Source organism: Frankia sp. AgB32 (genome assembly GCF_023243045.1).
Taxonomy (GTDB): Bacteria; Actinomycetota; Actinomycetes; order Frankiales; family Frankiaceae; genus Frankia.
In genome coordinates, this window is the sequence record NZ_JALKFX010000003.1 from 75674 (window position 1) to 126227 (window position 50554).

The following is a 50554-nucleotide window of genomic DNA, read 5'->3' on the forward strand; positions in this document are numbered from 1 at the left end:
ACCGCTCGCCGCATCGCCGCTCCCGTCACCGCCGATCTGCTCGTCGTGGGCGCCGAACTGGTCGCCACCGTCGACGCCGACCGCCGGGAGATCCGCGGCGGCTGGGTCGCGGTGACCGATGGCCTGGTCAGCGCGATCGGCGGCCCGGGCGAGCTGCCGCCGCCCGCCAGCCGGGTGCTGCGCGCCGACGGCGCCCTCGTCACGCCCGGTCTGGTCAACACCCATCACCACATCTACCAGAACCTCACCCGGGCCTTCGCGCCCGCCCTCGGCGGCACCCTGTTCACCTGGCTGTCGACGCTCTACCCGTTGTGGTCGCGGCTCGATGAGGAGGCGGTGCACGTCTCGGCGTACGTCGGGCTGACGGAACTGGCCCTCGGCGGGTGCACGACCAGCACCGACCATCTGTACGTGCATCCGCGCGGCGGCGGCGACCTGATCTCGGCGGAGATCGCGGCGGCGCGGGAGCTGGGGATGCGGTTCCATCCGACCCGGGGCTCGATGTCACGGTCGGTGAAGGACGGCGGGCTGCCACCGGATTCGGTGGTCCAGGACGACGACGAGATCCTCGCCGAGTCGCAGCGCCTGGTGGAACGTCATCACGACCCGTCCTGGGGGGCGATGGTGCGCCTGGCGCTGGCGCCATGCTCGCCGTTCTCCGTCAGCCCCGAGCTGATGCGGGCCACCGCCGAGCTCGCCGAGCGGCTCGACGTGCGCCTGCACACCCATCTCGCCGAGGACCCCGAGGAGGACGAGTACTGCCTGGCCACCTTCGGCCGCCGGCCGATCGACCAGTTCGCCGAGGTCGGCTGGGCCGGCGACCGGGCCTGGGTGGCGCACTGCATCTGCCCGAACCCGCAGGAGGTGGCCCGGCTCGGTGCCTGGGGCACCGGGGTGGCGCACTGCCCGAGCAGCAACATGATCCTCGGCGGTGGGCTCGCGCCGGTCGCCGAGATGCGCGCCGCCGGCGTCCCGGTCGGGCTCGGCTGCGACGGGTCGTCCTCGGCGGACTCGGCGTCACTGTGGCTGGAGTCGCGCACCGCGATGCTGCTCGGCCGGCTGCGGCACGGCGCCGCGTCGATGTCGGCCCGCGACGCGCTGGAGATGGCCACCCGGGGCGGCGCGGGCTGCCTCGGCCGGGTCGGCGAGATCGGCGAGCTGTCCGTCGGGTCTGCCGGTGACCTGGTCGTCTGGCCGCTGGACGGGGTGGCGTTCGCCGGGGCGCTGTCCGACCCGATCGACGCCTGGCTGCGCTGCGGGCCGGTGGCCGCGCGGCACACCGTGGTCGCCGGTCGCCTCGTCGTCGAGGACGGCCGGTCGGCGCATCCCGACCTGCCGGCGATGCTCGACCGACATCGCGTCCTGGCCGGCGGCATCCAGCGGGCGTTCGACGACGCCGGCGTGGACCCGTCCACCACCGCGACGGCGAGCCCGGCCGGCACGCGACGATGACGGACATGTCCGGCCGCGGGAACGCACCCGGGATGGCGGACTGACGGTCTGCCCGAACTCCAACATCCGGATAGCGAACGCCTTCCCGGCGCTCGCCGACCACCCGTTCCCGGCCATGCGCGCCGCCGGGCTGCTGGCCACCCCCAATACCGATGATCCAGCCCTGACCTTCGACGACATGGTCGCCATCGCCCTGGACGGAGTCGCCGCGAGCTGGCTGCCCGCCGACGACGCCCGCGCCCTGACGGATTCGAGACCCTTCGCCATCCGCGACGGCTCGTCCCCGTAGGCTGTCCACGCGGGGGGTTTTGGCACGACGCAATTGGGCATTACGGGCCTGACCAGCCGGAATTCATGGATCCGGCGACGGTCCGTCTGGCGTCGGGGAGCCGGACCTCGCCCCCACCGACAGCCGCCGTCGGCGCCGCGCATCGACCCCCCCGATCGGTGCGCCCCGCGCCGGCGGCGGCCTCACCTGCGGCGAACGCCTTCGTCGCCCTGCGCCCACGGCTGCCCGGCGACGCCACCCCTCCGCTCGCCTGATCGGCTACGCTGCCGCCGCATGCCGACACCGCCAGCCGCCCCGACGCTGCCGCCCGAGGTCGTTGCCCGGCTGAGCGCGCCGCTCGACCCCGTCGACGCCGCTCTCGCCGCCCGTCACCCGGGCACCGGCACCGGCCGCCAGCCGGTCCACACCTGCTATCTGCCGGCCGACCGGATGCGGCCGGACCTCGTGCCGGCCTGGGCCGCCCGGGCCGGCGAGCTGCTGGCCGCCCACGGCGGCGACCCGGCGCGGCTGGCCGCGGCGACCGGCGGCGACCCGGCGCCCGACCGGGCCGCGGCTGTCCACGCGCACGTCCTGCGGGCACTGGCCACCGAGCCGATCCAGGATCTGCGCGTCGACCTGGAGGACGGCTACGGCTCGCGCCCGGACGAGACCGAGGACGCCGACGCCGTGCGCGCGGCCGAGGCGGTTCTCGCCGCGGCCGGCGCCGGCACGCTGCCCACTCGTTACGGACTGCGGCCGAAGTCGCTCGATCCGACCGTGCGCGTCCGTGGGCTGCGCAGCCTCGACCTGTTCCTCACCACCCTCGCCACCACCCTCGCCACCGGTGGCGGCGTGCCGCCCGGGCTGGTGCTGACGTTGCCGAAGGTCAGCGATCCGGCGCAACTGCGCGTGTTCGACGCGATCGTCACCGAGCTGGAGCAGCGCCTGCACCTCCCGCCGATTGGCATCGAGGTGCAGGTCGAGACGCCCGCTGCCGTCCTCGCCCTGCCGGAGCTGGTCCGCGTCGGCCTGACGCTCGGCCCCGGCCGGCTCGTCGGCCTGCACGTCGGCACGTACGACTACTCCGCCGCTCTCGGGATCAGCGCCGCCGACCAGGCCAGCGATCATCCGGCGGTGGAGTACGCGACGGCCCTGATGCAGCTCGTGGCGGCCGGAACCGGCATCCAGGTCGCCGACGGCTCCTCGAACCTGCTTCCGATCGACGCGACCGAACAACCGGGCACTGGCGGCGCGGACGTTCACCAAGCGTGGCGACGGCACGCCGAGCTGATCCGCCGAGCCTGGCACCGCGGTCTCTACCAGGGCTGGGACCTTCATCCCGGCCAGCTCGTGAGCCGGCACGCGGCGGTCGCCGGCTGCCTGCTGACCGGACTCGATGACGCGATCGCCCGACTTGCCGCGTATGCCACCGCCCACCAGTCCGGCACGATTGTCGACGAACCGGCCACCGGCCGGGCCCTGGCCGGCCACGTCCTGCGGGCGCTGGACGCCGGTCTGCTTGACGACGACAACCTCGCGGCGGCCGGCCTGCGGCGCGACCTGGTCGGCCGCCTCAGCGGCCGAGCGGCACCGGTTGGCTCGTAAACCGAACGACCACCCCCACCTTCTCGAACAGCAGGTTAATAGAGTTTAACAACAGGCGATGCGACCATCAGCAGGCTGTTCAAGGGTCGACATCCCGACCGAGTGCGGTTACAACAGACCGTGTGAACGACGGAGTCCTTGTCCTGGTAGTCATTACCGCGCTGGCCTTCGACTTTACCAATGGATTTCATGACACCGGCAACGCGATGGCGACGTCGATCGCGACGGGCGCGCTGCCACCAAAGATCGCCGTGGCGATCTCCGGCGCCCTGAATCTCGTCGGAGCCTTCCTGTCGCTGAGCGTAGCCGCCACGATCGCAAGTGGGCTGGTAGACACCCATCTGGTGACTCTCACGGTGGTCTTTGCCGGACTGGTCGGCGGCATCACCTGGAATTTGCTTACCTGGTTCTTCGGGATACCTTCCAGTTCATCGCACGCGCTCATCGGCGGCGTCATCGGATCGACCATCGCGGCCGCCGGCGGGCATGCGGTGAAATGGCACGGCGTGGTCTCGAAAGTCATTATTCCGGCCGGTCTCTCGCCCGTCATCGCGGGGCTGATCGCAACGCTGGGCACCTATCTCATCTACCGAATCAGCCGAGGTGTGCCCAAGGGGACACGCAGCCACGGGTTCCGCATCGGCCAGATCGGCTCCGCGTCCCTGGTGTCCCTTGCCCACGGAACGAACGACGCGCAGAAGACGATGGGTGTCATCACCCTCGCCCTGGTCGCGAACGGCACGCTGAACTCCGGCGACCAGGCACCGTTCTGGGTGATCCTGACCTGCGCGATCGCTATCAGCGCCGGCACCTACCTCGGCGGTTGGCGGGTCATCCGCACCCTGGGCAAGGGCCTCGTCGAGATCGACTCGCCGCAGGGCATGGCCGCCGAGTCCTCATCGGCGGCGACGATCCTGCTGTCCAGCCACTTCGGGTACTCGCTGTCCACCACGCACGTGGCCACCGGCTCGATCCTCGGCACCGGTCTCGGCAAGCGCGACGCCGAGGTGCGCTGGGGGGTGGCCGGCCGGATGGCGACCGCGTGGCTGCTGACCCTGCCGTCCGCCGGCCTGGTCGGCGCCGCCTGCTACGGCATCGCCAACGGCATCGGCGGAACGGCCGGCGTGGTAGTCGTCTTCGCGATCCTGGTGCTCGCCGCCGGAGCGCTGTACCTGCAGGCCCGCAGGTCGCCGGTCAGCCACCACAACGTCAACGCCGAGTGGGAGGGCTCCCTCGCCCCGGCCGACGACCAGAAGAAGCTCGCCGCCTGAACCGCCTGAACCGCGTGGGCGGCGGACGGCGACGGCGAGGAGCGAGGAGAGAAGTGGCATGAACTCCTGGATCGACCTGGACGCACTGTGGAAGATCGTGGTCATCGGGCTGCTGGCCGGCGCCGGGCTGCCGGCGCTGTTCGCGGTGGGCCTGCGCGCCGTGAGCCTGCCCGGCCGCGGCGGCGGCGAGGCGACCACGACCGTGACAGCCGACGACCGGATCATCGGAACGAACCCGGTGGGCATCGCCGCCGGCGCGCTGTGCTTCGCGATCGTGCTGGCCGGCATCGGCTGGGGCATCTACTCCGTCGTCGCAGGAACCTGAACGAGGCAGGACTATGACAAGCAGGTCGCTCCCCCCGTTCCTCGCCGCCATCATCGACTGGCTGCGGGCCGGCTACCCTGAGGGCGTTCCCGAGCACGACTACCTCCCGCTGTTCGCCCTGTTGCAGCGCAAGCTGACCGCGGAGGAGGTCGACCGGATCGCCGAAACGCTCAGTGCCGGCGACGACCCCGCGTCAGGGCTCGCGATCCGCGGCGTGATCCTCGCGGTCACCGACGAACTGCCCCGGGAGGACGACATCGCCCGGGTCAGCGCCCGACTGGCGGCCGGCGGCTGGCCGCTGGCCGAACCGTCCCGCGCCCATCCCGAGACGCCGTAACGCAGCGGCGGACGACGCTCTCGCCCGCCGTCGATCGACCGCGGGTCATGACCGCCGCTTCTGATCGCCAGTGGTTCTGGTGCCTGGACGCGGCGGCGGACCGCGGTCGACGATGGCCGGGTGAACCGTTGGGCCCTGCTCACGATCGACGTCCAGAACGACTTCAGTCTGCCCTGCTCGCCACACGCCATCGCCGGAACCGACGAACTGGTCCCGACCATGGCGAGCGTTGTCGCGGGATTCCGCGCCGCCGGGTTGCCGATCGTGCACGTCGTGCGCCTGTACCAGGCGGACGGATCCAACGCGGAGGCGTGCCGCCGCCCGCTGCTGCGCTCCGGTGAGCCGCTCGTCCGGCCGGGCACACCCGGCAGCCAGCTCCGCGCCGAGCTGCACCCGCGTCCGCCGTTCACGCTGGACCACGCCGCGCTTCTGGCCGGCCGGTTCCAGCCCGTCGGGACCTCCGAACGGGTGCTGTACAAACCCAGGTGGGGTGCGTTTTTCGGCACCGGTCTCGACGCCTGGTTGCGCGCCCGCGGCGTCGAGGCGGTGGCCGTCGTCGGGGCGAACTTCCCCAACTGCCCGCGGATGACGGTCTACGAGGCCAGCGAGCGGGACTTCCAGCCGATCGTCGTCGCCGACGCCATCTCTGGCATCTACCCGCGGGGCATCGAGGAGTGCGCGGGCATCGGCGCCCGCGCCCTGTCCGCGGCGGAGCTGCTTGCAGACCTGGCCCGATGAAAGCCTCGACGCGCCGACGCCCAGCCCGTTTCCGCGAGCGCTCACCGAGCGTCACGACCCGGGGCGCACCTTTTAATTCGATTTATCCGCATTTCCGGGCCTCTATATGCGCTGTCATCCCGTGACGTCGTAACGCGGCGGCGGACGATCCTGTCCCCGGCGTCGATCAACCGTAGACATGATGGCCGCTTCGCGCTCAGCAGCCGGACACACGGCCATCAGCCGGTGACGTCGTCGGGCGCAGCCGCCGCGGCGAACGCCTGCCGGCAGTGGCGGAGCAGTTCCGGCAGGGCGGGGTGGGGGCCACCCGCCCAGACGAGGGCGAGCAGCGCGGGCGTCGTGACGTCCTCGATCGGGAGGGCGCGCAGCCGGTCGCCGTGCTCGGCGGTCATCGACGCCGACAGGATGGCGACACCGAGGCCGCGCGCCGCGAGGTCGGCGACGGCCCGCGGGGCGGCGGCCTGCAGGCGCACCTGCGGGTGCAGGTGCGCCGCGGCGCACGCCTGGTCGAACACGGCCCGGATGCCGGTGCCGGTGGGCAGGCAGACCAGGGGGTGGGGGGCCAGCTCCGCGAGAGTCACCCGGGGACGGTCGGCCAGCGGATGGGTCGGCGCCACCGCGGCGATCAGCGGCTCGCCGAGCACCGGCAGGAGCCGCGGCTCGGCGGCGTCGGCGGCGGAGATCCCGACGAGGGCCAGTTCCAGCGCGCCGGCGCGGACCCGGTCCCGCAGCCGGTCGGACGTGTCCTCGGCGAGGGTGATCTCGACGGCGGGGTACTCGTGGTGAAACCCGGCGAGGGCGGCGAAGAACGGCTCGACCGTGCAGGACGCCACCATGCCGACGTCGATGCGGCCCCGGACCAGGCCCTGGACCTGGTCGACCGCCTCGCGCACGGCGGCCGTGGCGGCGAGCGCGGCACGGGCGTGGTCGAGGGCGGCCGCGCCGGCGGCGGTCAGGCTCGCCGTGCGGCCGGACCGGTCGAGGAGGGCGGCGCCGAGCTCGTGTTCGAGCTGACGAATCTGGGCGCTGACCCCCGACTGGCTGATGTGCACTCGCTGGGCGGCGCGGGTGAAGTTCGCCTCCTCCGCGACGGAGAAGGCACGCGAAGTAGTCTTTTTATATGACAAAGTTGGATGGACTGAAGCTAGGTCTGTATCGGCGGTATTCCCTGCTCACCGGGGGTGACGACGCGCTAGAGCGCCAAGACGAAGACGGCCACGACTACGCCGAAGAGTTCGGTGGCGAGGTTGTGGAGGTTTACGAGGACAAGAAGAGCGCGTGGCGCAAGAAGCGGATCGTGCAGCCGGATGGCCGGATGGTCCTGCGGGTGATCCGGCCGGATTACACCAGGATGCTTGCCGATCTACGCGCCGGGGTAATTGACGGCGCCGTGGTCTATGACTTGGATCGGTTGACCCGAGACCTGCGCGATCTGGAAGACGCGATCGAGGTTGTGGAGCTGTACGGCCGTCCGATCGTGGGCCCTGGTGTGGATCTGACGACCGATCATGGCCGGGCGAACGCCCGCGCACAGGCGGTCTCCGCGAACAAGGCGAGCCAGGACACGTCACGGCGGGTCAAGCGAGCACACCGCCAGCAGGCCGAACGGGGCGTACCGGTGGGTTCACGGCGCCCGTACGGCTGGAATGACGACAAGCGCACCTTGAGGCCCGCCGAGGCCGAGCCGCTCCAGGCCGCCGTCCGAAGGATCTTGGCAGGTGTGCCGGTCACCGCGATCATCCGGGAATGGAACGACGCCGGTTTCCTGACTGCCCGAGGGGTCCGTTGGCGCAAGGCAACGCTGATGAAGATCTTGCGGAACCCGCGGATATGTGGCCTACGCGGCCGGGGTGTCCAAACACCGAACATGCACGGCCAGGTATCCGAGCGGATGGAAGTGGTCACCCGGCGGATCCGCCAGGACGGCAAGGTGATCACCGTGCCTGTGGTGGGTCAGTGGGAACCGATCATCACCGTGGAAGAATGGGAAGCGTTGATCGCCATCATCGGGGATCGCACGAACGGTGACGCAGGGCACAACGCCCGCCGCTATCTGCTTACGTCGATCCTGCGGTGCGCCCGGTGCGGCGGGGGCATGCGATGCAGCCCGCCCGCCGGAACCCGCAAGTCATACACCTATCAGTGCAAGAGCGTCAGCAACGGTGGATGCGGAGGAATCGCGCGCAACGGACCCTTGACCGAAGACCATGTCCTTGGCGCCGTCTTCGCGAAAATCGAGCTGGAGACCGCGCAGGCCGTCGCCGACGTCGCCCCGTGGGGGCGAAACGCCGAGTTGGACGACGTCCGGGCCACCATCGAGGAGACGAACGCGGCATGGACAGCCCGCCCGCGTCAAATCGAGCCGCAAGATTACTTCCGGGTGCTGTCGGACCTTCGCTCGCAGGAACGCGAGCTACTCGCCGACCGCAACACCTACCAGGTAGCCACCGCCAAGGCCCGTTCCCACCCGGCGGACATTCAGGCCGAGTGGGACAACTACACCCTCGCACATCAGCGCGCGATCATCTCCGAGCACCTTCACGCCGTCATCGTGCACCCCGCGGGCAAGGGCGGAAGGCCGTTCAATCCTGATCTACTGGAACTGGTCTGGCGCGACTAGTCCGCCAGGACCAGGCCGAGTAACGCCGCCACCCGCCGCCGTTTCTCCGTCGACCAGGCAGGAGCCTTCGCGGCCTGGTCCAGCCCCCAGGCAACCGCATCCGCGGACAGCCGTCGACCACCCGACCAGTTGTCGTTCGTCGACGGCGGTTCGGCCCTGGAAGCCACCACCGGGACGGAGGTGGCCCGCCCGCCCACCCCCACCGTGGGCACGCTGACAGCCACACAGTCAGGTACGGACAGCACCAAGTTCACAGGCTCATCGGCGCCTACGGCACCCATTGCCTCTGGCACGGCGACTGCGGCGGCAGGTGTGCTCTGGCCGCCGTCTGGGTCCCAGTCCCCGAACGGCAAAGGAACATCCCCGGTCATCTGCCGGCCGGCCCGTCGCCCTCACTGCTACCGGTGCCCCCCGGTGGTCCCTCAGGAGACAGACCGCCGGGCGGATGGTCATCGGCCGTCCTGCCCCGTCCGGCGTAGGTCCATGATCCGACGGCGATGGTGCGCGGGTCGCCGTCCGGGCGTCCGAACGCGTCGAGGAGCCCGCGCCCGGAGGCGATAGCTGCGACGGTGCGCGCGAACGTCCTCCGAGCGCCCCGCAGCGCCCCGAACGTTGTGCTGTACTTCCTGCTTTTGGTGATCCAGTGGCCGCCAAAGCCGTAGCTGTGGGACCAGCGGATCAGACCTGGGAGCCGTCCCGGGGCACGTCCGGCCGCGTCGTCGAGCGCCGCCGCGTACGTTTCGTCCGCGCCGAGCTGCCAGCAGGTTTCGACCATGCGCCGGGCGTGGGGGTCGAGAGCGAGCCGGGCGAGGTGTTCCAGACTGCGTACCGGCCGGTCGAGCTGGCCGGAGCCGGTCACGCTTTTGGTCAGATATTTCGCGAGGTAGTTCGCGACCCGTCCGCCGTCGTCCGGCCCGTCCACGCCGATGGCCCGGATATCGACCTGCTCGCCCCATCGCACCGCCATTCCCGCGGGCGCGGTCGGATGTGGTGCGGGCACGGTCACGTCTCCCAGGACGTTGCGCAGGCAGTCCGCGATCAGGTCCACCGAGGCCCACGCCGGGGGCGCCACGACCTCGTCCGGGGTTGCGCCGCGCCCATCGACACGGATCACGATGTGCAGGTGCACCAGCCCGCGAGCCTGCATTTCCGCGGCCTTGGCGAACGTGACCCGCAGTTCACGGCGCAGCGCGGCCACCGACCGTCCCGAGGCCGCCGCCACCGCGGATTCCAACCGGTCGCGGGTGGCTTTCCACAGGCTCGGCAACATCGCGTTCCAGAGGACGGCGCCGGTGTAGTCGAAACAGTCCGCGCACAGCGCCTGCCCGAGCTGCCGGTCACCGTCGCCGTGTCGGGCGTGGCAGCCCGCGGGACGTCCGTGGGGGCATAGTCCCCGCCGGGGCCGGCACGCCCGCGCCTCACCGCCTTTGCCGCGTGATCTGCGGGAGTGCACCGGACCGAACGAGGGAGCCGTCAGGGTGACAAACAGCGCCGGATGGCCGCCGACCGAGTCGGGTAGTCCGTCGCCGCCGGTCAGGCCGGTCAGCACGACCCGCCTGGCGTCACGCTTGTAGGTCTGCGAGCAGGTCGGGCACACCGATTCCCGCCGGTTGTTACACCGCAGGTGCACGACGCCGCCGGGGAGTCCCGCCGAGGAGTACGCCCGCCGGGTCCGCCCGGTCTCCCGGTCCACATGATCCGTATGACCTGCCAGGCGGATCGGCGACGAGCAGCCACCCGCCACCCCCTGTCCGTCAGGAGTTGCGTTCTCGTTCACTGTGGGTTCCTCGCGGGGCAGGGTTCAGCGCCCGAGGGCACGTCGGCCGGCTCGGCGCGAACAGAGGAAGAGAAGAAAGGAAAGGGGCGGTCCGTGGTCAGCCGCGGAAGAGGTCTTCCCAATGCCGCCAAGCCGCTTCCGCCGCCGGACTTCCGTCGTCGAGGTGCACCGGCGGTGGCAGCGGCGGCAGCTCGGGCCGGCGGGGATCGGGAGGCAGCGCGGGGGGTGGGGGCAGCGGCCAGCCGCGCAGAGGAACGGTCGGGCCGTCGTCGCCCGGCCAGTGGTTTTCCGGCCCGGGGTGTGCTGGTCGCGGAGCCCGCCGCATGGGCGGCTCGGGCGGGGCCGGTGCCGCCGGCACGGTCGGAACCCAACCACCCACCGGAGGAGATGCCGGGGTCGGCGCGGGTGGCGTGCTGGTCGGGGGTGGTGTGGTGGGCGGGCGGTGGCGGGTGGCCATGGCGCGGATGTCGTCGTCGGTCTGCCAGCCGGCACGGACTCTTACCGGGGTGGGGTCGCCGTCGACGAGGACATAGCCGACACCCGGCAGGCTCACGGGGATGCGTTCGCATGCCGCGCCCCGGTCGTGCGCACCCGCGCCCAGGACCATGTCGGCTTGGGAACGTTCGGTCATCCGCAGTGCCACGCGGACCGGGAACAGATCCCGCAGCGGCAACACGTCCTTACGGGGGTCCTGGATCGCCCCGACGAGCACCACACCGGGGGCACGTCCCTGACTGAGCAGCAGCGACAGGTTCGCGCCGATCTGCTTCTTCTTTTCCGCGTCCGCCACGTAGGCGGTGAGCGAGGCGATTTCGTCGACGATGACGACGATCAACGGGTCACCGGGTGAGGGTGTGTGGAGCCGGGAAACCCCGCGGAGTCGCCCGGTGCGCCGGTTCATCGTCCGGACCGCATCCGAGAGAAGATCGTTGATTTCTTCGGTGTCGACCGCGAAGCGTTCAAAGAGGGGTTCGCCGAAGGCGAGTTCCATGCCGCCTTTCGGGTCGACCGCCCAGATCTCGACGAGTCCCGCGCGTATCGCCGGGGCGAGCGCTCGAACGATCGACCACAACACCGAGCCTTTGCCGGCCCCGGTGGCGCCGGCCACCAGCACATGGGAACCGCGCAGCGGCAACAGCCAGGCCGTGCCGTCCTCCTTGGCGCCGACCGGCAGCCGGTCCAGGTCCCCCGGATCACCCGGGGGCAGCAGGTCCGCCCGGATTGCCCGGCCGAGGACTTCGCGGCGTACGAGGACCAGCGCGACCCGGTCCGCGCGGGACAGGTCCGGGGTGATCCGTAGTTCGCGGAGTTTCAGGGTCGCGGTCAACCGCGCCGACGCCTGAGAGAGGTCATCGACGCTTTGCCCGGGGGTCAGGGTGATCCACAGGTGCCAGCCCGCCGGGCCACGGCGTGCCCGGCGCACCCGCGGCGCCCGTCCGCCCCACCGCGACGGGGTTTCCAGGCCGCAGGCCCGGCACCCGGCCGCCCACCTACGTCGCAGCCGTCCACCGGCCAACCAGCCCAGCACCGGACGGCGTAGCCGCCCGACGACCGCGACGACGAGGGCCAGGGCGACGAGCAGCCAGCGGGCCCCGGTCGGACCGGCCAGCACCACCGCCCGCCCGAACAGCCAGCCCGCCGCCAGGACGGTGACGGCCTCCCGCCGCCACCCCCACACATACCGGCCGACATGTTTGACCAGCAGTTCCGGTATCGATGGCCGCAGGGCAAGGCGGAACTCGTCGGGCCGCATACGGCCCTTGCTGATCTTCAAGACGGCCATGACGGGCTGTCCCTCCCGACCTCAGAAACAGAAGAAGGGGGTGGTGCGAGGTCACGGCACCACCACCCCCACACCCGGTGCCGCCCGTCCCGCACCGTCACCGGCCGGAGCAGACGGCACCGGGCCGCCGGTGATCTAGTTCTTCGTCGGGGCCGGAGCCGGGGGCAGGGGCGTGTTCGGCGCGGCCGGGCGGATCCGGATGTCCTGTGCGGACCAGGCGATGCCGTGGCGGCCCGCCATCGCCCACAGCAGCCCCACCAGGCCCACCAGCTCCACCGGCGCGCCGACGGTCACCTTCGGCGCCTTCCCAGCCACCTTGACCTTGATCAGGCTGACGGTTTCCTCGTAGGTCACGACGACCTGCACCACGTGCAGCGGCTCACCGTCACGGTTCGCTTTCGCCTTGCCGTCCATGTCGGTGTCGGGAACGGATTCCGAGACGGCCACAGCGGTCACCAGGGCCGTGTTCACCGGGAAGCTACGCATCGTCTAAGTCCTTATCGTTTGAAGGGTTTCCGGCCCGCACGGACGCAAGGGTCCGAACATCACCGGCCGGGTGCCGGACGTCGCACACGACACCGGTGCCGAAGGGTCCAAATGCCGGTCAAGAACATCGAAGAGAACGGCCATTCCGACCGTCGTGGAAACCAGCACCGCCAGCCACATGAGAAACGCCAGGGCCAGCAGTGCCCCCGCGCGTCGCCGGGCGGTCTCGTCACGCACGAAACGCCGCCCTCACCAGCCAGGCGACCACGCCGACGATGCCCGTCACCACGAGAACCGGGACGATCGTCGTCGCGAAGTAGGTGAACGCCGTCAGGCCGAGGTACAGCGCCCAGAAGAACAGCACCGTCCGCAGGAACCAGGAAAACCAGCGGCGGCGGCGCACATAGTAGGTAGGCACGGCAAACTCCCAGGGTCAGGGATTGGAAAGCGCCGGGAATCGCTCCGGCACCCATCACATTGCCCGCCGTACTGCCTGCCGATCCGGTCCACAGCCGGAGATATCGCGGAATTACCCGTTGCCTGACACGGCGTACACGACGCGCCCAGCCGGAGTACACCCGGACTGGAACCGGACTGCACGGAGCGCCAGAGCCGGAGCCCACTCGGAGTGGACACGGAGTACACCCGGACTCGCCGGCACAACCGCGACTCAACACCTCGACCATCCGTACTGTGAGCATCCCGTCACGGGTGACTATGTGGCGACGGAGCAAACCCGGACTAGACCCGGACCCCACCCGGAGCACCCCGCCGCAGCCGTCGCGCGCCCCACGCGACGGGCAGCCGAGCCGGCCGTGGCGGCAGGAAGGACGATCGCGATGGCCGCAAAGGATCACGTCGGCACGTTGTGTGCCTGGTTGGACATCGCCTACAAACGCGGCGTTCCCCACGCAGCCGATCTAGCCCTCAGCGCGGAGCTTCGACCCCTGCTCGATCTGCTCTGCCCACCGAACGGCAAGGCCAGCGACCACCAGAGGGCCAGCACCGCCCACAAAATGATCGTCACTGCGGTCGATGCGCTGCAAGGCACCCGCGCGGACGCCGCCGCCTCGATGCTCGATCTCGTGCCCGGACCCCCCGGGCGGGTCAGAGGCATCACGGCCCGCAAGGAGGCCGCCGCCCACCATCTCGGCATTTCCGCCGACTGGTTCAGCCGCCGCGAGCTGGAACCCCTCACGCTCGCCCTCGCGATGGAGCTGGACCAGCAGATAGCCCGCCGCGAGGGACGCACCCACACCGATCCCCAGCACCATCACCCGTCGCAGTTGCCACCGCCGCCACCCGCCGACAGCTACCGCCCACGCCCACATCCGGTCGCCGAGCCGGTCACGTCCGTGGAGCCGGCCGCCGCCAACCGGCCATGACCAGCCCGCCCGCGGTCGCCCCCCTGGGCGTCGGTGACCCGATCGCGATCGGCCCGTACACGCTGCGCGGACGGATCGGCGCCGGCGGCATGGGCATGGTCTACCTCGCCACTGACCCCACTGGCGCACCGGTCGCCGTCAAAGTGATCCGCCCCGAGATGGCCGAAGACCCGACGTTCCGGAACCGGTTTCGCCGCGAGGTCGCCGCCGCCAGGCGGGTCCCGCGGTTCTGCACCGCCGCCGTGCGCGACGCCGACCCCGACGGCCACCCGCCATATCTGGTCACCGACTACGTCTCCGGCCCCACCCTCAGCCAGGCCGTACGCCACCAGCCCCTGACCGGCGCCGACCTCGACCAGCTCGCGATCACCATCGCCACCGCCCTCACCATGATCCACAGTGTGGGGGTCGTGCACCGCGATCTGAAGCCCGGCAACGTCCTCATGGGGCCGACCGGTGCCCGTGTCATCGACTTCGGGATCGCCACCGCCCATGACATGACCGTGATCCATACCCAGCAGGCCGGCACCCCCGAGTACATGGCGCCCGAAGCGTTCACCACGGGCACGCCCAGCCCCGCCATGGACATCTGGGCATGGGGGGCCGTCCTGCTGTTCGCCGCCACCAGACACCCGCCGTTCCCACCCGAACCCGCCGCCACGCTGCCCCACCGCATCTGCCACCAGCAGCCAGACCACCTGCACCGCCTCCACGAGCCGCTGCGGTCCGCCGTCACCGCCGCCATGGCGAAAACCCCCGCCGCACGGCCCACCGCGGCGGAGCTGTACCAGCAGCTCACCGGACCCGCGCCCATCCCCAGCACCCCCACCCGCAGCGGAACGACCGCCACGAGCTGGATACCCGACACCCAACCCCCACACCCCTGGCCAGGACCACCCGCGCCGGTCGCACCGCCCCTGCTACCACGACCCCGAGCCCGCCGACCGCGCACGATCGCCATCGCCGCCGTCACCGTCGCCGCCGTGGCCGTGGCCGCGACCGTCGTAGCGGTCACGCTGATCCGACACCCGACACGAACCCTTACCGCCGACCAGCGCATCACCGCCGCACGCACCCTCACCGCCGCCGCCAGCACCACCACCGATCCCGCACTCGCTGCGCGTCTCGCCGTCGCCGCCTGGCACCTCGACCCCACGAACAGCACCCCCGCGCTGATCAGCGCCACCGCCGGGCGTCTCCCCGCCACCGCCGAGACCGCCCACGCCGGACCCGTCACCACCGTCGCGCTCACCCCCGACGGGCAGACCCTCGCCACCAGCAGCAAGGACCACACCGCCCGCCTCTGGTCGATCCGCGATCCGGATCATCCGGTGCCCGTCGCGACACTGCCCCACGCCGCCGCCGTCACCGCCATTTCCATCAACGCCGCCGGAACCCTCGCCACGACAGGCTCAGAAGATCAAACACTGCACCTGTGGAACATCCACGATCCGGCCGCGCCCACCGACGCCGGCACCTACACCCTCACCGCACGGCCGATCGCCGTTCTTTTCGACCCCACCGGCCCGCGTTTGGTTGTCAGCGCCAGCAACGGCCAGCTACTCGTCCTCGACATCACCGACCCCGCCCACCTCACCACCCTCGCCACCATCCACGCCCATACCACCGCCTTCACCGCCGCATTCATCCCGCACACCAACACCGTGATCACCGTCGGGGGTGACAGCGCCATCCGGCTTTGGGACCTCAGCAACCCCGCCACCCCCACACCCATCGGCCGCATCACACCCACCGTCATCCCCACCAACCTCGCCATCACCGCCGACGGCCGGACCCTGGCCACCAGCAACTTCGACGGCACCATGTCTCTCTGGGACATCCACGACCCCGCCAACCCCGCAGCCCTCACCACCCTGCACCCGCCCGACAACACCACCCCTGACATCACTCAAGGCACCGGCTCATTCACCATCCGACTTCAGGGCATGGCCGACGCCGTCGCGTTCAACCCCGCCGGCACCCTGCTTTCCGCAGGCGACGACACCGGCACCGTCCGCCTCTGGAACATCACCAACCCCCACAACGTCACGCCATCCGCAACCCTCCACGCACACACGGCGGCAATCGAAGATCTCATCTTCACCCGAGACGGCACCCACCTCATCACCGCGGGCGACGACAGCACCGCCCGCATCTGGAACATCACCCCCGAGAGCCTTTACCAACGCACCTGCGCCACCCCCACCGGCCAACTCACCCCCGACGAATGGCGCCACATTCTCCCCCACACCCCCTACCAAACGCCCTGCCCTACCGTCTCACCTCGAAACTAGGACCCTTCACGAAAGGCAGCCGTAATGCACCTCGGCGACGACGTTCACATTTCCTGGCATCGCCTCACCCTCATCATCCTCATGGCCGCCATCCCGTGGGGCGCCGTAGGGATCGTCATCGGCCGATACCTGTAAGCCGTCGCGGTGTCCGTGGCAGCGGTTGCCTCGCGGGAATCGAATATCCATCTGGGCCGAGATGGCGAATAGCGGTCTCTTTCGTATTCTCTGCCGTCCGTCGGGAACGTGGGCAGGGGAGGCCCCGGGCCGATAGTCGGGGGGCGGCTACCGGCCCGGGGCTGCCAGCGGCCGTACAGCGGCAGCACTGGCAGGAGGAGCACCCTGCCCGGGTGGACGTTGCGGCCGGGGTGCCCTCCATATGCGGCGGGGAAGTGACCCCTTCGCCCGCCGCAGGCTTCACCTTGTCGCCGTTACCCGCCGTCCCCGTGGGACCAGCTCACAGCGGGGATCGTTGCCCGCCAGTCGCCGTTACTGAGCCGCACGGAGCCGTCCTCCCGCACGACCGCGCGGGCACCGAGCACGGGTGACCAGCCTCGCCGCAGCCAGTCATCGCGGACCGTGTCGAGCACCTCCCATAGCCGTCGCGGCCCACCCTGATGGACCATCGGCGGTTCGGTGCCGGTCGCGGTAGCGCGTGCCCACGATCCGTCGGGGTGATGGATGATCGCGGTGTGTTGGCCGTCGGTCCCGCGCTGGTAGTCGTGGCGCACGCCCGGGACCACCAGGGTAAGCAGTGTGGACAGTTCCCAGGCGTTGGCGACGTCGACGACCGGATAACGGCCGGTCCCGACCTGTTCGCCCTCCCGGTCGGTGAGCTGCTCGACGTCTACCGGAGCCCGCGGGTAGTCGGGGCCGTTGCGCACTCCCATGAACGCCGCCAGGTCCCGTTCCACCTGACCGATGATTCCCTTCGGTGTCTTCGTCGCCGTGAGGATCATCCACGTCCCGGTGATGACGGTGACCAGCCGGCCGCCGGGGCGTAGCGCGGCCAGCCAGCTTGGCGGGATGCTCGGCACTGACACCATGGACACGATCCGGTCGTACGAGCCCGGCAACGGGCCCGTGGCGTCGACCGTCACCGCAGTCGGGTGCAGCCCAAGGCCGGAAAGTCGATGTGTGGCGGCCTCGGCCAGGTAAGGATCAATGTCCAGGGTCGTGACATGATCGCCGCCGTAGCGTCTGGCAAGCAAAGCCGCGCCGTACCCGGAGCCGGTGCCGACATCGGCGACGTCGAGACCGTCGGCGAGGTGCGCGTACCGGTACATGGTCACGACCAGGCCCGGATGCGTCGAGGACGACGTCGACCGACCCTCGGGACGATCATCCTCGGTCGCATGATCAGCATGAAGGGTCCCGATCCGAGTGACAAGCGACTCGTTCGCGTAGGCATCCGCGAGCGGCCCGCGACACAGCGACCATCCGCCGTCGCTCCACCTCCACCAAGCGGGCACGAACACGTGCCTCGGTGTGTCGGCGACCTGCGAATACCACCGGGAACCGGGATGCGTGACCTCACCGGCCAAGGCACGCGCGTGAGTCTGCCACTCAGTCATGCGATGTTCGGATCAGGCTCGGGGTTGGCGGGCAGGCACTGCGGGGTGTCGTTATCCGGATTGCACGGCTTCGCGACCCCCAGAGGTCTCGGCACCGCCTCCACCGCGGTCCGCCACGCCTCCTCAGCCACCAGGACCGACAGCGGGGTGTCCCGGACGTTGCCGCCGACGAGGTCACGGCTCATCACGCACGGCGTGATCGACCCGTCCGGCAGGATCGCCGCGCGGCCGAGCCCGCACGCCCCGCATGGTCCCTCCGTGGCGTCACCGCCGGCCGCGCGGCCGAAGGCGCGGACCTCGTCGCGGCGGATGTCGGTCACGCCGAGCGCGAGCAGCGCCGAGTGCGCCCGGTCCGCGGTTTCCCCGTCGCCGATCAGACCGACGCGCAACGGGATGTCGCGGCGTAGCGCTTCGATGATGTTCGCCCGGGTCCGGACGTAGGAACCGGTGCGTCCGGTGATCCGGTCATGCTCGTCTGGCGTGGCGCTGTAATAGCTCGTGGCCAGGCGGACACCGGGCTGTCCGAAGACCCGCCACAGATCATCGGTGATGTGCAGGAGGTTCGTGTACACCTCGACGGACAGGCCGAGGCTCAGCGCGTGACCGACCAGCACATCCAGGTCGGGATACAGCGTCGGCTCGCCGCCGATGAACTGCACCGAACGCACCCCGAGCGCGGCGGCGTCGTCGATCACCATGTGCCAGTTCGCGGCGGTCATCTCGCCGTGGCCGCCGGTCGGACCCGACGACGCGTAGCAGTGCGTGCACGAGAGCTGGCAGCGGCCGGTGACCTCCAACCACAGCGAACGGATCGGCACGGTGGCCGTGGCGGGCATGGTTGCGGTCGACATGGCGCTCCTTGAGGGTCAGTCGGTCAGGTCAGATGAGTCAGGGTGCCGCCCCCACACCGGTCAGTGGGCCTGATCGCCCGCCAGTCGGCGTGGTACGCGGCATCCAGCACAGCCGCGCGGCACACGCGGTCACGGAAATCGGCGCACACCCACCGATCTCATGGGCCGACGCCCGGAGCAGGAAGCGCGGCTTCCTCGCGGGCGACGGACTCGATCACGGGAAGGCAGTCGATCGCATGGGCACGGACCACGGCGACGATCTGCTGCCAGACAGAGTGAGGCAACCAGGCGTCCGGGTGGTCCTGGTCTTTGTAGGCAAGGAGTACGTACCCGTCGGCGATCTGGGCGCGTCCACCGGACGGCGCCCACGCGAGCCATTCGCCGCCGAGGCCATCCAGCCTGCGGTCCTGCACCGCTTCGACGAGGCCAGCCCATATCGGGGCAGGCAGCGAGAGCACCATGGCCCGACCGGCGTAGCGATAGACGATCATCACGGTGTTGTCCTGCCGGCCGAACTGGCACCGCGGCGCTAGCGGACTCGACCGCCAGGGCATTACTCCTCCGCCCGTCGAGGGCCTGCCCGTCCACGCCCCTCGGGCGCTCACGGGTGGACGGGCAGGCCGATCATATGGTCAGGCCGGCAACGGCACCGACTCATCCAGCGCCCCCGTCGCCCATGCCTTCCTGAGCAGGGCGGTGCGCTGGTCGTGCTCCGCCGCGACCGCCTTGACCTGGTCGGCGCTGAGATCACGCAGGCCGATCATGCGATGGCGCACCCAGGTTCGCCCCAGCTCCAACCCCCGATACGACCAGCCGACCAGCAGCTTGTCGACCCCGTCGAGCTTCGCCTTGGTCGGCAGCGTCTCGCCGAACATGACCTGATGGACCTGGGCGACCTGCGCCGCCATCTGCACCATCAACACGTCCGAAGCCGCCGTGTACAGGGTGCAGGACTCCACCAGCGTCGGAATCTGCTCCACCCCCAACCCCACCCGATGTGCACCGTGCAACTCCCGGGCGAACAACTGGCCCGCCGGCACCATGCCGAACGCCGCCGAGGACAGAAAATCCATCACGTCACTCCCGATCACTGAAAGGCTGCCCTACCCGCGGTGGTTGCACAGCCGAAGGGACGCACCCGAACCCCCATAGAGGCATCGGGGCGGCTGCGGGCCGCGAGTAGGGCAGGAACATCGGCCGCTGACACCTTCGCCATGCGGCCATGAGAGAAGCCTGCACCGAATAGCGCATTTCTGCCACAGGCTCATCACCATGTGTAAGGACATCCGTGGGGTGGCCCCAACACTTTCCTGACCCGTCCACGACGACCGCGACCCGCCGGGTTAGGAAAGTGTTAGGGGCTTCCTCATGTCTGGCAGCGACCAACCCGACCGAAACATGTCACCGGACGGTTACGCTGCTCTTACGCCGATGCCCACCAGCGGAGAAGCGATGCCCCCGAACCCGCGGCCCCGATCCGTCCAGGCCGAACAGGAACGCGCAAGCACACTCCGGGCCCGTCACCCCGGATGGGAACCGCAGCGCCTTACCGACGCGCGCATCGCCCTGGGATGGAGCCGCGCCACCCTCGCCCGCAAAATCCGCGCCATTCCCCGGGTCAGTGTCTCCTTCACCCCACCGATCGCCAGCGATCAGACGATCATGAGGCATGAGCGAGGGTGGGCCTACCCCGGCGAAGACTGGCAAGCCGCCTACACCCACGTCATGGCCGCAAGCCGGACCGACCTGGGCTTTTGCAGCCGCGAAGCTACCCGCGCCCCCGCGGTTACCCCTGGTGTCTTGCCTCCCGACCCATCCGCGACAGACGATGAGTGGGTCCGCCAGCTTTGGGCAGACCCCGGACTGTCCCGCGCATGGGAGGAGGTGACGGCCATCGACCGCCGGACCATCGACCGCCGCGAGTTCAGCGCACTCACCGGCCTCACACTCGTAGCCGCCGCCCATGAATGGCTCGTAGCCGACCCCGCCCGCATCGCCGCCGCCCTCAACGGACGACGCGCCGACACTTCCGTGATCGCCGACCTGACCACGACCACGGACGCGTTGCGCCGCCTCGACGACAAGCTCGGCGGACAGGCTGTCCACAACATGATCGTCGAACAGCTACGGCTTGTCGTCCGCGTCCTAAAAAACGCCAGCTACACCGAGACCGACGGACAGGCCCTCCACGGCATCGCCGCCGAACTCGCCCGCATGGCAGGCTGGACCAGCTATGACAGCGGACAAAACGACACCGCACAACGCTTCTACCTAGTGGGTCTGCGCGCCGCGCATCAGGCGGACAGCCCGAGCATCGCCGCCAACATCCTCCGGTGCATGGCACATCAGGCCCGATCCACTGGAGATCCGAAGACAGCGATAAGCCTTCTCCGGTCAGCACGTACCGGTGCGCGTGGACGCCTTACTGCGACAGAGCACGCTCTTATTGCGGCGTCACTCACCCGAGCCTATGGCCTAACAGGGGAACGTGATCAGGCTCTCGCCTATTCCGATATCGCGTACGGCAAGATTGAACAATCAAAGCCCGATGACGACCCGCCATATATGTATTGGGTCGGGCCGCATACAGTCGCACACGCCACGGGATCTTCACTCGCCGACCTAGGGAACCCTGGAGCGGCGATTCCCCATCTCGTTTCCGCAGTCGAACAAGTAGATGACGAGGTCGCCCGCGATCTTCTGGAGTACAGCGCCACCCTTGCTCTTGCCCATGCGCGAGCTGGAGACTCCGACGAGGCCATTTCCCTCGCTCACCGAGCAATCAGCAGTACGACCATTCCATCCACGATCGTCGGCACGGAGCTTGCGGAACTGTGCCGCCAACTGCGTGCCGACGGACACCCCGGCGCAGCCGAACTAGCCGACCACGTCCGCGCAGTCGCCGGCCCCGCAGTCGTCTGACCAGCGCCGACCTCCTCGCCAAGATCTGCCGTAAAGTTTCTGTACTTCTTCAAGGCGCGCCTACGGCGCGCGGCTGTGACCTGCCGCACACGCCGTGCGCGCCACGCCCGCGGGACTCGCCGCACCCGGCGGGGCCCCGCCTCCCTTCGGTCGGCACCCCGCCGGAGCGTCGGCCCCGCGGGAGTGTCGGCCCGTCGGAGCGTCAGCCCCCAGCCCGACCCCAAGAACAAATGCAGAATAGGCGCCTACGGCACTCAGCCTTTCCATGGCACAGCCAGGACCATCCCGAGTCTCACTGGCCCCTCACCCACGATTCCCTTTCCCGCGGTGCCGCATCGTTTAACGGCCCGGCAACCACGTCAAGGGCGCGATGCGTCGCTACGCGATCATCCTTCGGATGACCCTTGACATGCCCACCGGTCCGCTAAAAGCGGCACCTGAACGGGCAACGGAGAACCCTGGAACGACCACGCACCCTCCGGTGCCCCCGTACCGCCAGGCGCGGCCGGTGACCCCCAGGCAGGGGACACCGGCCGCGTTCCGCTCAGCCGGTCCGCACGCCCCGCCACGCCGGAGCTGTGATCACGTCCGTGACCAGGTCATATCCGATCCGGTCCCCGGTGTCGATCCCGTCCGCCACGGCCAGCAGCCGCACGCCCCGCCGCCGCAGCAGCGCCAGCACTCGCACCCGATCACTCTCGGTATCCGCCAGCCGGTCGATGCTGTCGACGACGACCACCAGGCCCACGCCCACCGACCCCAGGCGGACCAGCGCAGCCGCCCAAGCGCCCGGACCACCGGACCCCTGATGCTCCGTCTGGCCAGCCTCCCAGCCACGCACCCGACACGCTGCCAGGAACACCGCCCGTTGCGCCGCCCGATCCTCTGTCGTCACATCGTCGCGAACCACGCTCACCGCGTGCACGGCCATCACAGACCCTGCCCGTCCAGGTCCCCAGACAGCGACCGCACACTGTCCGACGCCACGAACAGCCCGTACCTCACCAGGTCAAGAACCATCACGCTGTTGGTCGTCATCACCACGTCGACCAGCGCGGCCAGGTCACGAAACGCCCCCGCCGCCGCCCGCGGGACCAGGTTCTCCCGGTCCCCACCGAGCGGACCGCCTTCCAACTCCGACGCTGCCAACCGCAACGCCTCACACACCGTGCCGATCAGCCTGTCGAGCGCCTCAGCCGACGCCCGCACCGAACCATCTGCAATGATGGACATAGATTCCGCTCCCGCTTGTCTCGGGTGTTGGGATTCAGGCCCGGAGTTCGGTGTTCGCGCACCGACCCGGGCCGTTTTCTTCTATGCCCCCATCATCGCAAACTTCCTACACGTTGTTGAAGCAGCACAGATACGCCGAACGGCCGGTAACCCAGTCGAGGTCACCGGCCGCCCGAGCCACAGTCAACGCCCGCTACGCGCCTGACGGATCATGTCTGCCAGGACGACGATGGATCGAGGGTCGCAGCGCAATAGACACCGTCGAAGTCGCGTCCCGGAAGGTCCCTCAGGGACGTCAAGCAGGATGTAATGCAGTGATTCCTGATAGGAGTTCCAGGCACCCGCCCCCGGCCGGACTCCACGCGGCACCCATCCCGCCGCCATCAGATGCCACCGAGCGTGGATCCGAGGTCCGGCAGAGCCCGGAACTGTAGAACCACCGCAGAGTCCGCCGAGTCCCCCGAATTCACCCGCCGATGATCCACGAAGAGGACCGGCGGAAGGGTCGCCGTCACCTCGACGAGGTCCCGCAGCGAAGCACCCGGCATCATCGTCAGGTCGTACAGGCCGTCTCCCGAGTGCGTCAGGGTCACGAACGGTCGACCTTCGTAGGGGTCACGCCAGCCACGACCGGACGACGGAATACTAGACACAGGTCACCTCTGTCTACTCAGGTGGTGATCTAGGTGTCGGGTGCGTGTTGGCCCACTCACCCGACACCGCCAACACCCACAACAATAGCGCGTGGCGCTGCAAAGTTGGGGTGAACGCTAGTATTCCACCGTGGTTGACGACCCGCTGATCGGCTACGCCGGCATAGCCGAGATGGCCGGCATCAAAACGTCGACCTTGCGCAGCTACCGCACCCAGAGACGCCTACCCGAGCCCGACGACGCATCGGTACCCGACCGCCCACGCTGGCGGACCAGCACCATCACGGCATGGCTAGCCAGCCGCCCAGGACGCGGAGCACGAACCGACCTCCGCCCGCAGCGACCCCCCGAGTGAGCACCGATAGGGGGACGGCCCGAGATCATGCGACGCGGCCCAAGATGTTCGGCGCGCTTCGCGAAACACCTGCACGCCAATGCCGCCCCCGCCGATCGGCAAGCCTGCCCGTCACGCCGCCGATGAGGTGAACGCGACGGCGTTCTCGCCGGGCGGGCACATCAGCGTACCGACGTCAGAAGTGATCTATGTCACTCGAAATCGTGAATGTGCAGGTCAGAGGCATGTAGATCTGTCCGATGGAAAGCTACTTCGCGATCCTTCTGCACGGCAACGAAGTACTCCAACTGGCGCAGCTCCATAACTGATGATTCTAGATAGTAGAAGAACCATCTGTTGGACTTCTCATTGCCCGGACGACAGGCTGGATCACAGCCAGAAGGACACGATCCGCAGGAGGGATTCGTCATGGCCGGCACCATCATCGCCCGCACCCCCGAGGACCTCACCCGGCTGTTCGTGGAGCGTGCCAACGCCGGGGACGCCGCCGGAATCGCCGCCCTCTACGAGCAGGACGCGGTGATGGCCTACCCGCCGGGCAGCCGGACGGCGGGGCGGGCGGCCATCCGCGAGCTATGGGAGTCCGTCCTCGCCCACGCGCCGCATTTCGAGCCCGAGGAGCCGCTGCCGACGCTGGTCAGCGGCGACCTCGCGCTGACGTCCACCGCGCCGAAGGACGGCGCCGGCGCCCGCGCCCAGGTCGTTCGCCGCCAGCCCGACGGCTCCTGGCTGCGGCTGCTGGACCAGCCCGAGTTCACCCCGACCGGCGAGTGACCTGGACCAGCGCCAGTGAGGATCAGCTGCCGCGGTAGGTCGAATACCCGAACGGCGCGAGCAACAACGGGACGTGGTGGTGCTCGGCCGGATCGGTGACCACGAAGGCGATGGTCACCTCGGGGAAGAACGCCGAGCGCCCGCTGGTGTCGAAGACCAGCCGCCATGGGCCGGGCGCGATGAGCGGCAGGCCCGCGATCCGGCCGTCACCGTCGGTGATGCCCTCGGTGACCACGGTCCAGCTGGCCCGTCCGGGCTCCCCGCGTTCCAGCCGAACGGGTATTCCGGCCGCCGGCCGACCTGCTGCGGTGTCCAGGACGTGGGTGGACAGGCCCATGCGCGTGCCTCCTGATGCCTGGCCCGATCGGAGGGTGCACCGCCCCGGGCGGGCGGTGCACCCGGAGGTCGGCTACGCGCCGGTGATCAGATGGCGGATCCGCAGGGCGGTGATCTCCGCCTGCTGGCCGGCGGCGACCCGAAGTTCCTCGGCCGGGTCGTTGGCCAGCCGCTGCTGGAGCAGGCCGAGCATCTCCTCGGCGCTGCGACCGGCGGCGCGGACCAGGAAGATGTAGCCGAACCGCTCCTCGTACTCCTCGTTCCCGGCGGCGAAGGCGCGTCGGATCTCCTCGGGGGCCTCGTCCATCGCCGCCTGCTCCCGTCGGGGGGCGTCGAGGGAGACGATCGAGGCCCGGGCGGTGGTCGGCGGTGCGGGGGTCCGGACGGGCCGTTCCCCGATGCGGGGGTGCGCGGTGAACGCCTCCAGCCAGGCGGCCTCCGTCAGCGCCCACCATTCCTGCTCGGCGGCCGGCAGCAGCCCCGCGAGAGTGCCGAACGGGCGACGGGCCACCACCGCCTGGGCCCAGTCCTCCGAGCCGCAGCAGGCCAGCAGCTCCTCGACGGCAGCATCCGGTGACAGCGCGTCGAACCAGCGGATCGCCAGCGCCTCCCGACCTGGCAACGTGGGCGCGCCGGTGATGCGCAGCCGGGCGAGGCCGCCGTCCGGGATGGCGTCGACCCGCACATGGGTCGCCTGGACCGGCTCCTCGAGGTCGAACAGGTGCCGGGTGTTGGGCTGCACCCGGGTGCGCGGGAGCACCGGGAACCAGTCGGCGATGGTGCCGACGTCGTCGGGGTCAAGCAGGTCCGGGCAGTCGGCCGCCCACAGCTCGACGGCACGCGGGGCGTTGCCGCGGAAGTGGCGGGTGTCGACCTCGGCCCGCACGATCAGGCCCTGGGTGGCCAGCCGGACCACCGCCCAGTCGTGCCCGGTGCCACGCCGGCGGCGGGTCTCCCAGCCCTCCCCCATCGCCCGCGCCTCACCGGAGGCGTTGAGGTTGTGCCGGTCGCCGTAATGCATGTCGCTCGCGGCGACCGCCACACCGCCCAGATAGGCGGCGGCGAGATCGGAGGTGACCCGGTCGAGCAGGCGGGGGTCCGGCACGACCGTGCCATGCACCCGCAGCCGGGCCACCCCACCATCCGGGTGGATGGTCAGGCGCAGGTGGGTGATGTGGCTGCGGCCCGACTCGGCGACCGGCAGCACGTTCACCGTGTCGGCCTCGATCAGGGTGCGCGGCACCAGCTCCACCCAGGCAACGGCGGGGTCGGCGACCTCCGCGGCGGACGGGTAGCCGGCGAGGGTCGCCCCATGGATCTCGACGGCCTCGGGGGCGTTGCCGGTGAAGTGGGTGGTGTCGACGGTGATCGCCCGCGCGATACCGGGGGCACCGAGGCGGACGATGGCCCAGTCGGCGCCGGGCAGGTCCCGGCGGCGCCGGGTCTCCCAGCCATCGGTCCACTGGCCCCGTTCGGTGAACACGCCCGGGCGGACCACCGGCGGCTCGGGCAGCAGCATCCGCTCCGCGAACGCGAAGAACTCGTCGTTGACGGCTACCACCGTGCCGCCGAAACGGGCCGCTGCCAGGTCGACCAGATTGGTCAGATCGGGCTCGTCACTCATCAGGTTCCTCTCTCGGGTCGACCAGCACGGTATGGCCCGCCGGGGCCGGGCGATGGCCCGGCCGGGCGGTGGGGGCTCATCACCGTTCCAGCAGACGTCCCCGGGGCGGACGGTCGCCGTCGGCGCGTACCCCCCGCAGATAGGTCGCCAGGACCACACCGTCCAGGCTGCGTCCAGCGTAGGGCGTAAGGGGGTGACGGTGACGCAGCATGGCGGGCCTCACCAGGAAAGACGCGTCCGGATCGAACACCACCAGATCGGCGTCGGCACCCACCTCCAGGCGGCCCTTGCGGCGCAGTCCGGCCAGCTGGGCCGGACCGGCGCACATCCAACCGACCAGGTCGGCAAGGCTGTGGCCGCGCGCGCGGGCCTGGGTCCACACCGCGGGTAGCCCGATCTGCACAGACGCGATGCCACCCCACGCGGCGGCGAAGTCGCCGGTGTCGATCTGCTTGACCTCCGGGGTGGAGGGCGAGTGGTCACTGACGACACCGGCGAACAGGCCCTCGCCCAGCGCGTCCCACAACCGGTCCAGGTTCGACCTGCCCCGGATGGGCGGGGCGCACTTGAACACGGTGGCCCCGTCCGGAACCTCCTCCGCGGTGAAGGTCAGGTAGTGCGGACAGGTCTCCGCGGAGAACGCCAGGCCCTCGTCGCGGGCGGTGACGATGTCGTCGAGGGCCTCCACGGCCGAAAGGTGCAGGACGTGCAGGCGGGCGCCGGTCGCCGCGGACAGCGCCACCAGTCCCGCGACCGCGTCCTGCTCCGCCGCCGGGGGCCGGGACGCCAGCCAGCTCGCGAATGCCCGCCCGAGGACCGGCGGGGCCGTCTCCAGCACCGCCGGGGATTCGGCGTGCACGACCGTGAGGGCGCCCATCCGGGCGGTGTGCCGGGTGGCGGCGGCCAGCACGTCCATGGAGACGTGGGGGAACTCCTCCACCCCCGACGGGGCCAGGAACGCCTTGAACCCGAACACCCCGGCGTCGTGCAGGGCAGCCAGATCATCGAGGCTGCGGGCGTCCGCGCCGATGATGCCGCCCCAGAAACCGACGTCGACGGCGATCTGCCCGGCGGCCACCGCCCGTTTGGCCTCGAGTGCCGCGAGGGAGGTCGTCGGCGGGATCGCGTTCAGCGGCATATCGATGATCGTGGTGACGCCGCCGGCCGCCGCGGCCCGGGTGGCGGTGGCGAACCCCTCCCACTCGGTGCGGCCCGGCTCGTTGACGTGCACATGGCTGTCGACGACGCCGGGCAGCAGCGCCAGCCCACCCAGGTCGGTGACCTCGACGCCCGCGGGAACGTCGGCTGGCTCGGTGATCGCGGCGATCCGGCCGTCCGCGACGTGCACCGCCGCCGGTCGCTCGCCACCCGGCAGGACCACCCGCCGGGAGCGCAGCACCCGCGGTCGCTCGGGCAGCGGGTCGGCCGGTCGGCCGCCCGGTTGCCCGGACGTGGAAAGGTCGCTCATCTGGGGGTGGCACCTCCGGCGGCGGGGCCGTCGGCCCCACTGGGTGCGGGGCCGACGGCCCCACTGGGTGACAGGTCGACCAGGTCCCGCGGACGCACGGGGACGCTGCGCAGGTCACGCCCGACCGCTGCCCGGATCGCGGCGACGATCGCCGGGGTGGCGGTGCAGGTCGGTGTCTCGCCGACGCCCTTCACCCCGTACGGCGCGTCCGGTTGTGGCTCGGTCACGGCCACGAAGTCCAGCTCGGGAACGTCGGCGGCGGTGGGCAGCAGGTAGTCGTGGAAGGTCGGGTTGACCACCCGCCCACCATCGGTGACCAGCTCTTCCATCACGGCCAGCCCGAGGCCCTGGGCCGTGCCGCCCTCGACCTGGCCGCGCAGCGCCAGCGGGTTGAGCACCGTCCCGCAGTCCTGCGCCAGCGCCATCGACACGACCCGGACCAGCCCGAGATCGAGGTCCACATCGACGACCGCCCGATGCGCGGCGGCAGCGAACGCCACGTGCGGGTCGCCCTGGCCGGCGGCGTCCAGCGCCGTCGTGCGGCGGTGGTGGAAGGTGAACTCGGCCTCCACCGGGCCGTGCGAGAGCGCGTCGGCGAGCCCGATCCGCAGGCCCGCCTCGGCGCCGACGATCTCCCCGGCGACGATCCGCAGGCTGTGGCGGGGCATCTCGACGACGCGCGCCGGCAGTCCGGCGGCCCGCGCGACCCGGGCGAGCAGCCGGTCGGCGACCGCGACGCAGGCACCGCGCACCGCACCGCCGCTCATCCAGGTCTGGCGGGACGCGCTGGTGGAGCCGGCGCTGCCGACGGAGGTGTCCGCGGGCGCCAGGACGACCTGCTCGACCCCCAGCTCTGTGCGGGCGATCTGCCCGGCGACGGTGACGAAGCCCTGGCCGACCTCCGCGCAGGCACTGTGCACCCGGACCCGTGGGGAGCCGTCCTCATCGAGGTCGAGGCGGACGCGCGCCATCGCGGAGTCGTCCATTCCCTCGGAGAACAGCAGGTTCTTGTAGCCCAGGGCGTAGCCGATCCCCCGGCGGACCCGGCGGACGTCGGCGCCCGCCGGCAGACCACCGGGAAGCGAAAGCTCGCTGCCGGCCGCCGGGGGCGGGGGCAGCGGGCGGGCCGCGACCAGGTGGAGGAGCTCGCGGGCCGGCAGCGGGCCGGCAAGCACCTGACCGGTCGGCAGCACATCCCCCGGTCGGACGGCGTTGCGGACCCGCAGTTCGACGGGGTCCAGCCCGAGCGCGTCAGCCAGCCGGTCCATCTGGGCCTCGTGGCCGATGGTCACCTGTGGAACGCCGAAGCCGCGCATGGCGCCGCACGGCGGGTTGTTGGTCCGCACGGCGACTCCGTGCAGCCGGGCGTGGGCGACCCGGTAGGGCCCGGCGGCGTGGGTCACCGCGTTCGCGAGCACCGCCGGGGAGGACGACGTATACGCGCCGCCGTCGAACACCAGCCGGGCCCGCACGCTGACCAGCTCGCCCGCGCGGGTGGCGGTGTGGCGGAACCACATCCGGGCGGGGGGGCGGGGGGGGTGGCCCAGAAAGGACTCGACCCGGTCGTAGGCGATACGGATGGGCGCCTGGGCCGAACGGGCCAGCAGCGCGCCGTGGATCTGCAGGGTGATGTCCTCGCGTCCCCCGAACGCACCCCCCACCCCGGCCAGGGTGAGCCGGACCAGTTCCTCCGGCAGTCCCAGGCAGGCGGCGACCTGCTCACGGTCCGAATGCAGCCACTGGGTGGCAACCATGAGGTCGACGCCGCCGTCCGCAGCCGGAATGACCAGCGCCGCCTCCGGGGCCAGGAACGCCTGGTCCTGCATGCCGACGCGATAGGTGTCCTCGACGGCCACCGGCCCGTCGGCCCAGATCCCGCCGTGCCGGATGTCGATCTCGCGGTAGAGGTTGCCGGTGGGGTGCAGTGCCGGCGCGTCCGGGTCGAGCACGCGCGTCGGATCGGTCCCGGCGGGTAGCGGTTCGTAGTCCACCTCGATGGCCGCGAGTGCGCGGCGCGCGGTCGCGGCGTCGATCGCGGCGACGGCGGCGACCGGCTCGCCGGCGTAGCGCGCCTCGGCCGCGGCAAAGACCGGCTGGTCGGCGACGATCAGACCGTAGGTGGCCACGCCGGGCACATCGGCCGCTGTCACCACGGCGGCCACGCCCGGCAGCCGGCGGGCCGCGGCGGTGTCGATCCGCACGATGCGGGCCCGCGGGTGGGGTGAGCGCAGGGTCCGTCCGTGCAGCATGCCCGGCACGCGCAGATCCCCGGCATACCGGAAAGCTCCGTTGACCTTGGCTGGCCCGTCCGGGCGGCGCACTGACTGGCCGATACCGTGCCGCATTCGTCACCCCCCGTCCGGACGAGCGCGGGACTCCTCCAGCGAGGGGAGGATGCCCCGTTCGCGCTGGACGGCCCGGATGGCGGCGAGGATGCGTCCGTAGCCGGTGCATCGGCAGATGTTCCCGGCCAGCGCCTCGCGGATCTCCTCGTCGTCCGCGTCCGGCCGGCGGGTGAGCAGGTCAGTCACCGCGACGACGAATCCGGGGGTGCAGAAGCCGCACTGCACGGCGCCCTCGGCGAGGAACATCGCCCGCACCGCGCGGGCGAGCCCCACCGCGCCGAGCCCCGCGACGGTGACCACCCTGGCACCGTCGGCGTCGGCGGCGAGCACCGTGCATGACGCGGCCAGCCGGCCGTCGAGCAGCACCGAGCAGGCCCCGCACCTGCCCTGCTCGCAGGCGTCCTTCACCGACGTGACCCCGAGGGTGTCCCGCAGCACGCTGAGCAGCGAGTCGCCAAGCTCCGCGCCGACCACCGCCCGCGGAAAGCCATCGACGTACAGCTGGTAGCTCTCACCGGCGGCCGTCATGACCCGCCACCCCGGCCAGCGGCTCCGGGCCCGGCAGTCGGGTCCGACGGCCGGGCGGTGCCCGGTTGGGCGTCGGTGGCTAGTTCGGTGGTGGTGGCTGGTTGGGTGGCGCGGGTCGCCTGCGGGTGCAGGCAGCGGGCAAGGGCCCGGCTGGCGAGCACACCCGCCGCGTGGCAGCGATAGTCCGCGGACTCGCCCGGCCCGACCGGCAGCACCGGACTGATTCCGGCGACCGCCTCGACAACCAGGTCGCCGAAACGCCGGGCGGCCTGCACGGGGATCGTTCCGGTGGTCCAGTCGACCTCGTCGACCGCGAAGCTCTCCGCCCCACCCATCCGGGCGGGCAGGCGCCCCACTCCGCCTATCGCGCAGGCGACGCGGTGGCGCACCCGATCCACCACCACGGCACAGGACACGATGGCAGGGTAGGCCGCCTGCCGGCCACCAATCTTGACGTGGACCTGGGGACCCCCCGGCCGGGCCAGTCGCACCGCGGTGACGAGACCGTCCGCCTCGACGCCCTCGGCGAGGAACTGCCCCAGCGGCCGCCACCGCGTGCCGCGCGGTGACGCGGTCAGCACCTCGGCGTCGGCCGCGGTCAGGTAGGTCAGCAGGTCACCGGCCGGCCGCACGGAGCCCAGGGCGCCGCCGACCGTGCCGGTATTGCGGATCTGCACCGACCCGACGACCCGGGCGGCACGGGCCAGCCCGGGCGACAGCGACCACCCCACCAGGTCCGCATAGGTCACCCCCGCGCCGATGGTCAGGCTGTCGGCGCCGGCGCCGCGTACGCGCAGCTCGAGTACCCGGCGCAGCGCCACGACCGCGTCCGCGACCCGCTCGCCGGACCGCAGCGCGGGCACCAGGTCCGTCCCACCGGACAGCAGGGCGACCGCGGCACCGGACTCGTGCGCCGCAGCCAGCATCTCCACCGCCTCACCGACACTGCGCGGCCGGAACATTCTCGAAGCGGCGCCCCCGGCCGCCGTCACCTGGCGCCGCCCGCGGGCCGGCGGCGGACGGACGAATGCTGCATGGCAACCGACCCTAGAGGCGGAAAGTTACGTTGATGTTCGATGAGACCGACGCTGCCTGGCCCGCCCGGCCGAGTCGGCTCGGGCCGCGGCGGAGCATCCGTCGCGGCGGCCCGGTCACCGCCCGACAATAGGTTGTCCCGCCCGCCCGCCCGCCCCGCGGCGCCGGCGCCCGGTGCGCCGGCCGGCGACGGGCGTCCGGCCGGCGACGGGCGTCCGGCCGGCGACCGAACACGAGGTGACCAGAGGTATGCCACGCCGTCTGCGCAACACCACGTCCGCGCTGCGCCACGGCTGGCATCCGGTGGCGCGCTCGGCGGAGGTGCGCGACGAGCCGGTGGCCGTCCGCCTGCTGGGCCAACCGTGGGTCCTCGCCCGGTTGGACGGCACGCTGGCGGCCTTCGCCGACCGCTGCCCGCACCGGCTGGCGCCGCTGTCCGCGGGTCGGGTGGACGGCCAGGAGATCGTCTGCGCCTACCACGGCTGGCGGTTCGTCGTCTCCGGCGAGTGCACCGCGGTGCCCGCGCTCGGCGCCGGGGTACCTACCCCCAGACGGGCCAGGGCGGTCGCCGCGTGGGGGGTCACCGAACGGCACGGGCTGGTCTGGATCGCCCCGGCGGAACCCGTCGCCGACCTCATCGAGCTCCCCGAGGCGGACCAGGCGGGGTTCGACTCCGTCTGGCTCACCCCGGTCAGATCCTCGGCCCCTGCGGCACTGCTCGCAGACAACTTCCTCGACACCGCGCACTTCCCGTTCGTGCATGCCGCCACAATCGGCGCCGGTGAGGACACCGTCGTACCGCCCTATCGGGTCACGCCGGACGGCGCCGGCTTCACGGTCCGGATGGAGCAGGAGGTGGCCAATCCGGAGGATCCCCTGGTCGGATCGGGGGAGCATCCGCTGATTCAGCGCCGCTGGTCGACCTACGGGTACCAGCCGCCGTTCATGCTCCGGCTGCGGCTGGAGTATCCCGACGCCGCCACGACGAACACGATCCTGTTCTGCCTCCAGCCGGAGGACGAGCGATCCACCCGGATCTACACTCGCCTGCTGCGCGACGACCTTGGCGGGGACGAGACGAGGATCGCGCAGGCCGCCCGGTTCGAGCAGGCCGTGCTGGACGAGGACCTCGCCCTGCAGGAACGCTTCGACCTCGACGGACTGCCCCTCGGCGGCGACGGGTCCCAGCCCGGCGAGGAGGTCAGCATCCGCGCCGACGCCGCCGGAGTCGCGCTGCGGCGGGCACTCGCCGCCCTCGTCGACACGGTGGGCGGGGCGGACGGGGCGGACAGGGCAGACAGGGCAGACACGCGGGCCTCGGACGCCGCTGGTCGCCCGCCTGGCGAACACCCCGGTGGCCGATCCGAGCCGGAGTTCCGACGCCCCCTGTCCCGCGACCAGCGGCCGGGCTGATAGCTCACCGTAACGCCGCGGTCGTCGTGTCTGCGCAGGGTGTGACCAGGACGCGACGGCGGTGGATATCCGACAGTCGCCGTCGCGTCCGGCGGGGTCTGCCAGGGGTTGAACGCTCCTACGATGGAGATCGGGACGCGGCCGGGAGGCGTGGGCTACATGGCGCAACGGGAAGGCCCGGTCGTCGACGGGGCGGGGTGGGCGGATCTCGACCCGCGGGAGTTCGCGCGGTTCCGACGGCTGGTCAGTGCGTTGGGCCGGCGAGCCGATGCGGCGCTGGCCACGTTGACGGACCGCGAGCTCGCCCACGCCCTGGGCGTGGTCCGGTTGGGCGGTGCCGGGATCGGGGCCGCGAACGCTGCCGTGGACGAGGCCGTGGTCAGGGATGCCTCGCCCGTCGCATTGCTGCCGGAGGCGCTGTTGCTGTTCGGTCGACCGGCGGCGATCCGCTGGTTCGTGCCGCACCACGAGGCGTCGATGCAGGTCCTGCGCGGGGACAGCGCCGAGGCGAGCGATTTCTTCCACTGGCCGCTGTTCCGCCTGGCCGAGGAGCTGCTGGCCCGGTTCCGCGATCGCAACAGCAGCCAGGTGGTCCGGTACGAACTGGTTCGGGTGGCCGTACCCGCCTGGTCGGAGCAGGCGTTCCTGGAGCTGTTGACCAACGCCCTGGTCCATCGGGACTACACGGTGCCGGGCGTGGTCCATGTCCGCTGGGGCGACGGCGGCGTCGAGGTTTCCAACCCGGCGCGGCCGGGCACCGGCGTGCGGCCGGGAGCCGCGCTGGAGGGCCTGCCGGAGGCGCCCAATCCGTTGCTGGTCGATGCCTTCCGCCGGGCCGGCATCGCCCAGCGCACCGGACTCGGCATCGGCCGGGCGGTCGCCGCCCAGCTGCGGCACGGGCTCGCCGCACCCCGCTTCGAGCGTTCCACCGACCGCACGGTCATCGCCGTGCTGCCGGGCGAGCCCGCGGACCTGGCCTTCGCCCGCTATGTGGTGGCCCGGGAACGGCATGGCGAGGCGCTCGGGCGCGCCGAGCTCCAGCTGGTCACGGCCATGCTGCGCGGCCACCGTCTGCGCACCGCCGAGGCCGCCGCGCTGCTCACCGCGGACCGTTCGCGGGCCCGCTCGATCCTGTTCGGCCTCGTGCGGGCCGGGCTCGTCCAGGTGGATGCGGACGGTGCGGGACGGGCCTGGTCCCTGACCGACCAGTTGCGTCACGACCTGCGCGCATGCGCGGCGCACGTCCGGGCGCAACGCACCGGTGATCAGCCGCCGGCGGTCCGACCGGCGCCGACGGGGCAGCCGTCGAACCCCGCCACGGTTGCCGAACCCGCCGGCTGGGCCATCCCGGATGCCGGTCCCGCCGTCCCACGCCGCCAGCGCGCGGGCGGCGGCTGAGGGCCGGGAGCGGCCGACCGTACAGCCGGTCAGGGCCCGGTGTGGAGCTGGCTGCCGAGGCGGGCGAGGGTGCGCAGCGGGAAGGGCAGCCGGCAGCCCAGGTCGGCCGCGGCGGTGTCGACCGCGGCCAGCTCGCCGAGCACCGCCTCCCAGGGCGCGTCGCTGAGCAGTCCGAGCAGCGGCAGCGGGCACGCCGCCCGCACCCAGCCCTGGTCGACGACGACGAAACCGCCGCCCATCCCCTCGATCGCCCGCGCCGCGGTGAGCATGTCGTCGTCCCGGGTCCCGATGACGACCACGCAGCCGGGGGCCTGCGCGGTGGTGAACCCGAGCGCACCGCGGGACAGCCCGCAGCCGCGTACCAGTCCGAGGTCGGCGGGCTCGGTGCCGCCCGCCCGCCCGAGGATCGCGATCTTCTGTAGATCCCGGGTCGCGTCGGCGACCGCCCGACCGTCACGCACCGTCGGCTGTACCCGCACGGTCCGCACGGCCCGCACGCCGTTGGCGGCCACCTGTACCGGCGGCGCTGCGGCTATCGGAATCGTCGGGCCAGCACCGGCGTCGATGCTGACCACGGCGATGCTGCCGTCGGCGCGGGCAGGCCGGGCGAGGTCGGGTCCGGCGAAGGAGCCGGCGTGCAGGGTCGCGGGAAGCTGGATGCGACCGGCCGCCCAGCCCGGCGCCGGATCGAGGTTGTCGAACAACGGCCGGCCGTGCTCCGCGGCGATCCGCCCGCTGGCGACGACCACGTCGGGCGGCGCGGTGTCCGCGAGCGAGGACACCACCTGCAGGTCGGCGAGTCGCGCCGGGGCGATGGCGCCGAGAATCGAGTCCAGGCCGTAGGCCCGCGCGGGCAGCAGGGTGGCGCGCCGGATCGCGTCGATCGGGCTGGTGCCCTGGCCGACGGCGAGTCGTACGTCGTGGTCGATGTGGCCCTGGAAGGCCAGTTCGGTGACCGTCCGGCTGCCGGCCAGGCCGGCGGCCTCCAGCGCCCGGCGCAGGCCGTCGGCCGATCCGGGGTCCAGGGGCAACATCCCCGCCAGGCCACCGCCCGCCGCGGCCGGGAGGAAGGTGTCGGGCAGGTCCTCGTCCGGGGCACCGCCCGATCGGATCAGGACCCGCAGTGGTGTCCCGGAACCAGCCGCGAACTCCGGCCCGCGTAGCCCGCCCAGCGTGATCAGCGCCGTGGGGTCGGCGAGCAGGGTTCCGGTGCCGCGGGGGACGATGAGCCGGGCCAGTTCGCCCGGGCTGAGCAGCGTGTCCTCGATCCGCAGGCCGGGGTCCACGTACGCGGGCAGCACGTAGCGGCCGGCGGCGTCGAGGGAACGCCGGCCGCTGAGCGCGCCCGGTCTGGTCACGGCGGCGATGTGCCGCCCGACGATGAGTACGTCGCGGCTGACGACCGAGCCGTCCTGCACGACCACGACCAGTCCACCGCGGACGACGAGGTCGGCGTCCTCCTCACCGGAGGCGACGCGGCGCATCCGCGCGAGCTGCGCGTCCGAGGCGCGCAGCCGGTCCACGCCGAACAGCCGGACGCGCGGCTGCACCTCGGGTTGCGCGGGGACGTCCGGACGGTCCGCACCTGGCATCACCTGGGGTGACTGCGTCTGCGGTGGGGTGGCCCGCGGGTTCGCGGGTTGGACGGCCGCAGCCTGGAGCAGGTGGCCCGGCCGGTGGGGTGTCGACATCAGCCGGGGTCCGTGGCTGGTGCGTTCGACGTTCAAGGGCTGTCCTTCGCCCACCGGACCAGGCCGGTGCTACAGAGGGGTTTGGCCACCGCTGCCGCTACCGGCCGCGGCCCGAGTTCGGTCCGTACCGGGTCAGCACGATCGCCTCCAGGAAGCCCACGACCGCGTACAGCGCGATGCTCGCCACCGTGATCACCACGACCGCGGCCCACACTCCGCCGTAGTTGAAGGTCTGCTGGGCGCGCTGCATGTAGTAGCCGAGCCCCTCGCCGGTGGCAAGCCATTCGGCGAGCAGCGCGCCGATCACCGCGCCGGGGACCGCGATGCGGGCGGAGACGAACAGCGCCGGCAGGGCGCTGGGCAGGGCGACCTTGCGCAGCACCGTCGCGGCGCCACCGCCGTAGGCGACCACGAGGTCGGAGGCGGCCGGCGGCCCGGAGCGCAGGCCGAAGACCAGGTTGACCAGCGACGGGAAGAACACGATGATGCCCGCGATCACGCCCACCGCGGTCAGCCCGCGCCCGAAGACCAGGGTGAGCACCGGGATCATCGCGACCAGCGGCACCGACCGCAGCATCATCGCCACCGGCATCAGCGCCCGCTCCACCGAGCGGAACAACACGAACGACACCGCCACGACGACGGCCGCCACGGTGCCCGCGAGGTAACCGATGCCCGCGTCGCCGAGGGTGTGCCACAGCCCGTCCAGGATCGCCTTGCGGCTCTCCGGCGCCTTGTCCGCCGTGAACAGGTACTCCCAGACCGCCTTCGGGTCCTTCGCGACCAGCGAGTTCAGGTCGAAGGCCGCGATGAACGCGTACCACAGCCCGACGATCACCGCGGCCGAGGCGACCACGGACAGGACCGTGCGGCCCACCCGCAGCCCGAGCGTCGCGAGGAGCTGATGCGAGGACGTCGCCGTGGCCGCCGTGGTCGTGGTCGTGGTCGCCATCACCCACCCCCCGGATTGCCGCGCGGCGCCCACGGGGTCACCAGCCGCGCCACCAGGGCGGTCAACGCATAGCCCAGCCCGGCGACGGCGGACGCGACGATGGCGAGCGCCCAGGTCCGCGGCACCTCCAGCGCCTGCTCGGAATGGACCATGGCAACACCGAGACCGCGGTCGGCGCCGAGGAACTCGCCGATGATCGCGCCGAGCACGGCCGCCGGCGCCGCGATCTGCAGGGCGGCGAAGGTGCTGGGCAGCGCGGCCCGCAGCCGGATGTACCGCATCTGCTTCCACGCCCCGCCGCCGCTGGCCCGCACCAGGTCGAGGCTCGCCGGGTCGGCGGCGCGCAGGCCGAGCAGGGTGCCGACCAGGGTCGTGAAGAACACCGAGATGCCGGCCAGGGCGATCTGCGGGGTGTGGCCGTCGAAGACGGTGGTCAGGATCGGGCCGATGGCGATGACCGGCAGGCAGTAGGACGCCACGCCGATCTGCAGCAGCACCCGTTCCACCACCGGCACCCCGAAGAACAGCACGGCCAGCCCGATCGCGAGGCCGTTGCCGATCAGCCAGCCCTTCGCCGCGATCTGCACCGTCGACCGTACCGAGGTCCACATCAGCTCGCGGTCGTCCCACAGCGCCCGCAGGACCTCCCACGGGGTCGGCACGGCGCCACCGTCGGAGAAGACGGTGACCGCGAGCACCCACCACAGCGCGACGAGCCCGACCATCCCGATCCCGGCGGCGAGCCAGGTCGACCGGTCGGCGTCGGCCAGCGGCCCGCGCCGGCGCGTGGCGGGCGATCCCGGCGAACCGTCCGCGCCGCCCGAACCCGACCCGCCGGGGCCGCCCGGACCGCCGGGGGCGCCGACACCGCCGCCGGCGGCGACCGCGTCCTGCAGGGTCGTCACCCGGGGCTCCGGGCCGCGTCGGGCGCCGGCGGCCCCGCGGCCACGGCCTCCCGCTCGGCACCGGCCTCCCGCTCGGCGCCGGCCTCCCGCTCGGCGCCGGCGAACAGCAGGCTCGACAGCTCGTCGTGCAGCTCGTGGAACCGGGGCGAGCGCAGCATCTCCGGCGTGCGCGGGCGGGGCAGGTCGATCTCGACGAGCGAGGAGATGCGGCCGGGCCGGGCGCTCATCACCGCGACCGTGTCGGAGAGGATCACCGCCTCCGGGATCGAGTGGGTGACCAGCACCGTCGTCGTGGAACGCGCGCTCCACACCCGCAGCAGCTCGAAGTTCAGCCGCTGGCGGGTCATGTCGTCGAGGGCGCCGAACGGCTCGTCGAGAAGCAGGATCCGCGGTTCGACGACGAGGGCCCGGGCGATCGCGACCCGCTGGCGCATCCCGCCGGAGAGCTGCGCCGGGCGGGCCTTCTCGAACCCGGCGAGGCCGACCAGCGAGATCAGCTCGGCGATCACCGAACGGTCCGCCTTCACGCCGCTGACCTCCAGCGGCAGGCGGATGTTCGCCTCGACCGAGCGCCAGGGCAGCAGGGCCGCGTCCTGGAAGGCGATGCCGAGGTGGTGGCCGCGGCGCGCGGCGGCGGGATGCTCCCCGTGCACCAGCACCTCGCCGGCGCTCGGGGCCTCCAGGTCGGCGAGGATGCGCAGCACCGTCGACTTGCCGCACCCGGACGGCCCGATCAGTGTCAGGAACGAGCCCTCGACCGTGGACAGGTTGACGTCGTCGAGCGCGAGGACGGACTTCCGGCCGAGCCGGAACTCCTTGCGCAGGCCCGCCACGCTCACGCCGGAGCCGGGGGCAGCAACGGATGGCTCCGCCGGGCCGGCGGGCTCCGACGTGGGCGTGGCGGCTGAGGTCATACGAGCTCCGGCTTCTCCTTGTACAGCTCCCGGATGATGGACAGATCGAACAACTTGTCCGCGGTAATGTCCACGCCCGCGAGCTTCAGAGTGGCGATGTTCTCCTCGACGAGTTGGTCGGTGACGGTGAACAGCCCGTTCTTCTTCGTGTCGGCGTTCAGGATGAGCTTGTTCTGGTCGGTGCTCTCCAGCACCTGCTCCTTCTCGTCCAGACCGAGATCCTTGCCGTAGACGGTGGCGGCGAGCTTCGCGCCGAGGGCCGGATCGCCGACGGCGTCCTTCCAGCCGCGGATCTCGGCGGTGAGCGCCGCCTTCACCTTGTCCCGGTTCTTCGCGAGCGACTCGTCGGTGACCATGAAAGTCTCCGAAACAAGTGGATAGTTGTGGTCGGCGAGCAGGAACGTGGTGACGTCGAAACCCTTCACGCGCAGCGCGTTCGGTTCGTTCGTGACGAAGGAGAACCAGCCGTCGACGGTGCCGGTGGTCAACGGCAGCGGGTCGAACTCGACCGGCACCTTGGTGATCTTCGACGGGTCGATCTTGTTGGCCTTCAGGAACGCCGACCAGACGGACTCGTTGGTCGCCTGCACGCCGATCTTCTTGCCGATCATCGCCTCCGGCGACGTGATCGCGCTCTTCGACAGCGACATGATCGCGAACGGGTTCTTCTGGTACTGCGCACCGATGATCTTCAGTGGCGCGCCCTGGGTGATCGCGTTGCCGGTGATGTCCGGCGAGGAGATGCCGATGAAGGCCTTCCCCGTCGCGACGTCGGTGTCCTGCGGCGTCGCCGCCGCGCCACCGGCGATCAGGTTGACGCCGGAGAAGCCCGCCGCCTTGTAGTAACCGCGCTGGTCGGCGATGTACTCGCCGGCGAACTCGACGTTCTTGATCCACGACAGCCGGACGGCCAGCGTGCCCAGCGAACTCGAATCCCCGCCGCCGCTGTCACTGCCGCAGGCGGCGAGCAGGCCGCCGCCACCCGCGGCCAGCAGCGTCGCCCCAGCGGAAAGTCCCACACCTCGGCGAAGAAATCTCCGCCGATCCAGACCTGTTGCCACCAGACCCCCATCGACCTTCGTCCCGGGCTTGCCCCACCGGCCGGCGGGTCCCACCCGCCCGAGCGGTCCCCCGGACGGTAGGAAGGACGCGTATCGGCCCAGTCGCCGGTGTGTGAATTGCGAGTAACTCCATTCTCACCGACAACCCGCCCGCACGGACTCACCGACCCCCGGGAATCCCTTCGCCGGAAACCCGCTCGAAACGTGACCACCTCAGATGGGGTTCGTCGTTCACGCCGTCGACATCGTTCCCCCGAAAACAGCGCACCCGCGTGATCGGGCCGGCCGTGCGGCGACCCGCCATCGACAAGCCTGCGGGCACCGGGACGACGGCCTGCTAGGCTCCGCATTCGTGCTGCTGAGCCCCCATGAACAGGAACGGCTGCTCATCCACGTCGCGGCCGGACTCGCCCGGGAACGGCGCGCCCGCGGCCTGAAGCTGAACTATCCCGAGGCCACCGCGCTGCTCACCTCGTTTCTGCTTGAGGGCGCCCGAGACGGTCGTACCGTCGCCGACCTCATGCACGCGGGACGAACCGTGCTCACCCGGGACGACGTCATGGAGGGAGTGCCGGAGATGCTCGACGAGGTCCAGGTCGAGGCGACCTTCCCGGACGGCACCAAGCTGGTCACCGTGCACCAGCCAATCCCATGATCCCCGGCGAGATCCTGCCCGGGTCGGACCCGGTCGAGGTGAACCCGGGCCGGCCCACGCGGACCCTGGTGGTGCGCAACACCGGCGACCGGCCCGTGCAGGTCGGGTCGCACTACCACTTCGCCGCCGCGAACCCGGCCCTCGACTTCGACCGGCGGCTCGCCTGGGGGCTGCGACTCGCCGTCCCCGCCGGCACCGCCGTCCGCTTCGAGCCCGGCGTCGAGCGGGAGGTCGAGCTCGTCCCGCTGGCCGGCGCCCGGATCGTGCCGGGCCTGCGCACGGAGTCCGCCGGCCCGCTCGACGACCCCGCCGCCGGCGGCATGCCCGGCACCGCCAGCGACCTGCCCGGATTCCTTGGAGAAGGCTCTTGAGCAGGCTGGACCGGTCCCGCTACGCCGCCCTGTACGGCCCGACGGTCGGCGACCGGATCCGCCTCGCCGACACCGACCTGTTCATCGAGGTCACCGAGGACCGCAGCCGCGGCCCGCGGCTCGCCGGGACCGGCGACGAGGCGGTCTTCGGCGGCGGCAAGGTGATCCGTGAGTCGATGGGGCAGGCGCGGGCCACCCGCGCCGAGGGCGCGCCCGACGTGGTCATCACCGGCGCCGTCGTGCTCGACCACTGGGGCGTCGTCAAGGCCGACGTCGGCATCCGCGACGGGCGCATCGTCGCGCTCGGCAAGGCAGGCAACCCGGACACCATGGACGGCGTCCACCCGGACCTCGTCATCGGCCCCGGCACCGAGATCATCGCCGGCAACGGCAGGATCCTCACGGCCGGCGCGGTGGACTGCCATGTCCACTTCATCTGCCCGCAGCAGGTGCCCGAGGCGCTCGGCGCCGGCATCACCACGCTGATCGGCGGCGGCACCGGACCGGCCGAGGGCACGAAGGCCACGACCGTCACCCCCGGCCCGTGGAACCTCGCCCGGATGCTGTCCGCGATGGACGACTTCCCGGTGAACGTCGTCCTGCTCGGCAAGGGCAACACGGTCAACGAGGACGCGATGTGGGAGCAGCTGCGGGCCGGCGCCGCCGGCTTCAAGCTGCACGAGGACTGGGGCACCACCCCGGCCGCCATCGACGCCTGCCTGCGCGTCGCCGACGCCTCCGGGGTGCAGGTCGCGCTGCACTCGGACACCCTCAACGAGGCCGGCTTCGTCGAGGACACCCTCGCCGCGATCGCCGGCCGGGCGATCCACTCGTACCACACCGAGGGTGCAGGCGGCGGACACGCACCGGACATCATCACGGTCGCCGCGGCCGGCAACGTGCTGCCGTCGTCGACGAACCCGACCCGCCCGCACACGGTGAACACCCTCGACGAGCACCTCGACATGCTGATGGTCTGCCACCATCTCAACCCGAGCGTGCCCGAGGACCTGGCCTTCGCCGAGAGCCGGATCCGGCCGTCGACGATCGCCGCCGAGGACATCCTGCACGACCTCGGCGCCATCTCCATGATCGGCTCCGACTCGCAGGCGATGGGCCGTATCGGCGAGGTCGTGCTGCGCACGTGGCAGACCGCGCACGTCATGAAGCTCCGCCGCGGCGCGCTGCCCGGCGACGGCGCCGCCGACAACGCGCGGGCGCGGCGCTACGTCGCCAAGTACACGATCTGCCCGGCGGTGGCGCACGGGCTCGACGCCGAGATCGGCTCGGTGGAGCCCGGCAAGCTCGCCGACCTGGTGCTCTACGACCCGGCGTTCTTCGGCGTGCGGCCGTCCCTGGTGATCAAGGGCGGGTTCGTCGCCTGGGCGGCGATGGGCGACGCGAACGCGTCGATCCCGACCCCGCAGCCAGTCCTGCCCCGCCCGATGTGGGGAGCCGCCCGGGGGCCGGCGGCCGCGTCGTCGCTGACGTTCGTCGCACCCGCCGCGGTCGAGGACGGCCTGCCCGAGCGGCTCGGCCTCGCGACACCCGTGGTCCCGGTCGCGGACGTCCGCCGCCGCGGCAAGGCCGACCTGCCGGAGAACACCGCGACACCGGACATCCGGGTGGACCCGGACACGTTCACCGTCTTCCTCGACGGCGAGGCCATCGAGGCCGACCCGGCCCGGGAACTGCCCATGGCCCAGCGCTACTTCCTGTTCTGACGGCGCTGCCGGCCGGGTCGCCGGTCGACGCGGCGGTCGGCAGTCGCCGTCAGCGGGCGGCGTTCTTGATGAACTGCTCCCGGTAGCTGGCCCGGTCGCCGGCGTAGTAGCCCGAACGGACGTGGCGCCGGGTGGTGTCGTCGGCGGTCGCGCGGGCCGCCGAGTGCCACAGGTAAGCGTCATGCAGCAGCACGTCGCCGCGCTCCGCGTAGACGGCGATCTCCCCGGGGACCTTCTCGAAGCCGAGCGGCATCGAGCAGGGTGGTTCGGCGTTGCCGTATCCCCCGGTCGGGCGGGCGTCCGCCGGCACGGCCACATTGTTGATGTTGCGGTAGGGCGCCGGCGTCGCCCAGCGGTGCGATCCGGGCACCACCCGCAGGAACCCGTTCGCGGGGCTCGTCGCGTCCACGTGGATGGTGAACGCCGCGCCCGGCCACACGTCCAGGCTCGGCATCGCCTGCCAGTCCGAGTGCCAGCCGATCCGGGTGTACCCGGACTCGCGGCCGGGCCGGGCGTCCTGGTAGACCACGCCCGAGCCGGACCCGTCGAGCGCCCAGACGTCGTTGCCGAGCAGGCGGCGCAGCACCTCGAGGAGAACCGGGTCCGTCGCCGCCGTCCGCACCGCCGGGGAGAGCTCCTCGACGTGCTCGACGTAGTTCACGTACCCCGGGCCACTCTCGCCTGGACCGTTCGGGCGGTCGACATGGCGCGCGTCGAGGTACTGGGTGGAGCCATGCCGCTGCGGCACCGTCCCGGCGAGCACCGCTCGCTGCGCCGCGGCGCACTCGTCCTCGATGCTGTCGACGAGCGCCGCCGGCAGCAGCCCGCGCAGCACCACGAAGCCATGCTGGTGGTAGAACTCCGCGAGTCCCGGCGCCGCCGCCGGATCCGGGTCGGACGGGTTGACCGTGAACACCCCAAGACCTGTCATCCCCGGCATGGACGGCACGCCACGCACCCCTGACCCGCCGTCCGGGCCAGCAGCGGGAACCTGAGGCGGAATCGGACTACCCACCGTCGTACCTCCACTGTCGTGACGACGACCCGACGCGTGTCCTCCGAGCGGGCCATGCGGGCCATGCGGGCCATGCGGGCCATCAAGGTACGGGCCACGGGTTTCGCCGCCGTTGCCATGGGCAGCGGCCCTCACCGCGACCATCCACCGGCGCTAGTGTCGGCCGTGGGAGCGGGTCCGGGTGCGGTGGCTGCTTCTGCCGCCGGAGCGCGAGGTGTTCGGCTCGCACTCCCACCTGTGGTCGTCCCCGTCCCACCTGGCCTGATAGCCGGACTGGCAGGAGGGTTCGGGCGGCCGGTGGTCCGCGCAGGAGGTCAGCACGGGTGCCAACGCCACTGTCGTCGCGAGTAGTCCAGCCAGGCGGGTTCGCCTGGCGCCGAAGCGCGCGGGTCGTCGCGTCATCATGGTGCGTCCCTCGTCCCAGGGCTGTCGATGTCCTGCCGTGGCGCCCACGCCGCTCCCGTACCCCTACGAGATCGACGTTTCCGCCCTGCGTGGGGCCAGCTCGTATCGCCACCCCCGCGGTGGGCCGCGGCTACCAGCGGCAGACTCTCGCACGGAAAGGCAGGCGCGGTGACCGGTTTGTCAGCCGAACGACCGGCCCGAACGGCCGGCCCGGCCGGCGGCGAGGAAGCCGGCCCGGACCATGCCCGCCCGGACGAGGCTGGCCCGGACGAGGCTGGCCAGGTCGCGCACGACGTGCGCCGGGCCACCCTGCTGGTGCTGGTGGACGGCCGGATGCCGACCGGCGGGCACGCGCATTCGGGCGGGGTCGAGGCGGCGATCGTCGACGGCAGCCTGGCCGACCTGGCCGACCTGGCGCAGTTCCTCCTCGGCCGGCTGCACACCGCGGGCGTGGTCGCGGCCGCCTTCGCCGCCGCGACCTGCCATGCACTCACCGCCGGCGGACCCGATCCCGCCGGGGCGCTCGCCGGCCTGGACGCCGAGCTCGATGCCCGCACGCCTTCCCCCGCCGCGCGAGCCGCGAGCCGGGCCCAGGGGCGCACCCTGCTGCGCGCCGGACGCGCCGCCTGGCCCGTCACGCCGGGGCCGCGAGCCCCGCACCACCCGATCGCGCTGGGCATGGTCGCGGCCGGGGCACGGCTGTCACCGGCCGATGCCGCCCTCGCCGCCGCGCACGCCACGGTGACCGGTCCGGCCACGGCCGCCACCCGCCTGATCGGGCTGGACCCCATCGCCGTCACGGCCGTGCTGGCCCAACTCGCCGGCGACGTCGCCGCGACGGCCCGCACGGGCCGGGCCGCGGCGGCGCTGCCCGCCCGGGACCTGCCTGCCCGGACCGGCATCCGCCTCGACCTGCTGGCCGAACGTCACCGGCTCGCCGACGTACGCATGTTCACCTCTTGACATCACAGTGCGCCGCGGCGCACAGAGTGCACTGAACCGCGGGGCACTGCGCTGCGGCGCACCGGGGCGCGACAGTCGCCTGCCATCACAGGGACGGTTGAGTGCGCCAGGCAGTGGAGCGGCACGCGGCGGTGCGGAACATGACGGGGCAACGGCTTCCTGACGGCGAGGAGTATCACGCGCATGATGACCGGCGCGACCAGCACCGAACCGACCAGCACCAACCCACTCGGCCCCGACCCACTCGGCCCCGACCCACTCAACACTGGGACGATCCGCGCCGGCGCCGGCTCACCCCGCACCGGGCGAACCGCGGTGCGGGCGCACGCGGCCGTCCGGGTGGATCTGGGGCCGTCGGGCGTGCCGCGGGTCGCCGAGCTGCGTTCCGAGGTGCCGCTCGTGCTGCGGCTGACCGGGCCGGTCGACGACGACGGTCGGCCGGGCGCCGGGGCGTCGCAGGGGCTGCCCGCACCGGTGTTGCCGGCGCTGTGGGTGCACCTGGTGGGCGCCGCGGCGGGGCCGCTGGCGGGCGACGAGCTGCGGCTCGACATCTCGGTCGGCACCGGGGTGCGACTGGTCGTCCGGTCGGCCGCCGCCACCGTCGCCCTGCCCGGGCGGGGCCCCGGGCCATCCCGGCTGACCGTGACCGCCGTGGTCGACGACGGCGCCGAGCTGGACCTCGGGCCCGAGCAGACCGTGGTCGCGGCCGGGGCAGACCATCAGCTGGTCACCGACGTCCGGCTGGCCGCGACGGCCCGGCTGCGGCTGCGTGAGGAGATCCTGCTCGGCCGGTTCGGTGAGCCGCCGGGGTCGTTCCACGGCATCCTGCGCGTCGACGTCGCGGCCGGAGCCGGCGATCCGGTTCCGCTGCTCCGGCAGGAGCTTCTTCTGGGCGAGTCCGAACCGGGCCTGCGGGGACCCGCCCAGCTGGGCCTGGCCCGGGCGGTGGGATCACTACTCGTCGCAGGGCCCGAATGGGCGGGGCCCACCCCGACGGCGGGTGTCGCGGCGGGGGCCGGACTGCTGCCCCTGGCCGGTCCGGGCTATCTGGTGTCGGCCCTCGCGGACGACGCGGTCGCCCTGCGCCGGCGGCTCACCCTGCCGCCCGGGGATACCGGCTGGCAGCGGGCCCGCCGGCCGGACGACCACACGCCGGTCAGCTCCTGGAATGCGGCCGGCGATCGGCCTGCTCACCGCTGACCTGGGGTGCGCTCGGTTCCGCCGAGCCGGTCGGCGCGGGCACCTCCGCCCGACCCGCCGTCGTGGCGGGCCCCTCCGATCGGGGCAGGCTGTCGTTCCACGGATCGCGCGGCGGACCGACCACGGCACCGGGCAGGTCCGTGGCTCTGGCCTCCGCGGGCGGCGCGGGCTGCTGGGGGGTGTCGGGCCGGGTCGGGGGCAGCGTCGCGGCGGCCGGTCCATCCCACTGCTTCGCCGCGACGGGTGGAGGTGGCACGGCGGCCTCGCGGCCGGTGGTCGGCTGGCCGTGCTCGTCGTAGGTGCGTCCCTTCCAGGAGGCACCGCGGCCGGCCTTCGTGCGCCGCGCGGAGTCGACGGTCATGGCCAGGTACAGCGCCGCGACGCCGGGCAGGAGCAGCGCGCTGAGCAGCGGCTGGCGGTAGTACCGGATCATCGGCAGGTAGGTGATGGTCATGATCAGCCAGGTGACGGCGCCGATGACCGCGGCCCTGCCGTCCCCGCCGGCGAGACCGGCGATGGTCGCGGCCGGTGGGACGACGAAGACCAGTCCCAGCCCGAGGACCGTTCCGAGCAACAGCAGCGGCGAGTGACGCAGCTGGGCGTAGGCGGTGCGGGCGACCATGTTCCACAGGTCGGCCAGGCGCGGGTACGGCCGGCGGCTGTGGACCTGCTCCGCGAGGCCGAGCCAGGTCCGCCCGCCGGAGCGCTTGATGATCCGCGCGACGGACACATCGTCGATCACCGCGTTGCGGATCTCGGCGAGCCCGCCGGCCGCCGCCAGCGCCTCGCGGCGCACGAGGGAACAGCCGCCCGCAGCCGCCGCCACCCGCGCACGCGGGTTGTTCGACCAGCGGAACGGATAGAGCATCGCGAAGAAGTAGACGAACGCCGGCACGATCAGCCGCTCCCAGAAGGTGTCCGCGCGCAGCACGGCCATCTGGGAGACCATGTCCAGCCGATGCGTCCGCGCGGCCGCGACGAGGCTGGTCAGCGAGCTCCGGTCGTGGGCGATGTCGGCATCGGTGAGCAGCAGGTACTCCGCGTCGCCGGCGCAGTCGACGCCGCGGCGCAGCGCCCACAGCTTGCCGGTCCACCCGGGGGGCGGCTCCGTCGACGCGGTGACCGCGGCCGTGACGTTCGACCCGCCGCGCCGCGCTGCCTCCTCGGCGAGCCCCCGGGCGACCTCGGTCGTCCCGTCGGTGGAGCCGTCGTCGACCAGGATCAGCCGCACGGGCCCCGGGTAGTCCTGGCTGAGCAGGGTCGGCAGCGTCACGGGCAGCACGTCCGCCTCGTCCCGCGCGGGAATCACTATCGCGACGCTGGGCCAGACGGGCGGCGCCTGACGGGCCGGCAGGCGCTGGTCGGTTCGCCAGAAGAAACCATGACCGATGGCCAGGTACAGCCAGGCGAGCAACGAGGCGAGGGCTATCCACTGGAGCGCAGTCACAGAGAGTAATGATGCCACGTGGGTCACACCTGCGCCGGTCGTGCGCGGTAATTGTGTGTTAAGAACTGCCGGCCGCCGGGCGGCCTGCCCGTGACGACGCCGACCGAACTGGTGACGCCGGCGACCGGGTGTCCGGAAAACCCCTACGGATCAGGCATGTTTCTCCGGGGTGGGTCGACGTGCCGCCCACCCACGCCGCCCACCGCCGCCGGCGGCTCCGAGCACCGGCCGCACCCTGTCCCCGCGGCCGGATGGCACCGATTAGGCTCGCTCGTGCCATAGCCGCGCTCGCCGTGTACCCCCGCTCAGGGCTGGTCGTGGAACGGAACCCACACGATCCTGGTCCCTCTCAACCCCCGCCAGGGCCTGGGTCTGCACCATAATCGAGTGGTGACCCGTAGCCGTCGTTCCGAGCAGACGGCCGACACCCGTCAGGCTCTCGTTACGGCTGCCCGCCGTCGATTCGCCGAGCAGGGGTTCGCAGCCACCGGGACCGAGGAGATCGTCGCGGACGCGCAGGTGACCCGGGGCGCCTTGTACCACCACTTCCGCGACAAGGCCGAGCTGTTCCGGACAGTGATGGAACAGGTCGCCACCGAGGTCGCGGAACAGCTCGTGGCGGGCGAGCTCGCCCGCGACGCCGAGCTGCCCAGCGACGCGTGGACCCAGTTGCGCACGGGCTTCCAGTCCCTGCTCGACATCTCCACCGCGGACAGCGACTTCCAGCGCATCGTGCTCATCGACGGACCCGCCGTGCTCGGCAGCGAGGCGTGGGACGCGCTCGTCGAACGGCACGGGTACCGGCTGCTGTCCGAGTGGCTGGAACGGGCTATCGCCGAGGAGCGCATCGATCCCCTCCCCGTCGCGCCGCTGACTCGCCTGGTCGCGGCCCTGCTGTCGGAGGCGAGCATCTTCACGGCCCGGGCCGCCGATCCGGACATGGCCCGCATCGAGATCGGCATCGTGCTCGACCGCCTGCTGCGCGGGCTCGGGCGCGGCGGCGACCTGGCCCAACAGCCACCGGTCAGCGCCGAGCACAGCACCGGCCCGCAGCGGACCCGCTAGGCGCCGGCTGCGCTGCCCGCTGGTCGCTCCACAGGGATAGATGTCCAATTTGCCCCTTTAAAGCGGAACGTCAATGCGACCACGACGCCGGCGATCACGTCCATCGGTGCGCCACCAAGAACCTGCCGCCGCGCGGCAGCCTGCTTCGAGCGCGCCGTGCCAAGCTGACCCGGCCATGCGCCCATGGCCAGTGACGCTATGGTCGCCAAACACGACAAGGCTGTGTCCAGGTTTGATTCAGTTCGCGGTCATTTCAACCTCTTGATGTCACCATGGGTAGGTGATCAGATGTCGACGCAGTCCGACGGGCTCGCGGGTCGAGACCTGTCGGTCGCGCCCGACGCGGCGCAGTTGTGCGAGCTTCGACCGGGTGTGCATGCCTGGGTGCAGCCGGATGGGTCCTGGTGGGTGAACAACGCCGGTGCTGTAAGCGGCGATGGGGAAACGCTGGTCATCGACACCTGCGCCACTGTGCAGCGCACCCACCGGTTCCTCACCGCACTGGGTGATGCCACCCGTGGAACCCCGATCCGGTGGGCAGTCAACACCCACCAGCACGGTGACCACACCTACGGCAACAGCCTTCTGCCTGCGGCGACGGTGTTGATCGGTCATGAGCAGGACGATCGCATCCTGTTCGCCGGGGACCTGCTTTTCGCCGGTCTGACTCCGCTGGTGTTCATGGGCTCGGTGACGGGAGCGCTCACCACACTCGACTGGCTGGCAGGGATGACGCCTGAGGTGATCGTGCCCGGGCATGGCCCGGTGCTGGCCGGCGGAGAGATCGACCGTGTGCTCGACGAGCACCGTCGCTACTTCCAGTTCGTGCTCAGTGAGGCAGACCGCGGGCTCGCCCGTGGTGCGACGCCGTTGGAGATCGCCCGCGACGCGCGGCTCGGCGAGTTCGCCGACTGGGCGGACGCCGAGCGGCTGGTACTCAATCTCCATCGCGTCCACGCCGACCGCGCCGGCCACGAGCTGGACCTGGTCGCGGCCCTCTGCGACGCGGTGACCTGGCTCGGTCATCCCATGCCCACATCCGTCTGAACGGCAGATCTAAACCACACAAGCGGGCAGACACAGCCGGAGGATCGCGGTCACACCGCCGGGGTCCCCGTCAATGTGTGGTCGCCGATCCGGGCCATCACCGTTCGATCACGACGCTGGCCGCGGGCAGGGGGAGCGGCGGTCCCTGATGTGCCTGCCTCAGCGCGCCTTCCGGCGCGCCCGCTCAGGGACGGCAGATCCAGGCGCGACACGACAACGCCGCCCCGGTCGCTGGGCGACCAAGGCGGCGGCGGGGGGGCGGGTCGGGGGGGGGGGGGGGGGCGGGGGGGCG

47 protein-coding genes (1 of these 47 only partly in view) are annotated in these 50554 nt (G+C 71.7%); 21 read left to right on the forward strand and 26 right to left on the reverse strand.

Annotated features, from left to right (window positions below):
• From MXD60_RS01875 to MXD60_RS01910, 7 genes are all read left to right on the forward strand, one after another.
• On the forward strand, positions 1 to 1452 hold the 3' portion of the coding sequence (locus tag MXD60_RS01875) for an 8-oxoguanine deaminase (RefSeq protein WP_248817040.1). Its footprint begins 33 nt before the window's first position; 1452 of the gene's 1485 nt are visible here — the last part of the coding sequence; the start codon falls outside the window, past its left edge; its stop codon occupies positions 1450 to 1452.
• 115 nt (positions 1453 to 1567) lie between these two features.
• The gene (locus MXD60_RS01885) at positions 1568 to 1741 is read left to right on the forward strand and encodes a hypothetical protein (protein WP_248817128.1); all 174 of its coding nucleotides are present in this window, start codon (positions 1568 to 1570) and stop codon (positions 1739 to 1741) included.
• Between the two features lie 273 nt (positions 1742 to 2014).
• Entirely contained in the window at positions 2015 to 3325 is a 1311-nt protein-coding gene (locus MXD60_RS01890; protein WP_248817041.1) for a DUF6986 family protein, read from the forward strand.
• Positions 3326 to 3447: 122 nt separating this feature from the next.
• Entirely contained in the window at positions 3448 to 4596 is a 1149-nt protein-coding gene (locus tag MXD60_RS01895) for an inorganic phosphate transporter (protein WP_248817043.1), read from the forward strand.
• 58 nt (positions 4597 to 4654) lie between these two features.
• Entirely contained in the window at positions 4655 to 4921 is a 267-nt protein-coding gene (locus MXD60_RS01900; RefSeq protein WP_248817044.1) for a hypothetical protein, read from the forward strand.
• Positions 4922 to 4934: 13 nt separating this feature from the next.
• A complete protein-coding gene (locus MXD60_RS01905; protein ID WP_248817046.1) occupies positions 4935 to 5258 on the forward strand; it encodes a DUF3349 domain-containing protein in 324 nt (107 codons plus the stop codon).
• 120 nt (positions 5259 to 5378) lie between these two features.
• Complete coding sequence (locus tag MXD60_RS01910; protein ID WP_248817047.1) at positions 5379 to 5996, forward strand: cysteine hydrolase family protein; 618 nt, start codon at positions 5379 to 5381, stop codon at positions 5994 to 5996.
• Positions 5997 to 6214: 218 nt separating this feature from the next.
• On the opposite strand, the gene MXD60_RS01915 is transcribed toward MXD60_RS01910, so the two are convergent.
• The gene (locus MXD60_RS01915; RefSeq protein WP_248817048.1) at positions 6215 to 7123 is read right to left on the reverse strand and encodes a LysR family transcriptional regulator; all 909 of its coding nucleotides are present in this window, start codon (positions 7121 to 7123) and stop codon (positions 6215 to 6217) included.
• Between MXD60_RS01915 and MXD60_RS01920 the strand changes: the two genes are divergently transcribed.
• Positions 7117 to 8616, forward strand: coding sequence for a recombinase family protein (locus MXD60_RS01920; RefSeq protein ID WP_248817049.1), 1500 nt, complete (start codon positions 7117 to 7119; stop codon positions 8614 to 8616). The genes MXD60_RS01915 and MXD60_RS01920 overlap by 7 nt on opposite strands.
• Here the strand turns inward: MXD60_RS01920 and MXD60_RS01925 are convergent.
• From MXD60_RS01925 to MXD60_RS01945, 5 genes are all read right to left on the reverse strand, one after another.
• Positions 8613 to 8828: a hypothetical protein gene (locus MXD60_RS01925; RefSeq protein WP_248817050.1), complete on the reverse strand. Its 216-nt coding sequence runs from the start codon at positions 8826 to 8828 to the stop codon at positions 8613 to 8615. The two genes, MXD60_RS01920 and MXD60_RS01925, sit on opposite strands and share 4 nt — an antisense overlap.
• 155 nt (positions 8829 to 8983) lie before the next feature.
• The gene (locus MXD60_RS01930) at positions 8984 to 10393 is read right to left on the reverse strand and encodes a replication initiator (protein ID WP_248817051.1); all 1410 of its coding nucleotides are present in this window, start codon (positions 10391 to 10393) and stop codon (positions 8984 to 8986) included.
• Positions 10394 to 10490: 97 nt separating this feature from the next.
• Positions 10491 to 12176, reverse strand: a complete 1686-nt coding sequence (locus MXD60_RS01935) for an FtsK/SpoIIIE domain-containing protein (RefSeq protein WP_248817052.1) — start codon at positions 12174 to 12176, stop codon at positions 10491 to 10493.
• Between the two features lie 135 nt (positions 12177 to 12311).
• Positions 12312 to 12662 carry a hypothetical protein gene (locus MXD60_RS01940; protein WP_248817053.1) on the reverse strand — a complete coding sequence of 117 codons (351 nt, stop codon included), beginning with the start codon at positions 12660 to 12662 and terminating at the stop codon, positions 12312 to 12314.
• A gap of 229 nt (positions 12663 to 12891) precedes the next feature.
• Entirely contained in the window at positions 12892 to 13080 is a 189-nt protein-coding gene (locus MXD60_RS01945) for a hypothetical protein (RefSeq protein WP_248817055.1), read from the reverse strand.
• Positions 13081 to 13501: 421 nt separating this feature from the next.
• Between MXD60_RS01945 and MXD60_RS01950 the strand changes: the two genes are divergently transcribed.
• Both MXD60_RS01950 and MXD60_RS28460 read left to right on the forward strand, forming a co-directional pair.
• Positions 13502 to 14047: a hypothetical protein gene (locus MXD60_RS01950; RefSeq protein ID WP_248817056.1), complete on the forward strand. Its 546-nt coding sequence runs from the start codon at positions 13502 to 13504 to the stop codon at positions 14045 to 14047.
• A complete protein-coding gene (locus MXD60_RS28460; protein ID WP_283097608.1) occupies positions 14044 to 16341 on the forward strand; it encodes a serine/threonine-protein kinase in 2298 nt (765 codons plus the stop codon). Before MXD60_RS01950 ends, MXD60_RS28460 begins: the two co-directional genes overlap by 4 nt.
• A gap of 428 nt (positions 16342 to 16769) precedes the next feature.
• Here the strand turns inward: MXD60_RS28460 and MXD60_RS01975 are convergent, their stop codons facing one another.
• From MXD60_RS01975 to MXD60_RS01990, 4 genes are all read right to left on the reverse strand, one after another.
• Positions 16770 to 17912: a methyltransferase domain-containing protein gene (locus tag MXD60_RS01975; RefSeq protein WP_283097609.1), complete on the reverse strand. Its 1143-nt coding sequence runs from the start codon at positions 17910 to 17912 to the stop codon at positions 16770 to 16772.
• A complete protein-coding gene (locus MXD60_RS01980) occupies positions 17909 to 18763 on the reverse strand; it encodes a radical SAM/SPASM domain-containing protein (RefSeq protein ID WP_248817057.1) in 855 nt (284 codons plus the stop codon). The genes MXD60_RS01975 and MXD60_RS01980 overlap by 4 nt, the downstream gene beginning before the upstream one ends.
• A 158-nt stretch (positions 18764 to 18921) precedes the next feature.
• Positions 18922 to 19257 (reverse strand): hypothetical protein, encoded by a 336-nt coding sequence (locus tag MXD60_RS01985; RefSeq protein WP_248817058.1) that lies wholly within the window; start codon positions 19255 to 19257, stop codon positions 18922 to 18924.
• 138 nt (positions 19258 to 19395) lie between these two features.
• Positions 19396 to 19836, reverse strand: coding sequence for a hypothetical protein (locus MXD60_RS01990; protein ID WP_248817059.1), 441 nt, complete (start codon positions 19834 to 19836; stop codon positions 19396 to 19398).
• Between the two features lie 379 nt (positions 19837 to 20215).
• On the opposite strand from MXD60_RS01990, the gene MXD60_RS01995 reads away from it, so the two are divergent.
• Positions 20216 to 21685 carry an NsdA family TPR-like regulatory protein gene (locus MXD60_RS01995; protein ID WP_518467188.1) on the forward strand — a complete coding sequence of 490 codons (1470 nt, stop codon included), beginning with the start codon at positions 20216 to 20218 and terminating at the stop codon, positions 21683 to 21685.
• A 544-nt stretch (positions 21686 to 22229) separates the two neighbouring features.
• Here MXD60_RS01995 and MXD60_RS02000 read toward each other — a convergent pair.
• The 3 genes from MXD60_RS02000 to MXD60_RS02010 form a co-directional block, all read right to left on the reverse strand.
• Positions 22230 to 22616, reverse strand: coding sequence for a recombinase family protein (locus tag MXD60_RS02000; protein ID WP_248817061.1), 387 nt, complete (start codon positions 22614 to 22616; stop codon positions 22230 to 22232).
• Entirely contained in the window at positions 22616 to 22918 is a 303-nt protein-coding gene (locus MXD60_RS02005) for a hypothetical protein (protein WP_248817063.1), read from the reverse strand. Before MXD60_RS02005 ends, MXD60_RS02000 begins: the two co-directional genes overlap by 1 nt.
• A gap of 383 nt (positions 22919 to 23301) precedes the next feature.
• Entirely contained in the window at positions 23302 to 23511 is a 210-nt protein-coding gene (locus tag MXD60_RS02010) for a hypothetical protein (protein WP_248817064.1), read from the reverse strand.
• 823 nt (positions 23512 to 24334) lie between these two features.
• Between MXD60_RS02010 and MXD60_RS02015 the strand changes: the two genes are divergently transcribed.
• Positions 24335 to 24700, forward strand: a complete 366-nt coding sequence (locus MXD60_RS02015; protein WP_248817066.1) for a YybH family protein — start codon at positions 24335 to 24337, stop codon at positions 24698 to 24700.
• A 22-nt stretch (positions 24701 to 24722) separates the two neighbouring features.
• On the opposite strand, the gene uraH is transcribed toward MXD60_RS02015, so the two are convergent.
• The 6 genes from uraH to MXD60_RS02045 all read right to left on the reverse strand — a co-directional run bounded on the left by uraH (position 24723) and on the right by MXD60_RS02045 (position 31963).
• Positions 24723 to 25037: a hydroxyisourate hydrolase gene (gene uraH / locus MXD60_RS02020; protein ID WP_248817068.1), complete on the reverse strand. Its 315-nt coding sequence runs from the start codon at positions 25035 to 25037 to the stop codon at positions 24723 to 24725.
• A 72-nt stretch (positions 25038 to 25109) separates the two neighbouring features.
• Complete coding sequence (locus tag MXD60_RS02025) at positions 25110 to 26660, reverse strand: allantoicase (protein WP_248817069.1); 1551 nt, start codon at positions 26658 to 26660, stop codon at positions 25110 to 25112.
• Between the two features lie 79 nt (positions 26661 to 26739).
• Positions 26740 to 28128, reverse strand: a complete 1389-nt coding sequence (gene allB / locus MXD60_RS02030; protein ID WP_248817070.1) for an allantoinase AllB — start codon at positions 28126 to 28128, stop codon at positions 26740 to 26742.
• Complete coding sequence (pucD, locus tag MXD60_RS02035) at positions 28125 to 30473, reverse strand: xanthine dehydrogenase subunit D (protein ID WP_248817071.1); 2349 nt, start codon at positions 30471 to 30473, stop codon at positions 28125 to 28127. The genes allB and pucD overlap by 4 nt, the downstream gene beginning before the upstream one ends.
• 3 nt (positions 30474 to 30476) lie before the next feature.
• The gene (locus MXD60_RS02040) at positions 30477 to 31001 is read right to left on the reverse strand and encodes a (2Fe-2S)-binding protein (RefSeq protein ID WP_248817072.1); all 525 of its coding nucleotides are present in this window, start codon (positions 30999 to 31001) and stop codon (positions 30477 to 30479) included.
• The gene (locus MXD60_RS02045) at positions 30998 to 31963 is read right to left on the reverse strand and encodes an FAD binding domain-containing protein (protein WP_248817073.1); all 966 of its coding nucleotides are present in this window, start codon (positions 31961 to 31963) and stop codon (positions 30998 to 31000) included. Before MXD60_RS02045 ends, MXD60_RS02040 begins: the two co-directional genes overlap by 4 nt.
• A gap of 322 nt (positions 31964 to 32285) precedes the next feature.
• Between MXD60_RS02045 and MXD60_RS02050 the strand changes: the two genes are divergently transcribed.
• Both MXD60_RS02050 and MXD60_RS02055 read left to right on the forward strand, forming a co-directional pair.
• Complete coding sequence (locus MXD60_RS02050) at positions 32286 to 33449, forward strand: Rieske 2Fe-2S domain-containing protein (RefSeq protein ID WP_248817074.1); 1164 nt, start codon at positions 32286 to 32288, stop codon at positions 33447 to 33449.
• A gap of 159 nt (positions 33450 to 33608) precedes the next feature.
• Positions 33609 to 34847 carry an ATP-binding protein gene (locus tag MXD60_RS02055; protein ID WP_248817075.1) on the forward strand — a complete coding sequence of 413 codons (1239 nt, stop codon included), beginning with the start codon at positions 33609 to 33611 and terminating at the stop codon, positions 34845 to 34847.
• Positions 34848 to 34876: 29 nt separating this feature from the next.
• Here MXD60_RS02055 and MXD60_RS02060 read toward each other — a convergent pair whose 3' ends face one another.
• From MXD60_RS02060 to MXD60_RS02080, 5 genes are all read right to left on the reverse strand, one after another.
• A complete protein-coding gene (locus MXD60_RS02060; RefSeq protein ID WP_248817076.1) occupies positions 34877 to 36574 on the reverse strand; it encodes an adenine deaminase C-terminal domain-containing protein in 1698 nt (565 codons plus the stop codon).
• Between the two features lie 61 nt (positions 36575 to 36635).
• Positions 36636 to 37490 carry an ABC transporter permease gene (locus MXD60_RS02065; protein ID WP_248817077.1) on the reverse strand — a complete coding sequence of 285 codons (855 nt, stop codon included), beginning with the start codon at positions 37488 to 37490 and terminating at the stop codon, positions 36636 to 36638.
• Positions 37490 to 38395 carry an ABC transporter permease gene (locus MXD60_RS02070; protein WP_248817079.1) on the reverse strand — a complete coding sequence of 302 codons (906 nt, stop codon included), beginning with the start codon at positions 38393 to 38395 and terminating at the stop codon, positions 37490 to 37492. Before MXD60_RS02070 ends, MXD60_RS02065 begins: the two co-directional genes overlap by 1 nt.
• Positions 38392 to 39309 (reverse strand): ABC transporter ATP-binding protein, encoded by a 918-nt coding sequence (locus tag MXD60_RS02075; protein ID WP_248817081.1) that lies wholly within the window; start codon positions 39307 to 39309, stop codon positions 38392 to 38394. The genes MXD60_RS02070 and MXD60_RS02075 overlap by 4 nt, the downstream gene beginning before the upstream one ends.
• On the reverse strand, positions 39306 to 40328 hold the full coding sequence (locus MXD60_RS02080) for an ABC transporter substrate-binding protein (protein ID WP_248817083.1): 1023 nt from the start codon (positions 40326 to 40328) through the stop codon (positions 39306 to 39308). Before MXD60_RS02080 ends, MXD60_RS02075 begins: the two co-directional genes overlap by 4 nt.
• A gap of 394 nt (positions 40329 to 40722) precedes the next feature.
• On the opposite strand from MXD60_RS02080, the gene MXD60_RS02085 reads away from it, so the two are divergent.
• Genes MXD60_RS02085 through MXD60_RS02095 form a run of 3 tightly spaced genes read left to right on the forward strand, consistent with a single transcriptional unit; the run spans position 40723 to position 43120 of the window.
• On the forward strand, positions 40723 to 41025 hold the full coding sequence (locus MXD60_RS02085; RefSeq protein ID WP_248817085.1) for an urease subunit gamma: 303 nt from the start codon (positions 40723 to 40725) through the stop codon (positions 41023 to 41025).
• The gene (locus MXD60_RS02090; protein ID WP_248817087.1) at positions 41022 to 41396 is read left to right on the forward strand and encodes an urease subunit beta; all 375 of its coding nucleotides are present in this window, start codon (positions 41022 to 41024) and stop codon (positions 41394 to 41396) included. Before MXD60_RS02085 ends, MXD60_RS02090 begins: the two co-directional genes overlap by 4 nt.
• Entirely contained in the window at positions 41393 to 43120 is a 1728-nt protein-coding gene (locus tag MXD60_RS02095) for an urease subunit alpha (protein WP_248817089.1), read from the forward strand. Before MXD60_RS02090 ends, MXD60_RS02095 begins: the two co-directional genes overlap by 4 nt.
• A gap of 49 nt (positions 43121 to 43169) precedes the next feature.
• On the opposite strand, the gene MXD60_RS02100 is transcribed toward MXD60_RS02095, so the two are convergent.
• Positions 43170 to 44051: a phytanoyl-CoA dioxygenase family protein gene (locus tag MXD60_RS02100; protein WP_248817091.1), complete on the reverse strand. Its 882-nt coding sequence runs from the start codon at positions 44049 to 44051 to the stop codon at positions 43170 to 43172.
• Positions 44052 to 44708: 657 nt separating this feature from the next.
• Between MXD60_RS02100 and MXD60_RS02105 the strand changes: the two genes are divergently transcribed.
• Both MXD60_RS02105 and MXD60_RS02110 read left to right on the forward strand, forming a co-directional pair.
• On the forward strand, positions 44709 to 45503 hold the full coding sequence (locus MXD60_RS02105) for an urease accessory protein UreF (protein ID WP_518467182.1): 795 nt from the start codon (positions 44709 to 44711) through the stop codon (positions 45501 to 45503).
• A gap of 183 nt (positions 45504 to 45686) precedes the next feature.
• A complete protein-coding gene (locus MXD60_RS02110; RefSeq protein ID WP_248817093.1) occupies positions 45687 to 46703 on the forward strand; it encodes an urease accessory protein UreD in 1017 nt (338 codons plus the stop codon).
• Here the strand turns inward: MXD60_RS02110 and MXD60_RS02115 are convergent.
• Positions 46660 to 48150: a glycosyltransferase gene (locus MXD60_RS02115; protein ID WP_248817095.1), complete on the reverse strand. Its 1491-nt coding sequence runs from the start codon at positions 48148 to 48150 to the stop codon at positions 46660 to 46662. The genes MXD60_RS02110 and MXD60_RS02115 overlap by 44 nt on opposite strands.
• 390 nt (positions 48151 to 48540) lie before the next feature.
• On the opposite strand from MXD60_RS02115, the gene MXD60_RS02120 reads away from it, so the two are divergent.
• Positions 48541 to 49215: a TetR/AcrR family transcriptional regulator gene (locus tag MXD60_RS02120; protein WP_248817097.1), complete on the forward strand. Its 675-nt coding sequence runs from the start codon at positions 48541 to 48543 to the stop codon at positions 49213 to 49215.
• Positions 49216 to 49503: 288 nt separating this feature from the next.
• Positions 49504 to 50262, forward strand: coding sequence for an MBL fold metallo-hydrolase (locus MXD60_RS02125; protein WP_248817099.1), 759 nt, complete (start codon positions 49504 to 49506; stop codon positions 50260 to 50262).
• Positions 50263 to 50554 lie beyond the last annotated feature (292 nt).

Excerpts from the sequence above, each read along its gene's own strand:
- MXD60_RS01885 (WP_248817128.1), top strand. The coding sequence starts at position 1,568 with ATGCGCGCCGCCGGGCTGCTGGCCACCCCCAATACCGATGATCCAGCC.
- MXD60_RS01890 (WP_248817041.1), top strand. The coding sequence starts at position 2,015 with ATGCCGACACCGCCAGCCGCCCCGACGCTGCCGCCCGAGGTCGTTGCC.
- MXD60_RS01900 (WP_248817044.1), top strand. The coding sequence starts at position 4,655 with ATGAACTCCTGGATCGACCTGGACGCACTGTGGAAGATCGTGGTCATC.
- MXD60_RS01905 (WP_248817046.1), top strand. The coding sequence starts at position 4,935 with ATGACAAGCAGGTCGCTCCCCCCGTTCCTCGCCGCCATCATCGACTGG.
- MXD60_RS01920 (WP_248817049.1), top strand. The coding sequence starts at position 7,117 with ATGACAAAGTTGGATGGACTGAAGCTAGGTCTGTATCGGCGGTATTCC.
- MXD60_RS01935 (WP_248817052.1), bottom strand. The coding sequence starts at position 12,176 with ATGGCCGTCTTGAAGATCAGCAAGGGCCGTATGCGGCCCGACGAGTTC.
- MXD60_RS01940 (WP_248817053.1), bottom strand. The coding sequence starts at position 12,662 with ATGCGTAGCTTCCCGGTGAACACGGCCCTGGTGACCGCTGTGGCCGTC.
- MXD60_RS01950 (WP_248817056.1), top strand. The coding sequence starts at position 13,502 with ATGGCCGCAAAGGATCACGTCGGCACGTTGTGTGCCTGGTTGGACATC.
- MXD60_RS28460 (WP_283097608.1), top strand. The coding sequence starts at position 14,044 with ATGACCAGCCCGCCCGCGGTCGCCCCCCTGGGCGTCGGTGACCCGATC.
- MXD60_RS01975 (WP_283097609.1), bottom strand. The coding sequence starts at position 17,912 with ATGACTGAGTGGCAGACTCACGCGCGTGCCTTGGCCGGTGAGGTCACG.
- MXD60_RS01980 (WP_248817057.1), bottom strand. The coding sequence starts at position 18,763 with ATGTCGACCGCAACCATGCCCGCCACGGCCACCGTGCCGATCCGTTCG.
- MXD60_RS01990 (WP_248817059.1), bottom strand. The coding sequence starts at position 19,836 with ATGGATTTTCTGTCCTCGGCGGCGTTCGGCATGGTGCCGGCGGGCCAG.
- MXD60_RS01995 (WP_518467188.1), top strand. The coding sequence starts at position 20,216 with ATGCCCCCGAACCCGCGGCCCCGATCCGTCCAGGCCGAACAGGAACGC.
- MXD60_RS02000 (WP_248817061.1), bottom strand. The coding sequence starts at position 22,616 with ATGGCCGTGCACGCGGTGAGCGTGGTTCGCGACGATGTGACGACAGAG.
- MXD60_RS02005 (WP_248817063.1), bottom strand. The coding sequence starts at position 22,918 with ATGTCCATCATTGCAGATGGTTCGGTGCGGGCGTCGGCTGAGGCGCTC.
- MXD60_RS02015 (WP_248817066.1), top strand. The coding sequence starts at position 24,335 with ATGGCCGGCACCATCATCGCCCGCACCCCCGAGGACCTCACCCGGCTG.
- uraH (WP_248817068.1), bottom strand. The coding sequence starts at position 25,037 with ATGGGCCTGTCCACCCACGTCCTGGACACCGCAGCAGGTCGGCCGGCG.
- MXD60_RS02025 (WP_248817069.1), bottom strand. The coding sequence starts at position 26,660 with ATGAGTGACGAGCCCGATCTGACCAATCTGGTCGACCTGGCAGCGGCC.
- allB (WP_248817070.1), bottom strand. The coding sequence starts at position 28,128 with ATGAGCGACCTTTCCACGTCCGGGCAACCGGGCGGCCGACCGGCCGAC.
- pucD (WP_248817071.1), bottom strand. The coding sequence starts at position 30,473 with ATGCGGCACGGTATCGGCCAGTCAGTGCGCCGCCCGGACGGGCCAGCC.
- MXD60_RS02040 (WP_248817072.1), bottom strand. The coding sequence starts at position 31,001 with ATGACGGCCGCCGGTGAGAGCTACCAGCTGTACGTCGATGGCTTTCCG.
- MXD60_RS02045 (WP_248817073.1), bottom strand. The coding sequence starts at position 31,963 with ATGTTCCGGCCGCGCAGTGTCGGTGAGGCGGTGGAGATGCTGGCTGCG.
- MXD60_RS02050 (WP_248817074.1), top strand. The coding sequence starts at position 32,286 with ATGCCACGCCGTCTGCGCAACACCACGTCCGCGCTGCGCCACGGCTGG.
- MXD60_RS02055 (WP_248817075.1), top strand. The coding sequence starts at position 33,609 with ATGGCGCAACGGGAAGGCCCGGTCGTCGACGGGGCGGGGTGGGCGGAT.
- MXD60_RS02065 (WP_248817077.1), bottom strand. The coding sequence starts at position 37,490 with ATGGCGACCACGACCACGACCACGGCGGCCACGGCGACGTCCTCGCAT.
- MXD60_RS02075 (WP_248817081.1), bottom strand. The coding sequence starts at position 39,309 with ATGACCTCAGCCGCCACGCCCACGTCGGAGCCCGCCGGCCCGGCGGAG.
- MXD60_RS02090 (WP_248817087.1), top strand. The coding sequence starts at position 41,022 with ATGATCCCCGGCGAGATCCTGCCCGGGTCGGACCCGGTCGAGGTGAAC.
- MXD60_RS02100 (WP_248817091.1), bottom strand. The coding sequence starts at position 44,051 with ATGACAGGTCTTGGGGTGTTCACGGTCAACCCGTCCGACCCGGATCCG.
- MXD60_RS02110 (WP_248817093.1), top strand. The coding sequence starts at position 45,687 with ATGATGACCGGCGCGACCAGCACCGAACCGACCAGCACCAACCCACTC.
- MXD60_RS02125 (WP_248817099.1), top strand. The coding sequence starts at position 49,504 with ATGTCGACGCAGTCCGACGGGCTCGCGGGTCGAGACCTGTCGGTCGCG.